The 51,034-nt window shown below is 57.5% G+C and carries 52 protein-coding genes, 1 rRNA gene and 2 pseudogenes (2 of these 55 cut by a window edge); 22 read left to right on the forward strand and 33 right to left on the reverse strand.

Annotated features, from left to right (window positions below; genetic code table 11):
- The 4 genes from ACYZUM_RS27320 to coxB form a co-directional block, all read right to left on the reverse strand.
- Nucleotides 1-460, reverse strand: partial view of a cytochrome c oxidase subunit 3 gene (locus ACYZUM_RS27320; protein WP_108181271.1) — the 5' portion only. The gene continues 428 nt to the left of window position 1, outside the view; 460 of the gene's 888 nt are visible here — the first part of the coding sequence; its start codon is at nt 458-460; its stop codon lies off the left edge, out of view.
- Between the two features lie 25 nt (nt 461-485).
- Complete coding sequence (locus tag ACYZUM_RS27325) at nt 486-1,037, reverse strand: cytochrome c oxidase assembly protein (protein ID WP_108181272.1); 552 nt, start codon at nt 1,035-1,037, stop codon at nt 486-488.
- A 155-nt stretch (nt 1,038-1,192) separates the two neighbouring features.
- A complete protein-coding gene (gene ctaD / locus ACYZUM_RS27330; RefSeq protein WP_041074772.1) occupies nt 1,193-2,779 on the reverse strand; it encodes a cytochrome c oxidase subunit I in 1,587 nt (528 codons plus the stop codon).
- A gap of 82 nt (nt 2,780-2,861) precedes the next feature.
- Nucleotides 2,862-3,989, reverse strand: coding sequence for a cytochrome c oxidase subunit II (coxB, locus tag ACYZUM_RS27335; protein ID WP_041074770.1), 1,128 nt, complete (start codon nt 3,987-3,989; stop codon nt 2,862-2,864).
- Nucleotides 3,990-4,359: 370 nt separating this feature from the next.
- Here coxB and ACYZUM_RS27340 point away from each other — a divergent pair, with 370 nt between their 5' ends.
- A complete protein-coding gene (locus tag ACYZUM_RS27340; RefSeq protein WP_027610219.1) occupies nt 4,360-4,992 on the forward strand; it encodes a hypothetical protein in 633 nt (210 codons plus the stop codon).
- A 124-nt stretch (nt 4,993-5,116) separates the two neighbouring features.
- Here ACYZUM_RS27340 and ACYZUM_RS27345 read toward each other — a convergent pair whose 3' ends face one another.
- The 3 genes and pseudogenes from ACYZUM_RS27345 to ACYZUM_RS27355 form a co-directional block, all read right to left on the reverse strand.
- Nucleotides 5,117-6,643, reverse strand: a complete 1,527-nt coding sequence (locus ACYZUM_RS27345; protein ID WP_108181273.1) for a SulP family inorganic anion transporter — start codon at nt 6,641-6,643, stop codon at nt 5,117-5,119.
- 90 nt (nt 6,644-6,733) lie between these two features.
- Nucleotides 6,734-7,465 carry a carbonic anhydrase gene (locus ACYZUM_RS27350; protein WP_047297474.1) on the reverse strand — a complete coding sequence of 244 codons (732 nt, stop codon included), beginning with the start codon at nt 7,463-7,465 and terminating at the stop codon, nt 6,734-6,736.
- Between the two features lie 238 nt (nt 7,466-7,703).
- Nucleotides 7,704-8,540, reverse strand: a pseudogene (locus ACYZUM_RS27355) (PA0069 family radical SAM protein); the annotation flags it as partial.
- A gap of 39 nt (nt 8,541-8,579) precedes the next feature.
- Here ACYZUM_RS27355 and ACYZUM_RS27360 point away from each other — a divergent pair.
- The 6 genes from ACYZUM_RS27360 to ACYZUM_RS27385 all read left to right on the forward strand — a co-directional run bounded on the left by ACYZUM_RS27360 (nt 8,580) and on the right by ACYZUM_RS27385 (nt 15,791).
- The gene (locus ACYZUM_RS27360) at nt 8,580-10,361 is read left to right on the forward strand and encodes a recombinase family protein (protein WP_473061205.1); all 1,782 of its coding nucleotides are present in this window, start codon (nt 8,580-8,582) and stop codon (nt 10,359-10,361) included.
- Nucleotides 10,362-12,059: 1,698 nt separating this feature from the next.
- Nucleotides 12,060-13,313 carry a primase-helicase family protein gene (locus ACYZUM_RS27365; RefSeq protein WP_473061206.1) on the forward strand — a complete coding sequence of 418 codons (1,254 nt, stop codon included), beginning with the start codon at nt 12,060-12,062 and terminating at the stop codon, nt 13,311-13,313.
- 323 nt (nt 13,314-13,636) lie between these two features.
- On the forward strand, nt 13,637-14,098 hold the full coding sequence (locus ACYZUM_RS27370) for a hypothetical protein (RefSeq protein WP_473061207.1): 462 nt from the start codon (nt 13,637-13,639) through the stop codon (nt 14,096-14,098).
- Nucleotides 14,099-14,121: 23 nt separating this feature from the next.
- Nucleotides 14,122-14,358, forward strand: coding sequence for a hypothetical protein (locus ACYZUM_RS27375; RefSeq protein ID WP_101159641.1), 237 nt, complete (start codon nt 14,122-14,124; stop codon nt 14,356-14,358).
- A 519-nt stretch (nt 14,359-14,877) separates the two neighbouring features.
- Complete coding sequence (locus ACYZUM_RS27380; protein WP_473061208.1) at nt 14,878-15,198, forward strand: hypothetical protein; 321 nt, start codon at nt 14,878-14,880, stop codon at nt 15,196-15,198.
- Nucleotides 15,199-15,203: 5 nt separating this feature from the next.
- Nucleotides 15,204-15,791 carry a hypothetical protein gene (locus ACYZUM_RS27385; protein WP_473061209.1) on the forward strand — a complete coding sequence of 196 codons (588 nt, stop codon included), beginning with the start codon at nt 15,204-15,206 and terminating at the stop codon, nt 15,789-15,791.
- A gap of 84 nt (nt 15,792-15,875) precedes the next feature.
- Here ACYZUM_RS27385 and ACYZUM_RS27390 read toward each other — a convergent pair whose 3' ends face one another.
- Nucleotides 15,876-16,451 (reverse strand): hypothetical protein, encoded by a 576-nt coding sequence (locus ACYZUM_RS27390; RefSeq protein ID WP_473061210.1) that lies wholly within the window; start codon nt 16,449-16,451, stop codon nt 15,876-15,878.
- Nucleotides 16,452-16,611: 160 nt separating this feature from the next.
- Here ACYZUM_RS27390 and ACYZUM_RS27395 point away from each other — a divergent pair, with 160 nt between their 5' ends.
- Nucleotides 16,612-17,319 (forward strand): recombinase family protein, encoded by a 708-nt coding sequence (locus ACYZUM_RS27395; RefSeq protein WP_473061211.1) that lies wholly within the window; start codon nt 16,612-16,614, stop codon nt 17,317-17,319.
- Nucleotides 17,320-17,479: 160 nt separating this feature from the next.
- Here ACYZUM_RS27395 and ACYZUM_RS27400 read toward each other — a convergent pair whose 3' ends face one another.
- The 3 genes and pseudogenes from ACYZUM_RS27400 to ACYZUM_RS27410 form a co-directional block, all read right to left on the reverse strand.
- Nucleotides 17,480-17,869, reverse strand: a complete 390-nt coding sequence (locus ACYZUM_RS27400) for a hypothetical protein (protein ID WP_473061212.1) — start codon at nt 17,867-17,869, stop codon at nt 17,480-17,482.
- Nucleotides 17,870-18,112: 243 nt separating this feature from the next.
- The gene (locus tag ACYZUM_RS27405; protein ID WP_473061213.1) at nt 18,113-18,397 is read right to left on the reverse strand and encodes a DUF2513 domain-containing protein; all 285 of its coding nucleotides are present in this window, start codon (nt 18,395-18,397) and stop codon (nt 18,113-18,115) included.
- Nucleotides 18,398-18,580: 183 nt separating this feature from the next.
- Nucleotides 18,581-18,829: pseudogene (locus tag ACYZUM_RS27410) on the reverse strand (PA0069 family radical SAM protein); the annotation flags it as partial.
- A 221-nt stretch (nt 18,830-19,050) separates the two neighbouring features.
- Between ACYZUM_RS27410 and ACYZUM_RS27415 the strand changes: the two are divergent.
- Nucleotides 19,051-19,353, forward strand: a complete 303-nt coding sequence (locus ACYZUM_RS27415; protein ID WP_108181275.1) for a hypothetical protein — start codon at nt 19,051-19,053, stop codon at nt 19,351-19,353.
- Between the two features lie 73 nt (nt 19,354-19,426).
- Here ACYZUM_RS27415 and ACYZUM_RS27420 read toward each other — a convergent pair whose 3' ends face one another.
- Genes ACYZUM_RS27420 through ACYZUM_RS27430 form a run of 3 tightly spaced genes read right to left on the reverse strand, consistent with a single transcriptional unit; the run spans nt 19,427 to nt 23,274 of the window.
- Nucleotides 19,427-20,728 carry a c-type cytochrome gene (locus ACYZUM_RS27420; protein ID WP_108181276.1) on the reverse strand — a complete coding sequence of 434 codons (1,302 nt, stop codon included), beginning with the start codon at nt 20,726-20,728 and terminating at the stop codon, nt 19,427-19,429.
- Nucleotides 20,729-20,740: 12 nt separating this feature from the next.
- Complete coding sequence (locus ACYZUM_RS27425) at nt 20,741-22,525, reverse strand: GMC family oxidoreductase (protein ID WP_047597066.1); 1,785 nt, start codon at nt 22,523-22,525, stop codon at nt 20,741-20,743.
- 2 nt (nt 22,526-22,527) lie between these two features.
- Nucleotides 22,528-23,274, reverse strand: a complete 747-nt coding sequence (locus tag ACYZUM_RS27430; protein ID WP_108181277.1) for a gluconate 2-dehydrogenase subunit 3 family protein — start codon at nt 23,272-23,274, stop codon at nt 22,528-22,530.
- 306 nt (nt 23,275-23,580) lie between these two features.
- Between ACYZUM_RS27430 and ACYZUM_RS27435 the strand changes: the two genes are divergently transcribed.
- Nucleotides 23,581-24,225, forward strand: a complete 645-nt coding sequence (locus tag ACYZUM_RS27435; protein ID WP_041074778.1) for a dual specificity protein phosphatase family protein — start codon at nt 23,581-23,583, stop codon at nt 24,223-24,225.
- A gap of 45 nt (nt 24,226-24,270) precedes the next feature.
- On the opposite strand, the gene ACYZUM_RS27440 is transcribed toward ACYZUM_RS27435, so the two are convergent.
- Both ACYZUM_RS27440 and prlC read right to left on the reverse strand, forming a co-directional pair.
- Nucleotides 24,271-24,555: a YheV family putative zinc ribbon protein gene (locus ACYZUM_RS27440; protein ID WP_007962808.1), complete on the reverse strand. Its 285-nt coding sequence runs from the start codon at nt 24,553-24,555 to the stop codon at nt 24,271-24,273.
- A complete protein-coding gene (prlC, locus tag ACYZUM_RS27445; RefSeq protein ID WP_198759734.1) occupies nt 24,552-26,630 on the reverse strand; it encodes an oligopeptidase A in 2,079 nt (692 codons plus the stop codon). The genes ACYZUM_RS27440 and prlC overlap by 4 nt, the downstream gene beginning before the upstream one ends.
- Nucleotides 26,631-26,692: 62 nt before the next feature.
- On the opposite strand from prlC, the gene ACYZUM_RS27450 reads away from it, so the two are divergent.
- Together ACYZUM_RS27450 and ACYZUM_RS27455 are read left to right on the forward strand one after the other, a co-directional pair.
- Nucleotides 26,693-27,238, forward strand: coding sequence for a gamma carbonic anhydrase family protein (locus tag ACYZUM_RS27450; RefSeq protein WP_108181278.1), 546 nt, complete (start codon nt 26,693-26,695; stop codon nt 27,236-27,238).
- Nucleotides 27,239-27,266: 28 nt separating this feature from the next.
- Nucleotides 27,267-27,917: an HAD family hydrolase gene (locus ACYZUM_RS27455; protein WP_108181279.1), complete on the forward strand. Its 651-nt coding sequence runs from the start codon at nt 27,267-27,269 to the stop codon at nt 27,915-27,917.
- A 115-nt stretch (nt 27,918-28,032) separates the two neighbouring features.
- Here the strand turns inward: ACYZUM_RS27455 and ACYZUM_RS27460 are convergent, their stop codons facing one another.
- Nucleotides 28,033-29,109 carry an aminopeptidase gene (locus ACYZUM_RS27460; protein WP_108181280.1) on the reverse strand — a complete coding sequence of 359 codons (1,077 nt, stop codon included), beginning with the start codon at nt 29,107-29,109 and terminating at the stop codon, nt 28,033-28,035.
- Between the two features lie 58 nt (nt 29,110-29,167).
- Here ACYZUM_RS27460 and ACYZUM_RS27465 point away from each other — a divergent pair, with 58 nt between their 5' ends.
- Nucleotides 29,168-29,590 (forward strand): PA0061/PA0062 family lipoprotein, encoded by a 423-nt coding sequence (locus ACYZUM_RS27465; RefSeq protein WP_108181281.1) that lies wholly within the window; start codon nt 29,168-29,170, stop codon nt 29,588-29,590.
- A 40-nt stretch (nt 29,591-29,630) separates the two neighbouring features.
- The gene (locus ACYZUM_RS27470; protein WP_041074745.1) at nt 29,631-30,050 is read left to right on the forward strand and encodes a PA0061/PA0062 family lipoprotein; all 420 of its coding nucleotides are present in this window, start codon (nt 29,631-29,633) and stop codon (nt 30,048-30,050) included.
- Nucleotides 30,051-30,056: 6 nt separating this feature from the next.
- Here ACYZUM_RS27470 and ACYZUM_RS27475 read toward each other — a convergent pair whose 3' ends face one another.
- Together ACYZUM_RS27475 and ACYZUM_RS27480 are read right to left on the reverse strand one after the other, a co-directional pair.
- Nucleotides 30,057-30,296 (reverse strand): DUF1161 domain-containing protein, encoded by a 240-nt coding sequence (locus ACYZUM_RS27475; RefSeq protein ID WP_007962817.1) that lies wholly within the window; start codon nt 30,294-30,296, stop codon nt 30,057-30,059.
- Between the two features lie 214 nt (nt 30,297-30,510).
- On the reverse strand, nt 30,511-30,942 hold the full coding sequence (locus ACYZUM_RS27480; protein WP_007962818.1) for an OsmC family protein: 432 nt from the start codon (nt 30,940-30,942) through the stop codon (nt 30,511-30,513).
- A gap of 240 nt (nt 30,943-31,182) precedes the next feature.
- Here ACYZUM_RS27480 and ACYZUM_RS27485 point away from each other — a divergent pair, with 240 nt between their 5' ends.
- Entirely contained in the window at nt 31,183-32,184 is a 1,002-nt protein-coding gene (locus tag ACYZUM_RS27485; RefSeq protein WP_086794121.1) for an LLM class flavin-dependent oxidoreductase, read from the forward strand.
- A gap of 166 nt (nt 32,185-32,350) precedes the next feature.
- Here the strand turns inward: ACYZUM_RS27485 and ACYZUM_RS27490 are convergent, their stop codons facing one another.
- Both ACYZUM_RS27490 and ACYZUM_RS27495 read right to left on the reverse strand, forming a co-directional pair.
- Nucleotides 32,351-32,575 carry a DUF1161 domain-containing protein gene (locus tag ACYZUM_RS27490; protein ID WP_047297488.1) on the reverse strand — a complete coding sequence of 75 codons (225 nt, stop codon included), beginning with the start codon at nt 32,573-32,575 and terminating at the stop codon, nt 32,351-32,353.
- Nucleotides 32,576-32,699: 124 nt separating this feature from the next.
- Nucleotides 32,700-32,915 (reverse strand): dodecin, encoded by a 216-nt coding sequence (locus ACYZUM_RS27495; protein WP_027610201.1) that lies wholly within the window; start codon nt 32,913-32,915, stop codon nt 32,700-32,702.
- Nucleotides 32,916-33,072: 157 nt separating this feature from the next.
- Here ACYZUM_RS27495 and ACYZUM_RS27500 point away from each other — a divergent pair, with 157 nt between their 5' ends.
- Nucleotides 33,073-33,399 (forward strand): ElaB/YgaM/YqjD family protein, encoded by a 327-nt coding sequence (locus tag ACYZUM_RS27500; RefSeq protein WP_003220391.1) that lies wholly within the window; start codon nt 33,073-33,075, stop codon nt 33,397-33,399.
- Here the strand turns inward: ACYZUM_RS27500 and ACYZUM_RS27505 are convergent.
- Nucleotides 33,372-34,289, reverse strand: coding sequence for a LysR family transcriptional regulator (locus ACYZUM_RS27505; RefSeq protein ID WP_108181282.1), 918 nt, complete (start codon nt 34,287-34,289; stop codon nt 33,372-33,374). The two genes, ACYZUM_RS27500 and ACYZUM_RS27505, sit on opposite strands and share 28 nt — an antisense overlap.
- A gap of 113 nt (nt 34,290-34,402) precedes the next feature.
- Here ACYZUM_RS27505 and trpB point away from each other — a divergent pair, with 113 nt between their 5' ends.
- The 3 genes from trpB (at nt 34,403) to ACYZUM_RS27520 (ending at nt 37,011) form a co-directional block, all read left to right on the forward strand.
- Nucleotides 34,403-35,635: a tryptophan synthase subunit beta gene (gene trpB / locus ACYZUM_RS27510; RefSeq protein ID WP_041074734.1), complete on the forward strand. Its 1,233-nt coding sequence runs from the start codon at nt 34,403-34,405 to the stop codon at nt 35,633-35,635.
- Nucleotides 35,635-36,447, forward strand: a complete 813-nt coding sequence (gene trpA / locus ACYZUM_RS27515; protein WP_108181283.1) for a tryptophan synthase subunit alpha — start codon at nt 35,635-35,637, stop codon at nt 36,445-36,447. Before trpB ends, trpA begins: the two co-directional genes overlap by 1 nt.
- Nucleotides 36,448-36,570: 123 nt before the next feature.
- The gene (locus ACYZUM_RS27520; protein WP_027610197.1) at nt 36,571-37,011 is read left to right on the forward strand and encodes an anti-virulence regulator CigR family protein; all 441 of its coding nucleotides are present in this window, start codon (nt 36,571-36,573) and stop codon (nt 37,009-37,011) included.
- Nucleotides 37,012-37,096: 85 nt separating this feature from the next.
- On the opposite strand, the gene ACYZUM_RS27525 is transcribed toward ACYZUM_RS27520, so the two are convergent.
- From ACYZUM_RS27525 to ACYZUM_RS27575, 11 genes are all read right to left on the reverse strand, one after another.
- Nucleotides 37,097-39,058 (reverse strand): DUF7844 domain-containing protein, encoded by a 1,962-nt coding sequence (locus tag ACYZUM_RS27525; RefSeq protein ID WP_108181284.1) that lies wholly within the window; start codon nt 39,056-39,058, stop codon nt 37,097-37,099.
- On the reverse strand, nt 39,055-39,375 hold the full coding sequence (locus ACYZUM_RS27530; RefSeq protein ID WP_041074727.1) for a DUF2388 domain-containing protein: 321 nt from the start codon (nt 39,373-39,375) through the stop codon (nt 39,055-39,057). The genes ACYZUM_RS27525 and ACYZUM_RS27530 overlap by 4 nt, the downstream gene beginning before the upstream one ends.
- A 43-nt stretch (nt 39,376-39,418) precedes the next feature.
- Nucleotides 39,419-39,727, reverse strand: a complete 309-nt coding sequence (locus ACYZUM_RS27535) for a DUF2388 domain-containing protein (RefSeq protein ID WP_108181285.1) — start codon at nt 39,725-39,727, stop codon at nt 39,419-39,421.
- Between the two features lie 107 nt (nt 39,728-39,834).
- Nucleotides 39,835-40,152 carry a DUF2388 domain-containing protein gene (locus ACYZUM_RS27540; protein WP_007962831.1) on the reverse strand — a complete coding sequence of 106 codons (318 nt, stop codon included), beginning with the start codon at nt 40,150-40,152 and terminating at the stop codon, nt 39,835-39,837.
- Nucleotides 40,153-40,285: 133 nt separating this feature from the next.
- Nucleotides 40,286-40,702 carry a DUF1127 domain-containing protein gene (locus tag ACYZUM_RS27545; RefSeq protein ID WP_411157869.1) on the reverse strand — a complete coding sequence of 139 codons (417 nt, stop codon included), beginning with the start codon at nt 40,700-40,702 and terminating at the stop codon, nt 40,286-40,288.
- 47 nt (nt 40,703-40,749) lie between these two features.
- On the reverse strand, nt 40,750-40,965 hold the full coding sequence (locus ACYZUM_RS27550; protein WP_041074721.1) for a DUF1127 domain-containing protein: 216 nt from the start codon (nt 40,963-40,965) through the stop codon (nt 40,750-40,752).
- A gap of 320 nt (nt 40,966-41,285) precedes the next feature.
- Complete coding sequence (locus tag ACYZUM_RS27555; protein ID WP_108181287.1) at nt 41,286-42,779, reverse strand: acetyl-CoA hydrolase/transferase family protein; 1,494 nt, start codon at nt 42,777-42,779, stop codon at nt 41,286-41,288.
- A gap of 214 nt (nt 42,780-42,993) precedes the next feature.
- Nucleotides 42,994-44,427: an NAD(P)(+) transhydrogenase (Re/Si-specific) subunit beta gene (locus ACYZUM_RS27560; RefSeq protein ID WP_108181288.1), complete on the reverse strand. Its 1,434-nt coding sequence runs from the start codon at nt 44,425-44,427 to the stop codon at nt 42,994-42,996.
- Nucleotides 44,427-44,747, reverse strand: coding sequence for an NAD(P) transhydrogenase subunit alpha part 2 (locus ACYZUM_RS27565; protein ID WP_003220416.1), 321 nt, complete (start codon nt 44,745-44,747; stop codon nt 44,427-44,429). Before ACYZUM_RS27565 ends, ACYZUM_RS27560 begins: the two co-directional genes overlap by 1 nt.
- 15 nt (nt 44,748-44,762) lie before the next feature.
- Nucleotides 44,763-45,884 carry a Re/Si-specific NAD(P)(+) transhydrogenase subunit alpha gene (locus ACYZUM_RS27570; RefSeq protein ID WP_025112356.1) on the reverse strand — a complete coding sequence of 374 codons (1,122 nt, stop codon included), beginning with the start codon at nt 45,882-45,884 and terminating at the stop codon, nt 44,763-44,765.
- Nucleotides 45,885-46,318: 434 nt separating this feature from the next.
- Nucleotides 46,319-47,218 carry a LysR family transcriptional regulator gene (locus ACYZUM_RS27575; RefSeq protein ID WP_041074774.1) on the reverse strand — a complete coding sequence of 300 codons (900 nt, stop codon included), beginning with the start codon at nt 47,216-47,218 and terminating at the stop codon, nt 46,319-46,321.
- Between the two features lie 157 nt (nt 47,219-47,375).
- Here ACYZUM_RS27575 and ACYZUM_RS27580 point away from each other — a divergent pair, with 157 nt between their 5' ends.
- The 3 genes from ACYZUM_RS27580 to ACYZUM_RS27590 all read left to right on the forward strand — a co-directional run.
- Complete coding sequence (locus ACYZUM_RS27580) at nt 47,376-48,557, forward strand: acyl-CoA dehydrogenase (protein ID WP_003220420.1); 1,182 nt, start codon at nt 47,376-47,378, stop codon at nt 48,555-48,557.
- Between the two features lie 13 nt (nt 48,558-48,570).
- Nucleotides 48,571-49,791, forward strand: coding sequence for a CaiB/BaiF CoA transferase family protein (locus ACYZUM_RS27585; protein ID WP_108181289.1), 1,221 nt, complete (start codon nt 48,571-48,573; stop codon nt 49,789-49,791).
- A 644-nt stretch (nt 49,792-50,435) separates the two neighbouring features.
- Nucleotides 50,436-51,034, forward strand: a 16S ribosomal RNA gene (locus tag ACYZUM_RS27590); it runs 938 nt beyond the window's last position.

Here is a 51,034-nt window from a genome sequence, read left to right on the forward strand (position 1 = left end):
CTTTGGGCGGCGGGAACAGTTTCGGGTCAGGCGTGTGCAGTAGCGGCCAGGTGAACTGGAAGTTCGGCCAGAGCATGTGGGCGATGCCTTTCGGCCCTTCGCCCCCCAGCGCCGGGCCGGAAATATGCCGCACGTAGAACAGCGCACCGAAGAAGGCGATGAAGAACATCGCCTCGGAAAAGATGAACCAACTCATGCCCCAGCGGAACGAGCGATCGAGCTGCGGGCTGTACAGCCCGGCGCGACTTTCCTTGATCACCGCGCCGAACCAGCCGAACAGCATGTACGCCAGCAACAGTCCGCCGACGAAAAAGATCAGTGGCCCGTGGGATTCAGGGCGCGCGGCCTTCAGATCGTTGAACCAGGTCGCCAGACCGTACACGGTGACGAACATCCCCACCGTGGCGACGATCGGCCATTTGCTCTGGGCCGGGACGTAATAGTGCTCATGAGTTGCCATTTATTGTTCTCCTTATCGGGCACGCTTAACCGCCAGTGTTTGCAGCCACCGGAGGATGTCGGGCGGTGATATCGAACAGCGTGTAGGACAGCGTCAGGTGCTTCACGTCCTTGGGCATGTCGCGGTCAACGATGAAACGCACCGGCATTTCGATCTGCTGACCGGGCTGCAGCACCTGCTGGGTAAAGCAAAAGCATTCGGTCTTGTGGAAATACGCCGCCGCATTGCTCGGCGCGATGCTCGGCACGGCTTGCGCACTCATCGGTTTGTCGGTGGGATTGCGCGCGACGAAAATCATCTCGTTGACCGCACCGGGGTTGGCGGTCAACTCATCGTGTTTGGGGTAGAACTCCCACGGCATGTCGATGTTGTTGGTCGACAGAAACTGCACGCGCACCTGGCGTGACTGATCCACCACCTGCTCGCCCTCGTACTGCCCGGCGGTCTTGCCGTTGATGCCGAAGGCCTTGCACATCACGTCGTAGATCGGCACCAGGGCAAAGCCGAAGACAAACATCGCCACCACCACGCCGAGCAGGCGGGTGACCAGTTTTTTCATCGAGATCGAGTCAGCCATGAGTCATGCCTCCCTCGAAGGTGCGGGTGAGCCTTTGTGGCGAGGGAGCTTGCTCCCGCTGGGTTGCGCAGCAGCCCCAAAGATTTTTTGGGCGCTGCGCACCCAAGCGGGAGCAAGCTCCCTCGCCACAGGGGTCGCGTTAACAGAGGAGCGTTTCATTTCACTTCCGGCGGCGTGGTAAAGGTGTGATACGGCGCCGGCGACGGCACGCTCCACTCCAGGCCTTCGGCGCCGTCCCACGGTTTGGCCGGGGCTGGCGCGCCGCCACGAATGGTCTTGATCACGATGAACAGGAAGAAGATCTGCGTGGCACCGAACATGAACGCGCCGATCGACGAGACCATGTTGAAGTCGGCGAACTGCAGGTTGTAGTCCGGAATCCGTCGCGGCATTCCCGCCAGTCCCACGAAGTGCATCGGGAAGAAGGTCAGGTTCATGCCGACGAATGACAGCCAGAAATGCAGCTTGCCGAGGGTTTCGTCGTACATGTGCCCGGTCCACTTCGGCAGCCAGTAATAGGCCGAGGCGAAGATGCCGAAAATCGCCCCCGGCACCAGCACGTAGTGGAAGTGCGCGACCACGAAGTAGGTGTCCTGGTACTGGAAGTCCGCCGGGGCGATAGCGAGCATCAGCCCGGAGAAACCGCCGATCGAGAACAGGATCACGAACGCCACGGCGAACAGCATCGGTGTCTCGAAGGTCAGCGAGCCTTGCCACATGGTGCTGGCCCAGTTGAACACCTTCACCCCTGTCGGGACGGCGATGAGCATGGTCGCGTACATGAAGAACAGTTCGCCCACCAGCGGGATGCCGACCACGAACATGTGGTGCGCCCAGACGATGAACGACAGGAACGCGATGCTCGCCGTGGCGTAGACCATCGAGGTGTAGCCGAACAGCGGCTTGCGCGAGAAGGTCGGGATGATCTGGCTGACGGCACCGAAGGCCGGCAGGATCATGATGTACACCTCGGGATGCCCGAAGAACCAGAACACGTGCTGGAACAGCACCGGGTCACCGCCACCGGCGGCACTGAAGAAACTGGTGCCGAAGTGGATGTCCATCAGCATCATCGTCACGCACCCGGCCAGCACCGGCATCACCGCGATCAGCAGGAACGCGGTGATCAGCCAGGTCCAGACGAACAACGGCATTTTCATCAGGGTCATGCCGGGGGCGCGCAGGTTGAGGATGGTGGCGATCACGTTGATCGCGCCCATGATCGAACTGATCCCCATCAAGTGGATGGCGAAGATGAAGTAGGTGACGCTTTCCGGCGCGTAGGTGGTGGACAGCGGCGCATAGAACGTCCAGCCGAAGTTCGGCCCGCCACCGGCGGTAAACAGGGTCGAGACCAGCAGCAGGAACGCCGCCGGCAGCAGCCAGAAGCTGAAGTTGTTCATCCGTGGCAGGGCCATGTCCGGCGCGCCGATCATCAACGGGATCATCCAGTTGGCGAGGCCGACGAACGCTGGCATCACCGCGCCGAAGACCATCACCAGACCGTGCATGGTGGTCATCTGGTTGAAGAACGCCGGTTCGACGATCTGCAGCCCGGGCTGGAACAGCTCGGCGCGGATCACCATGGCGAACGTGCCGCCGAGCAGGAACATGCAGAAGGCAAACCACAGATACAGCGTGCCGATGTCCTTGTGGTTGGTGGTCAGCACCCAGCGCATCAGGCCTTTGGCGGGGCCGTGGGCGTGGTCGGCGTGACCGTGGTCATCGATGACAGCGCTCATGGCCGGTCTCCTTTACGTGAGTGGACTGGGCGGGCCGGGGCGCGCTGCCCCGACCGATTGACGAAGTACGCAATGGACCGACTCATTTGCTTTCCGCCTGTTTGAGCTCAAGCACTTCTTTTGGTGTGACCATGTCGCCTTTGTTGTTGCCCCAGGCGTTACGTTCGTAGGTCACGACCGCTGCGATATCGACTTCCGACAACTGCTTGCCGAATGCGGCCATGGCGGTGCCCGGCTTGCCGAAGTACACGCGGTGCAGGTGATCGGCTTTGGGCCCGGTGGCAATCGGCGAGCCCTTGAGCGCCGGGAACATCGGCGGCAGGCCCTGGCCTTCGGCCTGGTGACAGGCGACGCAGGTGGTGTGATAGATCTTGTCGCCACGTTCCTTGAGTTCGTCCAGCGTCCATTCCTTGCTGGTCAGCTCCTTGAGCTGCGCGGCTTCGGCTTTGCGCTCGGCGAGCCACTTGTCGTAGTCGGCCTTCTCCTTGACGTCGACCACGATCGGCATGAAGCCGTGGTCCTTGCCGCACAACTCGGCGCACTGGCCACGGTAGAGGCCGGGCTTGTCGATGCGCGTCCAGGCCTCGTTGACGAACCCCGGAATCGCATCGCGCTTGACCGCGAACGCCGGCACCCACCACGAGTGGATGACGTCGGCGGAAGTCACGAGGAAGCGCACCTTGGCGCCGACCGGCAACACCAGCGGCTTGTCGACTTCGAGCAGGTAGTGCTCGCCCTTGGCTTCCTTGTTGTGAATCTGTTCGGCGGGGGTGGCCAGGTTGCTGAAGAATTCGACGTCCTGACCCAGGTATTTGTAGTGCCACTTCCATTGATAACCGGTGATCTGTATATCGATATCCGGCTCACTGGTGTCGTACATGCGGATCAGGGTGGCGGTCGCCGGAACGGCCATCGCCACCAGGATCAGCAGCGGCACGACAGTCCAGAGAATTTCAACGGTGGTGCTTTCGTGGAATTTTGCGGCGACCTGCCCGGTCGAGCGGCGATGCACGATCATCGACCAGAACATGGCACCGAAGACGATGATCCCGATCACCACACAGATCCAGAAAATGGTCATGTGCAGGTCGAATACTGCGTGACTGATTTCAGTCGCTCCAGGCGCCATATTCACAGTCCAGGCCGCCTGGGCCGGGCTGAAAATCGACCACAACAGGAGGCCCATCCAGACGTGTGGATGTCGCATCATTGCGGGTTCCCCTTATCGTTCTTGTTATCCCGTAGGCGCAACGCCTTCGGCAAGGGAGCGGCTGCATCAGACTACGAACTTGAATCGCCGGGCCTTGCTGCGTGGGCAGTCGGGCGTCATCAGCTAACTCCATTCAATGGCGAGTATAGACAGCCGCCGGAAATTGCAATGTCGTGGCGTTAATGTTCTGAAACAGCCGGGACTTGCGCTAAAGGGCACGAATGGAGAAGGATGCAGACGAGTGGTGGCGAACCGATATAACGCTGCTGCATCAAGGATGAAATAATTATGACAAATGCGTCTTAGCATTTTTCGTAAGCCAGCTAAGTTATGTCTTCCCTATTTCATTGCCTTGTTCCCTGGAGTTTTCATGAACACCGCCGCATTGCGCGAGCAGATCCAAAAAGCCCGACAGACCGAAAACGAAACCGGACGGCTCAAGCGTCAGCTGGAAGCCAAGTTGCCTCATCTGCATTCGGCCATTCAGTTGCCGGACGCTAACCGCGAAGACGCGTTGACGAGTTTTGTCACCGCCTATATCGATGAAGTACCAGACATGCTGGACGCAGCCAATGAAGTTGCCAGGGAAGCGGGAATCGAGTCGCAGATCAAACCGGTGCTGAAAATCGCCGAGCAGTACTTCCTCCAGCCGCCGGTCGGTCTGGACAGCCTGCTGGACGAAGCCTATCTGGCGCACCGCTTTGTCGAAGAGGTCAACGACCTGTACATCAAACACCTCGGCCAGCCACTGATCCCCTTGGACATGACGGTCGCCAACCTGATTGCTCACCAGCTGCTCGGTGAGGAATTTGCCAATCAACTGGATGAAGTCGTGCATCACACCATCGACGAGATGCTCGACGACGAGAGTTTTGCGCTGGAATCGGTAGAAGCCTACCGCGACAAACTGAGCAGCCCGGACACCGGTGCCGCATGGAAGCGCTGGCCGTGCATGGGCCGCCGCCTGGGCGTTGGCCTGGAGCTCGACCAGCCCGCTGCCTGAGTTACACACAATCCCATGTAGGAGCTGCCGCAGGCTGCGATCTTTTGATGTTGTTTTTAACAATCAAGAGCAAAAGATCGCAGCCTGCGGCAGCTCCTACAGGGGTTGAGTTCACCCCGCAGATTTAACCGGCCGCACCGATCCCGGTATTGGTCCGAACCCGCCCCTCCAATCGTCGCTTCAACCCACGCGACTCGATCAACAGCTTCGACCCCTTTGCCGCATTCGCCCGGCCCCACTCCTCCAGCAATTCCAGACACGAATGGTCGATGTAGCTCAGATGATTGAGCGGCACATGCACCGTTGTGCCCGCTGGAATGCTGCCCAGTACCTGGGTCAGTGCCGGTACCTTGAGAAAGGTCGCCGCGCCCACCAGACGCAATTCCATCTCACCGTCCTGCGGCAGGTCGATCAGGCTGATCTTCAGGCGCGACGCCTTGAACGCCAGTTTCAACATCGTCAGACCGAAACCGATCAACACACCGGTCAGCAGGTCGGTGAAGATGATCGCCAGCGCCGTGGCGGCGTAGGTGAACATCGGCATCCGCCCGTAACGGCCCAGACCGCGAAAGGCCTTGAGGTCCACCAGTTTGAAACCGGTGTACACCAGCACGCCTGCCAGACTCGCCACCGGAATGCTTTGCAGCACGCTCGACAACAACAGCACGAACGCCAGCAGCCACAAACCATGGAAGATCGTCGAATAGCGGGTGGTTGCGCCAGCCTGGACGTTGGCCGAACTGCGCACGATCACCCCGGTCATCGGCAGCGCACCGACCAGTCCGCAAAGCATGTTGCCGACGCCCTGCGCTGAGAGTTCACGGTCGAAGTCCGAGCGCACACCGCTGTGCATGCGATCCACCGCCGCCGCCGACAACAGGGTTTCGGCGCTGGCGATGAATGCCACGGCAAAAGCCGCAATCAGCAGGGTTGGATCAGCAAGGCTGAGCAAATCCGCCGGTTTCAGCCAGTCGATGGCATCGGCCAGATTCTCCGGCACCTCGACCCGTTTCACCTGCAACGCCAGCAGCAGGCTGGCACCCGTGGCCAGGCCAACGCCGAGCAGCGCACCGGGAATGAAGCGCAGCGAATGCGGACGCAATTTCTCCCACAGCCACATCACCGCAATGGTCGCCAGCCCGAGCAGTCCGGCCTGCCAGCCGAACGACGGCAAGGCTTGCGCCACCGCGCCGGGGAAGGCCGTGAGGTTATCCAGCCCCGAGGGCTGCGGCTTGGCATCCAGCATCACATGCACCTGCGACAGAACGATCAGCACACCGATCCCCGCAAGCATGCCGTACACCACCGCGGGCGCCGTCACCCGAAACCAGCACCCAAGCTTCAAACGCCCGGCCACCAGTTGCAGGAAACCGGCGAGCAGCAGAATCGGCCCGAGCATCTCGATCCCGTGCTGGCGCACCAGCTCGAACACCAACACCGCCAGACCGGCCGCCGGCCCGCTGACCTGCAACGGCGAGCCTGCCAGCCAACCCACCACCAGACCACCAATGATCCCGGTGATCAGGCCTTTGGCCGGTGGCAACCCGGAAGCAATCGCAATACCCATGCACAGCGGCAGGGCGACCAGAAATACAACCACCGAAGCCAGCAACTCCCGTGGCAGAACCGCTTTCAATTGAGCAGCACGCATGGTGACTCTCCCGAAGTTTTCTTCAGGCGTGGCTTCGCCGCACCGCTGAAACAGCGGCCGGCGTCAAACCACACAGATTTTTAGGAAGATTTAGAAGCGCGCTTTGGGCGTCGCCACCGGAATCGGATGGCTGCCGTCGAGCGGCAGGAAGCGTCCCTGATCCGCGTCGTAAGCTTTGATTTCGCTGGTTTCGATGTTGTAGACCCAGCCATGGATGAACAGATGACCGTTCGCCATGCGTGAGGCTACCGAAGGATGGGTACGCAAGTGCTGCAGTTGGGCGATGACGTTTTCCTCGGTGAGGATCGGCATGCTTTCTTTTTCGTCGGTGCAGTTGCAGTTGTCATGCACCATGGTCTTCGCCACTTCCGCATGACGCAGCCAGGCTTTGACTGTCGGCATTTTTTCCAGGCTGTCCGGATTGAGCACTGCGCGCATGGCGCCGCAGTCGGAGTGGCCGCAGATGATGATGTGTTGCACGCCCAGCGCCAGTACCGCGTATTCAATGGCGGTGGAAACGCCGCCGTTCATCTGGCCATAAGGCGGTACGACGTTGCCGACGTTACGGGTCACGAACAGATCGCCTGGCGAGCTCTGGGTGATCAGCTCGGGCACGATGCGCGAGTCGGCGCAGGTGATGAACATCGCCCGTGGCGATTGCGCCGTGGCGAGTTTCTTGAAGAGTTCTTCCTGTTGCGGGAAGACCTCATGATGAAAATGCAAAAAGCCGTCAACGATCGTTCGCAGCGCTGCATCGGCGGATTGCGCCCCAGGGACGGCTTGCGCCGACGCAGCCAACGGCTGTTTATCCTTGTCACTCATGATTCATCCTCTTTGGCGGATTCGGGGAGTCATTCCCGTGTATTCCGGTATGAAGCCAGTGGCTGTTTAAAACATCCGGGCCATCCCGACCCGTCAGTCACTCGATGAACAAGGTAGCCGCCGAAACTTAACTCAAACTGAATCAAGCGCTCTAGAACGTGTGTTCCAGGTCACAAAAAACGTGACTGAGGGTTACGACGGAAGGATTCCAGCCCCTCAACCATAGGGCCAATTGTCGCTAAATCAACGACATCTGGCGACCCGGTGGACAGAAGGCGGTGCAGTCGAGGTCATAGCCCTCGCGATGATTGAGATCGAGACGCTTGATCGTTTTGGCAAAGCGTTGCGCGAGCAAGTCGGCGAACGGCCCTTCGCCGCGCATCCGTGCACCGAAACGGCTGTCGTAGAGCTCGCCGCCACGGCTCTGGCGGATCAGGCTCAGGACATGGGCCGCGCGCTGCGGATAGTGCGCGTGCAGCCACTCCTCGAACAGCGGTGCCACCTCCAGCGGCAGGCGCAGCATCATGTAGGCGGCACTTTGCGCACCCGCCGCATGCGCCTCGGCCAGCAGGCTTTCGATTTCGCTGTCGTTGATCATCGGAATCATCGGCGAACACAGCACCCCCACCGGAATGCCTGCTTCGCGCATCACCCGGATCGCCCGCAACCGGGCCTTGGGTGCCGCGGCACGCGGTTCGAGGATGCGTTTGAGTTCATCGTCCAGCGTCGTCAGGCTGATCATCACCGCCACCAGCCGTTGTTGCGCCAGCTCCGTGAGCAGATCGAGGTCACGCAAGATCAGCGAGCCTTTGGTGACGATGGTCACCGGGTGCCGGTAGCGCAGCAGCACCTCGAGGGTCTGGCGGGTGATCCGGTGTTCACGTTCGATGGGTTGGTACGGGTCGGTATTGGAGCCGAGGTTGATCGGCGCGCACTGATAACCTTTTTTCCCAAGCTGTTCTTCCAGCACCTGGGCGGCGTTGGTCTTGGCGATCAGTCGGGTTTCGAAATCCAGCCCCGGCGACATGTCCCAATAGGCATGGCTCGGTCGCGCATAGCAATAGATGCAGCTGTGATAGATTAAACGTACCGATAGGTTACTGAGCTTGCCACCGTGCCTCTATGCTTTCCATACGTTCGCTTTTCCAGCCAGAAACAGGCGGATGGTAATTCCGTCGTTCGCCAATCTGAGCGCATTGAATCCTTTGTCAGTAGGCACAACCTCACGGTTGATACCAGGCTTGAGGATCACGGTATCAGTAGCTTCCGTGGGGCTAACGCTAAAAAAGGTCAGCTATCGGGATTTCTTCAGCGGGTGCGTGATGGGGAGATTCCCAATGGCAGCTACCTGCTAATTGAGAACTGGGACCGGCTATCACGTCAGGTGCTCGACGCCTCCATAGAGATATTTTCTGACCTGATCAGATCCGGTATCAAGATTGCTGTATTGGACGAAGATACAGTTTATGACGATCTCACCAGCAACAGTTTCATCCGGGCGATTGTCCAGTTTGAAAGAGCTCACTCGGAAAGTTTACGCAAATCGGATATGTCGAAGGCGTCGTGGCGGGCTAAACACAAAGCGATGGGGGAAGGAAAAATCGCCACAGAGAAATGTCCCCAATGGCTGGTAGTGAAGGATGGGGCGTGGTGCAAGCTTGATGATATTTGCCTACACATTGAAACAATGTTCTCTCTCGCTCAGACCTACGGTGTGGCAGAAACGGGAAGACGCCTCAACGCTCAGTTTGGCACCAGTTACAAAACGCACCAGATTCAATACCTGTTGCGCAATCGCCGCCTGATAGGCGAGCACTCCCCGGTGGAACTCAGCAAGGAGCACGGCAAAAATGTCCCCACCGGGCAATTGGTGGAACATTACTACCCTCAGGTAATCCCTCCAGCTACGTTTGAAGAAGTACAGACGATACTAAAGAGTCGAAAGCCGTTTTCAGGCAGGCAGGATGCAACCAACCTCAATATTTTCCGCAACCTTCTGGTGTGTGCTGAATGTGGCGGCAGCACACGGTTCATGCTCAGGAGTGGTAAAGAGTTCTACTACTGCACGGCATCAATGACTGGAAGCTGTGTTGACGATCAGATCAGGTCGATCCGGGGGGAATTCCTTCGCCGTGTATTGTTTAAATTTGAGCATTGGACTGCAATCCGCGACTACATCGCCGCTGGCTCAGATGTGTTGAAGGTGCTGAAGAAAGAAGAAACCGTCGCCGTTGCAAAGCTGACCAGATTGGAAACCAAGGCAGACGGCTTGAGGAATAAATACGCTGCTGAAGATGACGAGGACAAAGCTGAAACCTACGTCAGCCTGCTTACTGACACCCGCAATGCAATTACCACCGCTAAAACTGATATTGATCGTATCAAGCAAGAGCTTGCCAGCCTGGACGGGGCATTTGCTCTGACAGATAGCAATGCCGACTCCTTTGAATCAATGCTGACATCTGATAGTGAACAAGCCCGCACAGACCGACAGCGGCTGAACAGATACCTGCGGGGAATATTCCTAAAGCTTGAGCTTCACTTCCCCACACGCAAGCTTGAGACACAGCCAATCCCCGCTTTGGTGAACAGAATCAGCCCGGTTGTGGCCTACATCGAGCAGCCGAAAGATAATCGTACAGGCGACGACTACGGCCATCACACATGGATCAGCAAGGATCAGCAGACGCTGATAATTAAGAGGATCAAAGCACGCCTGCGCAGGGCGGGCATACCCTCGCCAACCTTTGAGCTAGTGAAACCAATCTACGACGACGTTGCTCTTTCCCTCCTTCCTAAGAGGAAGCCTCAGTGCAAGAATCGTCCAAAGCTGGCTGACCTTCCAGAAGAATTAAAAGATGTAGTTTGGAAGGCTCCAGACCTATTCCTAAAGTAAGGGGTGCATCTGTACGGCAGAATCGAGAGAGAAGGGCCTATCTCTGCGGTGTTTTTGGGTATCCCAGCGACGATCGCTATAAAGATTTAACCGTGGCCTACCTATCGACCTACCGCCTCTCAAAGAGCATTAAAACCCCAATAAAGATATTGTGAAGAAAGTTAAGCAAGCCTCTTGTTATGTAGAGTAAGCACTGTATAATATATGTCCCCTGTAAGAAAGTGGGCCTTCTGGTTGTTTGGTTTGAATCTTGTCCTCCAGAATGGGTTTTAGTCGCCACTACAAAGCAAGGTGGTGCATGCATGAAGTTGCCGACGCGAGTCGGTTCCGGTGAGGCTGCGGGGTGATTGAGCTGGTTATGTCAGTCAGGGAGCCGGACTACCGCCTAACCTTCCGTTAGGTACAGCCTACAAGCTGTGATCATTCTCGTCTCAAGTGCAGAGCAGGCATCGCCTGTAGCACTGGGTTAGAAGATTGTGTAGACCTTGGAGATTAAGGCTCTGCTCTTTTTGAGTATTTCCTGATCCCTAGGGGAAGTTCTACCAATTTTCTGAACTCAGTGCAGAGTATCTATAGTAATAAATTCATAATATAAAGAATCTAGAGCGTCTAACATACGGATGACATACCGATATATTCATTGATATTTACGACTAGCAATAAGTTGTTACACATATATAGCTAAATAGTCTTAATTATTTCCCGCAGGGGTTGTAATTTCACTATGAAGTATGAGATTATGGTTCCTATAAATAAGAGAAGTGAGATTAGCTGATCCTGAGTACAGATCGCCCCACCATCTAGCTTTAAGAAAATACTTCTCTTCAGCTCTACCCTCTCGCATACCCCTCGTTAAAAGAACATTCGATCCGATGATGCTTAAATAAGAGTTTGCTCTCATCGGGTCAGTGTAGGCGGTTATTGTTTTCCTTCTTTACAGTAGCTGCCAATAAAAAACTTTTGAAGTTTCAAACCACAATTCGCGCTAGAGATTTAGTTTGAATTGTGGTTTGTTTTGTTTCAAATTCCTTAATCTTGAATATTCCAAACAATACCGGAGGGCTTTCTAACGCCCATGAAATTGATAAAACAATGTAAGTGGTGTGGCAACTCCATGATCACCACAAGAAGCTCAAAAGTCCTTTGTTCTCAGAAATGCCATAACTTCTTTCATTATTGGCGACAGAAGACATTCCCCGGCCAAGGCCCAAAGGTAGCTTTTGAAGTAATTACTAATCTGCTAATGGAAGGAACACATCCGAACGCTAATCACCCAATTAATCAATCGAGCAATGCCGTCGAGCAATCACAACCAGAGGAAATTTTATGAAGCAGTGCCAAGTATGCCAGCGTGATTTTGAAGCAAGCCACAACGGCAATTTTTTGTGCAGCAATACGTGCGCAGTGCGACTATTCGCGGCAAGACAGAAAGTCCGTCTAAGTATCAAGGAGGCATTGAAAACCCTTAAAACCCCAGAGGAAGTAAAACAATTTAACTATTCCCTCGACCAACTGCTACAAGGAGCGGCCTGAGTATGCGACCTCATCTCAACGACAGATCTGCAAGCGAACTTTTAGAAATTATGCGGTATTACGATCACGGATCGCCCAATCACACACTTAACATTTTGATTTCGTCTCTTCACGACTCTTTATTCAAAACCAAACGTCCTAGCCCATCAGATGAGGTAAACAACAATGATTACAGCAGCACCGAAAAACAATAAATCATCCGCAGCGATTGAAGCTGTTAAAGCTCGATTTGTCCGAGTTCCGTCAAACACCTCATCAGCTAGATTTCGAGATGTCGTAACTGGTACAGCCCAATCAGATGCGGGTATTCTCCAAGACTTCTACCGCCGCAATGGTGGAAAAGATAAATACGACGCAGCATATCTATTGGGATGCTTAGATTGGGCTTACGGCGAAAAATTCGTCCCTAATGGTCTAGCTATCCTTGATAACGGCTTTATCAATCTATGGCGTGCTCCAGAGCTTCAGCCTACAGGTGCGCGAGTAACCAAGGAACAAGTAGAGCCGTTCGTTGATTTTCTTCGCCGATGGTTCCCAGATGACAGTGAAAGAGATTATTTCGGTTGGTGGATTGCGATGTCTGTACGTCACCAAGAGCAGAAAATCATCGCTACGCCACTGTTGCGCTCTGAGCATGGTGTGGGGAAAGGATTCTTTGCAGAGACACTGCTACCGGGCCTCCTAGGCCCTACAGCGGCAGCCCTATGCCACTTGAAAGATGTTGTCGGGGATTTCAACGAGACTGTTGAAGGCAAGACCCTTCTTGTCGTGGATGAGGTGTATCGCTCAAAGAAGAGCACGACTGATAGTCTGAAATCCATCCAGGCTAACGCTACGCTAACTTTACGCCGAAAGCATCTGCCTGTAGTTGTCATTGATAACTACATTAATTTTTGCATTACCAGTAACGACCATATCCCGCTTGTTATTGAGAGTGGAGATCGTCGATTTTGGATTCCAGCATTTATCCGTCACAGAGAGAGCAAATCGGAAACGGATCGTTTTCTTAATGATAATTTCAAACCTTGGCTAATGAATGGTGGCTTTCAACTGGTGCGAGACTACCTTGAACAAATTGACTTGAGTAAGTATCGAGCCACCGGTGAGGCACCAATGACAGATAGCAAACAAGATCTACTTGGATTCACCACAACGGATAAGTTAGAGGATGTGCTGGGTAATGTCATCGCTTCTAACAGCGTGCTGACGGTACAAATGCTGAAGGATAGCTTTTCTGATAGCTTTGAATACGGTCTGACAGATGTAGCTGTCGCAAACGCCCTCCTCGGTATAGGGTGCATTTCAAAGCGATCTAATTCCCAGCGTTACTATATTACTCCCAAAGGCATTCAAGAAGGACTAACTACCAAAACACCGCCCAAGGAATTAGATAAATTGCTCCCTAAAGTTAATTTCTGATATGAAAACGTGACACCGTGACACTGATGTTTTAAGCCGTCACTATAGCTGTCACGCAGCTAAGACCCATATTACAAGGGCTTCAGCGATTCGTGACGGGGGTGACAGTTGATTAGCATCTTTTTTTAATATGTTTAGGTTAAGTCAAAGAGCGAAGCGATTTGACGTAGGCTAAGCGATAGCGCAGCCGTAAGATGTTCTTCCCGCCTTTGTAAAGGCACTCCCACAACTAATAGATTCTGCTCCCTACCAAGAGCAAATAACGGGCTTCTTTGCCCACCACAAAGCCAATCTGGCACTTAAAATACAAAAGGAAATATCATATGACTAGCAAAAATCACGTAGACATTAATTCGTTTAAATTCCATCAAGAAGAACTAGACCGTCGAGTGGAGGCAGCTAAGTTTTTGTTTCGTCGTTCATACGCAAGTGTAGACATTCTAAATAAGCCGGTATCCCTGCTACTGCCAGAACTTGAAACTCTAATCCTTCAAGGTCGGCGATTGTCCAAAAGCTTCCCGCCGAACACCCTTTCTTCGCTGACTGTGTATTTGGAAAAGGAAAACATTGAGGAGCTTCTGGCAACTGTCGCACAGGATACCGAGACCAAGTACAGGGAGGAGCTTGAGATGAATAAAGAGCAAAACAAGCTTTTGCTAGCGGAGCAGCTTTTCAGTCAAAAGAAAGAAAAGGAAGCAAAAGCCCTTCAAGCCAAAGAGGATAAAGATAAGGCAGCAGCTTTGGCTGAAGCTGAAGCGTATTTCGAAAACCTCAACACCAATTAATCTAATAAGTACGGAGTTACAATATGATGAAAAACGTTCTATTTCCAAAGACCCGCGAAGAGAAACTTCTAAGCACTCAGTATTTCAGCAAGACTGCGAAGACCAAAAAGTCTGATGAGCCAGTAGCCGCTGTAAAGCCTAAGCTGTCAGATGAGGAAATCCAAATCTATGTGGATATGCTTCTTGAAGCGAGCAAGCCAACGGAGTACGTGGATCACACGAAGGAGATTCTTTTGAAAAAGTATCCTAAACAGGATTAAGCAGGAAATTAAGTAACTGAGACAGGGAGACTGACACCCTCCCTTCATCTCTCAATACGCCATGTTTATTGACGTCAATATTATAACAATCAAGCACGGACGGTTTCCGCTCCACAATCACGAGATAATACAATTAATACAAAAATAAATTACATAATTAGTGCAGGAGTGATAGCAATTGCAGCCATAACGCTCATGTTCACGTTGCACACATACAGCCAGGCACAGTCAGCAATGGAGCAGGTAGCGAACCTAACGCACGACCTCGCACAGCAACGGCTGATTCAACTTTCACAGGCCGCGTACGAGGAACAGAGACTCAACGCTCTGTGGGAACGTTTGGACACCACATCAAACCGCCTTGACGGTCGTATGAGCATCTTGGAGGCACGCCAGCGCATGCAGTGAGCTTCATGCTTAGGTCTCTGTCGCTACCGCTTTCTCTACCCACCATCGTGGCCTATGGCTATACTCCAGCGCTGAGCAACTCCAACGCATTAGCGATTGCAGGGTGAAGGATTGAAAATCAAGTGGAAGGTATGTGCCAGCCTAGCGGCCTGTTTCGTTTCAGCCCAAGCTCTAGCCGATTGGCCTGTTTTGGCTAAGGGTGCGGTTGTCTGTGACACGCTTACGTCTGCCATGGAACAGGCCCACTATTTTATGCAGGGCATTGATGAACTAGCCGACAGTAAACATTGCGGTCGTCTCAAGGCTGACACGGAATACGCCGCTATTGGTGCTCAGTTTATCAGGAGTGCAAGCGGCTCAGCAGTCAAATCCATTTCCCTAATTCGTATCAGAAAAAACAAGCTCCAAGCCTATTACGTTCCTAAGGATTAATAACTATGAAAAGGATTATCGCATTAACAACGCTGGCCATTTTACTTTCAGGTTGCTCAATTAAAACCAGAGAGCAAAGCGCGATTGAGGAACACAAGAGGTTTTCTCAAGAGAGTCGAGCATTGCTAGAGGCCGGAATAGATCAGTCTGGGGCACGAGAGTATTACAGTTCGAATTACGGAAAAACTCACGACCTGCAAGGATTCATAAGACTGAAAAAAGCTCAGCAGGCGAAGGAATCAGAAGCTAAACGCGCTCAGTTCGATCAGGACTTCCCACTGCTTTTAAAGCGTACAAAAGCTTGCGTCATGCGCAACGACTTCCTGAGCGAGAAAGAACTCCCGATTGTTGCCAAGCAATGTTTTCCTGCCGACCATAATTATGGAAGGACACCATACGCATGGCGAGATGAAGTTATCAATAAAGCAGCGGCTGAGTTATCCCCCCATTTCGATCAAGTACGGGTACAGATGAAAGCGGAAGCTCGACAGCGTGCAGCGGAAGACAGGCAACAAGCTGCACAGGACAAACGTGACCGCGAGGCGGAAGCAAAACGCGCTTACGACAATTCTTTGAGATCATTGGTGGAATAGCTTTCGAACAGTCCGCATTCCCCGATGCTAATCTAACCTCAGGAATTTTACTTCCCATAGGAGGTCCTTACCTCAGGTCCAGGATCAATTTACAATACTGGCTTTATCGCCAGAGAATGGTAGAAAGCATCCACCGGCTGAACGCATAACAAAACGTACAGTGATCGTGCGGCCCTTTGTCAGATCGTAACCTGCCGACTCGTTCTCGAACTTAAGCGAAATATCTTGCGTACCGATGCCGTCAATGTCCAGGGAGGCACGCCCTGATTCAAGAAGAACAATTTTCCCTTTCCACGTCATCCATTTGTTTCGATACAGTTCGTTAAACAAATCGTCTTTCTTCTCGTCACTGTATTGGCTTTTGCACCCAACCTGACCGTCCGCTTCTCGATAGCTCGCAGTGCTTTCAGAATAGATGCCTTGCTCTTCAGGGGTACGCTCACGCTGACGTGTCGGTTGGCTTGAGAGGTAACCAAGCACGCTCAATCCAATAAATCCCCAAAATACGATAATTGCGAGTTTCCTTAGCGGCCCGACCTGCTTTTTCTGATAACGGGCAGTGGATGCCTGATGTCTAGCAGAAGGTGCTCCACAATTAGGGCATGACGCAGCTGTGTCACTGATTTCCTTCGTGCATTCATAGAAGCTTATCAACGCCATGGTGAATCGCTCGTCCGTATTATGTGAAAGCAGATTGCCATCAGCGATAGGTTTTGATCAAGCGTCAGATCTAGTCACAACCTGCCATATCATTCCATTGACGTTCGTCAGCGTTATGATATGATGGGCCCATCAACAGGAATTGACGGGAATCACCACCATGAAAGTAGTCAGCTATCTTCGAGTCAGTACAGTCAAGCAAGGCGAGTCGGGCTTGGGTCTGGAAGCTCAGCGTGACTACATCGCCCTTGCAGCTAAGGCGAAAGGCTGGGAGATCATCGCGGAATTCGTAGATACCGCCTCAGGGACCATCGCCCCAACAGATCGCCCTGAATGCATCAAGGCAATGAATGCTGCTAAAGAGACAGGTGCAATCCTCGTAGTGGCAAAACTTGACCGTATCTCTCGTGATGTTGAACACATTGCGGGCCTGATGAAACGGGCTTCCTTCAAGGTTGCGACGATGCCCGACGCCGACGCTTTCCAACTCCACATTTACGCCGCACTCGCGCAGCAGGAACGAGAGTTCATCAGCCAACGCACCAAAGACGCTCTGGGCTCGCTGAAGCAACGTGCTGAAAATGGGGATACGTCGGCTCAGGCTAAGATTGAACGGCGTGATGCTGGTCGTAAGGAGGCCCATAAGGTTGGACCTAAGGCAGCAACAGCAGCCAAGGTAGAGAAGGCAGACGTTTACGCCCAGACTGTTAAGAACCACATCAAGGCGGCAAGCTTCGACGGAATCAAAACTCTCGCTGGGGTAGCAGCCTATCTCAACAATCAGTCGATCAAGACTAGCCGTGGTGCTGAGTTCACCCCCATGACAGTGAGCCGATTGGTTCAACGCCTCGGTATCACCTTTCCCTAAGTCAAAACGAGCTATTGCCGGGGCTTTTCCACCCTTCTGAGACGTTTTAGCCCCTCCTCCATCGCTGAGTCAGGGGTAGCGCAGTGAGCCACCCCAAGGCTCTCATATTTCCACATCGTATGGATGAGATACGCTCTCATTTGTAGGTGTGCTTGAAAGCTCAGCCCTCGCGCTGAGGAAATTGGAGAATTGATGCCTGATGCTCTGTTTTCTTGATCTTGCAAAAAGAATAGCCCCGCAGCTCCAGCGTGGGCGGGCTAATGCGACCAAATTTGAATACAGCATCTCCGATCTCGTATACATCGCCGGGCATGTCATCGAATCCGTCTGGTACGTAGCAAAGCTCATCCTCAAGGCTGGTTACTACTATCCCTTCGGCGTTGGCAACTTCCCGTAAAGCTCGCTCCAGTCCAAACCGTTGTAAAACGACTTCAACGTCTGTCGTCGCGAATGGAGGTGGTATTCCAAGGTCTATCTGCCCCTCTCCCTTTCGCCCGTCGAAGCTGTACGAGTAATAAAAAGTCTGACGCTCCAGGGTTTCTCCATCCATGACGCTAGCTTCCTTAGCAGTGACAGGGAAATGCATAGTATTCAGGTATAGCAGGTGCCCATGTGGCGATGCTGTGATGTCTGAGCCCACTGTGCATATTTTCCAAAGCCCCTACCTCACCTAACCTAGGATTGCCACGTGGCGACTAAAAGGGATGGGTACGGCAGTGGAGTCCCTTCACTGTACTGAAAACAGAAAAGCCCGACTCAATGGTCAGGCTTTTGGTGTTGGTTTGTTCAGCTCCTATTCCTTAGGTTTTTCGCTCAAACTGTCCAAATAATCATGCCCATCCCACGTAAGCCGATCCAACGTCCAGAACGAGGCATCTTGATTTTGTGACTTGTCGACAACGATAAGGCCACGGTCATCCAAAATTTTTATGGTGTGGAAGAACGAACCTTCTCGCCCCACCTCGAAGGTTTTAGCCTTTACGATTTCATCCAGTGTCATTCTGTCAGGGTTTGGCTTATGCCCCATCATGTTCGCCAAATCCAAGACATGCTTAATCATTTTCCTATCGCGATTCATGCCAAATCCCTCTGCTTGTTAATAGTGAGCGCCAGATGCGCCACAGCGAGCATAGGCAAGATGGATAGGCCTGCCGCATATTTTCCACGCAGGGAGCGCCAGCCCACACAGACAGTTAACTGCATTTCGCAGGGGGCCAGTGAATCCCCGCTGCGCCAGCATCATCAGTAGATTTGTATCGGTGCGAATTGTTGAGTATGGCCAACCGTGCTCGCAGCCACGATAGGGGTTGATTGAGCGATCAAAGGGCAGGTCCGGCGAGGTGTTGCGAGTGATGATGGTTTTCGCGGTCTCGATCATCACTTCGGTGTTCTGCGTTTCGGGCACTTCCTGATACCAGCCGTCGTCCTCGGCCACCGAACGGTTCGGCGCGAAGCGGTTGTGCGGATTGGTCGCAGTGCCGCGACCACGAGGAGGCAAGGGCGTGTGCATCGCAAGTGTCCTGATTGCTGTATGTGCATACAGTATCGCTGGCGCGGGGAAACAGCCAGTGCCGTTCGGCGCAAGAACACAGGTCCTGTGGTTCATGGATTGATATATATATATATTTATCGCAAACCGAAGACACATCTTTCAACTGGCAGTACAACTTGCAATGTCGTTAGTATCCGCCTTGTTGTTATCTGTTATTCAATATTTAAAAGGAATTAAACGTGTCTTACTTTAACCATCGCGGCATCTTTTTGCAGAAACTTGGTCCGACTCCAGTTGATCCGGATGAAGTACTGGTGTCCATGCAGTTTGCGCTGAAGCAATCCGGCTGGGACGCAGAAAACGCCGTGCCGACCGACTCTCTGCTGGATTCGCGGATCATCATTGCGTCGTCCTATGACGGTGGCGAAACGTTCGATGTAAGCAATGAAAAAGATGTCGATGGGGATGGTGATATTGATGCAGATGATAAAGCCAAGTTGCTGGCACTGGCCAAGGCTTATGTAAGTATCATGAATCCATAATCTGGTCAGACGTCAGCTTAGTTGTGAGCTGAACAAAAAGCCCTGCCCGTATTAAATACGGGCAGGGCTTTTTTTAGTTGCTGCGGGTTACCTGACCAAGATCATCAGCCGAGGTGGTGGTCATGTCGCTGGTGCGTAGATGACTGACCTCGTCTGCGCTCACCGGTGCGCCTTTGTTGCCCCAACTGCCACGGATAAAACTCACCACGTCCGCCACTTCCTGATCCGACAAGCGCCAGGCGAAGCCCGGCATGGTGAAGGTCGATGGCGCGGTGTGGGTGGCCGGCAGGGTGCCGCCCTTGAGCACAATATGGATCAGCGAGGTCGGGTCTTCCGATTGCAGCACCGGATTGCCCGCCAGCGCCGGGAACACCCGGGTGTAGCCGTGGCCGTCGGTACGGTGGCAGGCCGCGCAGTTGTCGATGTACACCGCTGCGCCGCGTTGACTGTCGTCGCCGTTCCACAGGGCTTTGGCGGCTTTCTCGTCGTACTGGTGCGGCTGATCGTTCGGATCAACTGCTGGCAGTGACTTGAGGTAGCGGGCAATCGCAGTGAGGTCGGCGTCGGTCATGTATTGCATGCTGTGAGTCACCACATCGCTCATGCCGCCGAACACTGCGCTGCGGTCGCTGCGTCCGGTCTTGAGGAACTGCACCAGTTGCGCTTCGCTCCAGCTGCCCAGGCCATCCTTGTGATCACCGCGCAGACTTTTGGCGATCCAGCCTTCCAGCGGTGCGCTGCCGGCGAGGAAGCTCTTGCCATCTGCCGCGCTCAGGGATTTTTCCTGCATGGTCAGCGCCCGTGGCGTATGGCAGGCGCCGCAATGGCCGAGACCTTCGACCAGATAGGCGCCGCGATCGATCACCGGATCATCCGAGGTGGCCTTGTAGTCCTCGACCTTCGGCGCAAACAGCCAGCGCCAGCCCATCAGCGGCCAGCGCATGCTCAGCGGCCATGGAATGTCGCTGGCCTCGTTCTCCTGCGCCACCGGTTCGACGCCGTGCATGAAGTAGGCGTACAGCGCCTGCATGTCGGTTTCGCTGACACGGGCGTAGGACGGATACGGCATCGCCGGGTACAACGTACTACCGTTTTTGGCGACGCCGTGGCGCACCGCTTGGTCGAAGTCCTCGAAGCTGTAATCACCGATGCCGGTTTTGTCCGGGGTGATGTTGGTCGAGTAGATCGTGCCGATCGGCGTTTCCATCGGCAGGCCGCCGGCGAACGGTTTGCCGCCCTTGGCGGTGTGGCAGGCCACGCAGTCGCCGGCGCGGGCGAGGTATTCGCCTTGTTTGATCAACGCCTGATCGACGTCGGCGGCGTGCACGGCAGCACTGCCGAGCAGGGCCAGGGTGGCGATAACGAGATTGTTCATGGTCATCGCTCCTTAAGCCTGAACCAGCGGGCCGGGGTTTTTCAGGTACTGCTCGCGGATCGCCTTGGCCGACCAGTAGGTCAACGCCGCCACCAATCCGGTCGGGTTGTAACCCAGTCCTTGCGGGAATGCCGAAGCCCCCGGCACGAACACGTTGTGCACGTCCCAGCTCTGCAGGTAACGGTTCAGGGCACTCTTTTTCGGATCGGTGCCCATGATCGCGCCACCGTTGAGGTGGGTGGTCTGGTAGGCCGCAGTGTTGAAGTGATCACCGACCTGCTTGCCGATCACCGCAATGGCTTTCGGGCCCATGGCTTGGGCGACCTTGCCCATTTTCTCGACCATGAAGCGGTTCATCTTGATGTCGTTTTCCTGCCAGTCGAAGGTCATGCGCAGCAGCGGCAAACCGTAGGCATCGCGGTACACCGGATCCAGATCAAGGTAGTTGCCACGGTAGGACTGGTGCGCGCCGTGGGCGTCCATCGACACTTGGTGGGTGTAGTAATCGGCGGTCGCGCGTTTCCACTGGCTACCCCAGGCTGGCGTGCCGGGCGGGTTCGAGGTACCGGCAATCGGACGGCTGCCGGCCTGGTTGACCCACATCGGCGAGCCGCCGACGAAGCCGTGCGGGCCGTGGTCGAAGTTGTCGGCGTTGAAGTCATCCAGCGCCACACCGTTGCCGCCCGCCCCGATGAAGTTGTTGGTGTGGGTGTCCTTGTCGAAGAACGCCTTGATGGTCGCCATGTTCTGGTAGGCGAAGTTACGCCCGACCACGCCTTCGCCGCTGATCGGGTCGTACGGTTTGCCGATGCCCGAGAGCAGCATCAGGCGCACGTTGTGCAGCTGGAAGGCGCCGAGGATCACCAGATCCGCCGGTTGCTCGATCTCGCGGCCCTGGCCATCGATGTAAGTCACGCCGGTGGCCTTGGACTTGGTGCTGTCGAGATTGACCCGCAGCACATGCGAGTTGGGCCGCAATTCGAAATTCGGCAGCGGCTTGAGCGCTGGCAGAATGTTCACGTTCGGCGACGCCTTGGAATACATGTAGCACACGTAACCGCTGCAGAATCCGCAGAAATTGCACGGGCCCATCTGTGCGCCGTAGGGATTGGTGTACGGGCCTGAAGTATTTGCCGACGGCAGGTTGTAGGGTTTGTAACCGACCTCTGTCGCCGCTTTGCCGAACAGTTGTGCGGAAACGGTGTTTTTCTGCGCTTCCAGCGGGAACGGATTGGAGCGATCCGGTGCGTAAGGGTTGCCGCCCTTGCCCTGACCGACCAGTTGGCCCTTCACGGTCCAGGCCTGGCCGGAGGTGCCGAAGACCTTTTCGGCGAAATCGAAGAACGGCTCCAGCTCTTCATAGCTGACGCCGAAGTCCTGGATGGTCATGTCCTTGGGGATAAAACTTTTGCCGTAACGCTCTTCGTAGTGGCTGCGCATGCGTAGCTCGATCGGATCGACGCGAAAGTGCACGCCCGACCAGTGCAAACCGGCGCCGCCGACGCCATTGCCCGGCAGAAACGCACCCAACTGGCGATTCGGCAGGGCGATGTCGTTGACGCTGTGGCGGATGGTGACGGTTTCTTTCGAGATGTCCTGAAAGAGTTTTTTGCGCACGCTGTAGGTGAGTTCGTCGATGACCTGCGGATAGTTGCCGTCAGGGTAGGTGTCCTGCATCGGCCCGCGCTCCAGCGCCAGCACGTTGAGCCCGGCTTCGGTCAGCTCCTTGGCCATGATCGCGCCAGTCCAGCCGAAACCGACGATCACCGCGTCGACCTTCTTCATTACGGTTGCCATGCTCAAGCCCTCTCGCCGCGAATTGAAACTGCCGGGAAGGGGTACTGCTCGTTGCGTTCCACCCAATCCATGAAATCGGCGCGGGCGCCGGGGAAGCCGATCATGGTCCAGCCGACCATGCCTTTATTGCCGCCGTGGATCGGGTCGCAGAAGAACCCTTCCTTGGTGTTTTGCAGCAGCAGGTTGAAGAAAATCTTCGCCGGAACCGCATCGAACTGCGGTTTGCCCGCTTCGAGTTGCTTGAGCAAATCCTCTCGGGTAGCGCTGTCTTGCTCGGCAAATGTTTTACCGTTGAGGGATTTTGCCCACTGATCCGTGGCAGCGATGCCCAGACGATAGATCTCTTTGGGCACCAGTTTGCTCTGCCAGCCCATCTCCGGCGCAGCGTCGGCGTTGAACGGACCCTGCATGTACCACAGGGCACCGGCGGCGTACGGGGTGTTCATCTGGCGGTCGATGTATTCCGGCACGCCGGCTTCCAGAGCCCCCGGGCCTTGCTCGTCATTGGGGATGAGGTGCGCCACGGCGGCGTTGATGAAGGCCCATTCCTCGGCGGTGAAATAGCTCGGCTGATAAGCGCTGGCGTCAGCCTGGGCCGGTGTGGCTGCGGGCGCCGTCGGGGTGGCTTCAGGGGCAGCTTGCAACACGCTGCTGCCCAAGCCGGTGCCGGCGAGGGTAACCACGGGAATCAGGGTCAGGGATTTGCGCAAAAACTCACGCCGCGGGTTGTCTCGATCTGCATCAGACATGGGGTGCACCTCATCAGGCATTGATGGTTGTCCGTTTCTGCGAACGGCTTGAGCATTTTTTCGTCGCGGCGCGCGGCCCGTTTGACCGGGAAAAAGGGGACGCCTGCAACATCGTGTGACAAATGGTAGCAGGCTAATCATCGGGATGAACCGATTCAGTGGGAAAAAGCCTCGGTTTTTTACCCGGCGCTGAATGAAATCGCCCGGATTCACAATTCTTTGACAAGAGCCTCACAGGGCTTTGACCGTCAGACGTGGAAGCTGCGAGGCCTTTCATTGATGAATTCCGATTACGGTCAGCCCAGCATGTCTCGAGTGCGTCTTTTTCCTGTTTTGTGTTTGTCGCTTGTCGCTCTGCTGCACTTGATGCCGGCCCAGGCTGATGCCGCTGTCACATCGCGCCCGCCGGAGTGGGCGCAACCGGTGGAAGTGCAGTACAACCTGTTCCAGATGTCGCCAACTCTGTACCGCAGTGCCTTGCCGGATGGCGGCGCGGTGCCGTTGCTGAAAAATCTCAAAGTGGCGACGGTGATCAACTTCCTGCCGGAAGCCGACAGCAGCTGGCTGTCCGAGCCGGGCATCAATCAAGTGCAACTGCCTTATCGCACCAACCACGTCGATGACGCCGATGTGCTCAAGACGCTGCGCGCGATTCAGGCTGCCGAAGCCAACGGCCCGGTGCTGATGCACTGCAAACACGGTTCCGACCGCACCGGCCTGATGGCGGCGATGTACCGAATCGTGGTGCAGGGCTGGAGCAAGGAAGACGCGCTGAATGAAATGACTCAGGGCGGTTTTGGTGAAAGCGGCCATTTCAAGGATGGCGTGCGCTACGTGATGCAGGCCGATGTCGACAAACTGCGCACCGCGCTGGCCAACGGCGACTGCAGCACCAGTGCCTTTGCCACTTGCTCGATGAAGAGCTGGTTCCAGTCAGTCAACCTCAAGTAAGCCGCACCCTCCACGGCATTGCACCGTGGAGGGTTATTTGCCGGCTCAGTCTTCGGACTTTTTCTTCAGCTTCGGATTCGGAAAGAACTGCACGGCCTGGACCGTCTTGTCCGGCGCCGGCTTGAGCGCGCTGGTATTGACCCGCGTGCCCAGTTCCTTGGGAACCGACAGCCCTTGCTCGTTCAGCGTATCCGAGTAACCGCAGGCCACGCACTCGCGGTGCGGCACGCTGTCCTCGTTCCACATCATCAGTTTGTCCGGCTCGCTGCACGCCGGGCAGACAGCCCCGGCGATAAAGCGCTTCTTGGTAATCACAGGTGCCTCACTCATGCTGCTGCGTCCTCACTCAGGCCGCTATGGCGCAAGAGTGCGTCAATCGATGGCTCACGGCCACGGAAGTCGACGAACAGCACCATGGGGGCCTGCGAACCGCCACGCGCCAGAATCGCTTCGCGGAAGGCGCGACCGGTGTCGGCGTTGAGCACGCCATCCTCTTCGAATTTGGAGAAGGCATCCGCCGACAGCACTTCCGCCCACTTGTAGCTGTAATAGCCCGCCGCGTAACCGCCGGCGAAGATGTGCGCGAAGCTGTTGGGGAAGCGGTTGTACGCCGGTGGACGCATCACCGACACCTCGTCGCGCACGCCTTCCAGCACTTGCGCCACGCTGCGGTCGTCACCGTGAGTGGCGTGCAGTTCGAAGTCGAACAGCGAGAATTCCAGCTGACGGACCATCATCAGCCCGGACTGGAAGTTCTTCGCCGCGAGCATTTTCTCCAGCAGGTCTTGCGGCAGCGGCTCGCCGGTTTCGTAATGACCGGAAATCAGCGCGAGGCCTTCCGGCTCCCAGCACCAGTTTTCCATGAACTGGCTTGGCAGCTCGACCGCATCCCACGCCACGCCGTTGATCCCGGAAACACCGGCGTGATCAACGCGGGTCAGCAGGTGATGCAGGCCGTGGCCGAATTCGTGGAACAGGGTGGTCACTTCATCGTGGGTCAGCAGCGCAGGCTTGCCGCTGTCGGCCGGGGTGAAGTTGCACACCAGGTTGGCCACCGGGCTTTGCAGCACGCCGTCAACGGTGCGGCGACGGTCGCGGGCGCCGTCCATCCACGCGCCGCCACGCTTGTTGGCGCGGGCGTAGAGGTCGAAGAAGAAGCGCCCGACGTGCTGGCCGTTTTCCTTGATTTCGAACAGGCGCACGTCCGGGTGCCAGGTGTCGAAGCCTTTCAATTCGGCGATTTCGATGCCGTACAGACGCTGGACGATAGCGAACAGACCGCCGAGGACTTTATCGATCGGGAAGTAGGCGCGCAGGGTTTCCTGAGCGACGCTGTAGCGCTGCTCGCGGAGTTTTTCCCCGTAGAAACCGCTGTCCCAGCTCTGCAGATCGGCGCAGCCCTGTTCGGCGGCGAAGGCGCGCAGCTGCTGCAGATCCTGCGCGGCAAACGGTTTGCTGCGCTTGGCCAGGTCGCGCAGGAAGTTCAGCACCTGATCGCTGGACTCGGCCATCTTCGTGGCCAGGCTCAGCTCGGAGAAGCTGGCGAAGCCCAAGAGTTTTGCCAGTTCCTGACGCAGGTCGAGGATCTCTTCCATCACCGGGCCGTTGTCGTTCTGCCCGGCGTTCGGGCCTTGATCCGACGCACGGGTGCAGTAGGCGGCGTAGACTTCTTCCCGCAGCGCACGGTCCTGGGCGTAGGTCATCACCGCGTAGTAGCTCGGGAATTCCAGGGTGATCAGCCAGCCGTCAAGGCCTTTGGCCTGGGCGGCAGCGGCCATTTGCGCCTTGGCCGAGTCGGTCAGGCCGGCGAGGGCGGCTTCGTCGGTGATGTGCTTGGTCCAGGCTTGCGTGGCGTCGAGCAACTGGTTGGAGAAGCGGCTGCCCAGCTCGGACAGTTTGCTCTGCACTTCGGCGTAACGCTTCTGTTCGGCTTCCGGCAGGTCGATACCCGACAAACGGAAATCGCGCAGGGCGTGTTCCAGAATGGTTTTTTGCGCCACGTCGAAATTGGCGGCTTCCGGGCTGTTGGCCAGCGCTTCATAAGCCTGGAACAGCTCGCGGTTCTGACCCATCTCGGTGGAGTAGGCGCTCAGGGCCGGCAGGCAGGACTCGTAGGCCTCGCGCAGTTCAGCGCTGTTGCACACGGCGTTGAGGTGGCTGACCGGGCTCCACGCAGCGCCGAGGCGATCGTTGAGTTCGTCCATTGCCAATACCAGGCCGGCCCAGGTCGGGTTTTCGACTTGAGTCTTGAGGATTTCGGCGATGGCGGCGCGGTTGTCGGCCAGGATGGTTTCAATGGCTGGCAGCACGTGTTCGGCACGGATCGTGGAGAACGGCGGCAGGTCGTAGGACTGCAGAAGAGGGTTGTTCACGCTCACGGTTGGCACCTTGGCTGGGAGAAACATGCGCCCATCTTAATTACAATCGGCACTCACCGCAGCTATCGGCGACAGAGAGAGAAATTATCGTGTCCGTTCGCAAGTACCAGAATCACACCCCGCAGCTCGGTAAAGGCGCGTTTGTCGACGCCTCCGCGGTGGTGATCGGCGACGTCGAAATCGGCGAAGACAGCTCCGTGTGGCCGCTGACCGTGATCCGTGGCGACATGCACCGCATCCGCATCGGTGCGCGCACCAGCGTGCAGGACGGTTGCGTGTTGCACATCACCCACGCCGGTCCATTCAACCCGGACGGTTTTCCGCTGCTGATCGGCGATGACGTGACCATCGCCCACAAGGTCATGCTGCATGGCTGCAGCGTTGGCAGCCGCGTATTGATCGGCATGGGCAGCATTGTCATGGACGGCGCGCAGGTCGAGGATGATGTGATCATCGGCGCCGGCAGCCTGGTACCACCGGGCAAGCGCCTGGAAAGCGGCTTCCTGTACGTGGGCAGCCCGGTGAAACAGGTCCGTCCGTTGACTGACAAGGAACGCGCCTTCTTCACCTACAGCGCGGCGAACTACGTGAAGCTCAAGGACCTGCATCTGGCCGAAGGCTACGACCAGCTCTGAATCGACCTACACCTGCTCAGGATTTCTCATGCATTACCAGACCGTACTGTTCGACCTCGATGGCACCCTGACCGACCCGCGAGAGGGCATCACCCGATCCATCCAGTTCGCTTTGAGCAAACTCGGCATCGACGAGCCGGACCTGAGCAAACTCGAACACTTCATCGGCCCGCCGCTGTTGCAGGCGTTCATGCAGTTCTATGGCTTCGACGAGGCCAAGGCCTGGGAGGCGGTGAATTTCTATCGCGAACGCTTCAAAGTCACCGGCCTGTACGAAAACCGTGTGTTCGATGGCGTCACACCGTTGCTCGAGACCCTGAGCGGGCAAGGGCGACAGCTGTACATCGCGACCTCCAAACCTTGGGAGTTCGCCCGGGAAATCGCCCGGCACTTCGACTTCGCCAAACACTTCAAGGTGATCTACGGCAGTGAGCTGGATGGCACGCGGACCAACAAGGTCGAGCTGATTGCGCATCTGATCGCTGAAGAAGGGCTGGATCCGCGCAACACGCTGATGATCGGCGATCGCAAGCACGACCTGATCGGCGCGCACAGCAACGGCGTGGACGCGGCGGCGGTGGGGTATGGGTTTGGCAGTTTTGAAGAGTTGAGCGCTGAGGCGCCGGCTTATCACTTTGAAACGCTGGCCGAGTTGCATCAGGCGTTTTTGCGGCGCTGATGAGTCAGTCTTCGCCAGCAAGCCCGCTCCCACAGGTGAGCAGTGTGCGCAGGTTCACCCGAATCCATGTGGGAGCTGGCTTGCCAGCGATGAGGCCGGATCAGCCGACATCAGTTCAAGATCCGGCCAAAGCTTTCAAGGCCGCTTTACGCTCCGCGACAGGTAACCCGCCTAGCTTCTCGACCTCAACATAAAACCGCTCCCAATCCCCGCCAACCTGCCTGAACAACGCCGCAAACGCGGGCACCCACTGGTCATACAGCCCAAACGGCAACAACCGCGCATTGTTCAGCGGCAGATTCACCCACGCGTCATAACGCTTGTCCCCAGCCCACTGGCTGTCGCGCATGACCCGGTAATCGCGCCGAAACTGCTCGAACGCCGCCGCTTTACGCTCGCGCATCTGCTCGGCCGGCAGCGGCTGGGCGTAGAGTGCTTCAAGCCGCGACCGCGTTTCGAGTACCCGTTCGATAAATTGATCACGCTGTTTGAGCCGCGAGTCGGTATCCGCCGGTAGACCACGAAACGCCCGCCACTGTCGGGTTCCTTCCTGCTCGACAAATGTGGCGAAGGACTCGTTGAACTCGGTGTCGTCCTTTACATAAAAGCGCTGATGCGCCAGTTCATGAAAGATCAGCGTAGCCAGACGCTCATCGCCCCAGCCCATCATCGAATTGAGGATCGGGTCATTGAACCAGCCGAGGGTCGAATAGGCCTCGACGCCGCCAATCGACACATCCATGCCTTGCAGACGCTGGATCGCCGCTTCGCCGCGCGCGGCGCTCTGGCTGTAGTAGCCGCGATAGGCCACGCAACCGGCGATCGGGAAGCAATGGTTCTGCGGCTTCAGGGAAAACTCCGGGGTGGCGAACACGTTCCACACCACATAGGGCCGGCCAATGTCGGCGTATAGCCGATAGCTCTGGTTGTCCGGCAGGTGCAGGTGTTCGCTGGCAAAGTTCCGGGCCTTCTGTGACTGGCGCAGGTGCGTGCGCAGCTTGGCGTCGCGGCTCGGGTCGGCGATCACCTTGGCCACTGGCTCGCGCGCGCGCAGCAACTGCAATTGGCCGCTCGCCAACTGGCTGTAATAGCTGACGCTGGAACAACCGTTGAGCAACAAAAACATCACACCCGGAAACAAAATCCGAAAAACGCGATCAAGTAACCCATGGCTTGGAAGCGGCCTGCTCAAAATAAAAATCCTTTGGAAAGTCTGCCCGCAAGACTATCCCGCCATTTGGAGCTTCGCTATGCGCATGTTGTTGCTGACAGGAGGCCTGCTGACGCTGGCCGGATGTGCCGGATTCGGAATGCCCGACCCTGACCCCTCGCAAGCCTGGATCGATCTCGATGCCCGGCAACAGGACACGGCGCTGCAAGCGCTGAAGGTCGATGACAAGGCGACCGTCGACAAACGTTATTTTGAGGTCGAGCCCGGCAGCCACCAATTACAGGTGCGCTACCAATTCCCGGTCGAAGCCACCAACATCGGCCCCGATGCCGAACCGCTATGGCGCGACTGCCAGTTGAATTTGAAATTCAAGGACTTCAACGCCGGTCAGCGCTATCAGCTGCAAGCTGGCAGCATCGGTTTCCGGCCATGGGCGAAGCTCTATGACGAGCAGCACAATGTGGTCGGCCAAGGTACGCCGGCAGGCTGTCAGCGCACGTGATCAGCGCTATGCTGGAAGTCTGAATCCTTGGACATCCATCATGCGCAAGTTGATGTTGTTGCTCGCAGTCGGCGCTATCGCCGGCTGCCAGACGCCACTGCCGCCGGTCGATCCGCAAATGGCCTGGGTCGACTTCTCAACCCCGACCCCCGGCGGAAAACTGCTCATGGCCGAGCGCCTGGACAATCAACGGCTGACTGATGGGCGTTTCTTTCAGGTCACGCCTGGTAGCCACGAGCTGCGGGTGCGGTTTGACTTCGAGGTGTTTGGTGGCGGCGGTGCGCTGATGACCGGCCCGATCGAGCGGCTGTGCTACCTGTACATCCGCTACGACCATTTCGAAGCCGGCCAGCGTTATCTGCTGGAAGGTCGCTCGCTAGGGTTCACCCCGAGCGCCCGCCTGTACAACGCCAAGCATGAGATCGTAGCTGAGGATCACGACATGGACTGCCTCAGCTGAGACGGATCAGTTGTCGTTCTTCTGATAAATAATTGCCTTGCTGCCGTTTTCACAGGTGCCCACGACCATGGCCACGTCGTGCTTGTCGGCCTCTTCCTTGCTGACGATTTCCAGCGTGTAGGACGGCACGGCGTTCGCCTGGATCTTTACTTCGATTTCTTTTCTGAGTTCTTCACAGTCTTTCGGTGCGGCAAGAACCGTTGTGGCCAATGCACTGCAGAGGATCGCCAAGCCAATACGTTTCATATCCTGAAGCTCCATGGGGCAGCGCGCACGGGCGTGCGCTGAAGCTGCTGTCACTTATTCGACCATATTCTTGCAGCGCAGGTTCTGATGTCGCTCACATCTTCAGCAATTGCGGTGCTATTCAGTCCACCTTCGCGAGCAGGCTCGCTCCCACTTTGAAATGCATTCCAAAGTGGGAGCGAGCCTGCTCGCGAATGGGTCAGTCAGCGCCGACTTAGCTGACCAGCGAAGCCTCAAGGGTAATCTTCGCATTCAATACCTTGGATACCGGGCACCCTTCCTTGGCCTTGTTGCTCAGTTCTTCAAACTGCGCCTGAGTAGCGCCCGGGATTTTCGCCTTGAGGATCAACTTGATCGCGGTGATGGCAAAGCCACCCTCGACCTGATCCAGCGTGACCTCTGCCTGAGTATCGATGCTCTCGGCCTTCAGACCCGCATCACCGAGAATCATCGAAAACGCCATGGAAAAACAGCCGGCATGCGCGGCGCCGATCAGTTCTTCCGGGTTGGTGCCCTTACCGCCCTCGAAGCGGGCCTTGAAGCCGTAAGGCGCTTCTCTGAGGACGCCGGTCTCGGTAGAGATCGAGCCGATGCCGGTTTTCAGATCGCCTGCCCAATGCGCGGATGCTTTCTTCACGATAGCCATGTCTGCCTCCTCAAGATCTGGCGCGAAACGCCGCGCCGTCGTGGTTTTTGCTTGCAAGGCTTCTGAGGATAGACGCCGGGACAAAGTTCAGCTCAGGTGAATCGTTGACTTTTTTAGTAGGATTTTTCCCTCAGCTATTGAAACTCGGGTATATGCCCTCATTGCACAGAACACGCTTATGAATTCGGCAGGTTTTCGTTCGCAAGAAAAAACCTGCACCCCACTCGGAGACGCAGGTTTATGAAGCAACTGTCCGACGTAAAGTTTTCCACCCTCGATCTGGTGCCGGTGCGCGAGAACGGTAGCCCGGCGCAATCGCTGCGCAACTCGCTGGATCTGGCGCAGCACGTCGAGAAATTCGGCTACACCCGCTTCTGGGTGGCCGAGCACCACAACATGGACGGCATCGCCAGCTCCGCCACCTCGGTGCTGCTGGGTTATCTGGCCGGGGGGACTTCGACGATTCGCGTCGGCTCCGGCGGGGTAATGCTGCCCAACCACGCACCGCTGGTGATCGCCGAGCAGTTCGGCACTCTTGAAAGCCTGTACCCGGGACGCATCGATCTGGGGCTGGGCCGCGCGCCCGGGTCCGACCAGATGACGGCCCGCGCTCTGCGCCGCGAACGCTCCGGCAGTGCCGACGATTTCCCGGAAGACGTCGCCGAGCTGGCGCGCTTCCTCGGCCCGCGCACTCCGGATCAACGGGTGATCGCCATGCCCGGCACCGGCACCCATGTGCCGATCTGGCTGCTCGGCTCCAGCCTGTTCAGCGCGCAACTGGCCGGTGAGCGCGGCTTGCCTTACGCCTTCGCCTCGCACTTCGCTCCACGTTTCATGCATGAGGCGATTCGCGTCTATCGCAACCACTTCAAGCCCTCGGCGGTGCTCGATAAACCGTACGTGATGCTCGGGGTACCGCTGGTGGCGGCGGATACCGATGAGCAGGCCGATTACTTGGCGACCTCGGTGTATCAGCGAATTCTGGCGCTGATGCGTGGGCAGAGTCTGGTGCAGCGTCCGCCGGTGAAAACCATGGACGGCCTGTGGCTGCCTCATGAGCGCGAGGCGGTGGGGGATTTCCTCGGCCTGGCGATGGTCGGCAGCCCGCAGAAGATCCGCGCGAAACTGGAAGTGCTGGTCGAGCAGACTCAGGCCGACGAGCTGATTTTCACTTGCGACCTGTATGAACACGCCGATCGCCTGCATTCCTACGAACTGCTGGCGCAGGTCATGAAAGGATAAACGCGGCGCCCTGTAGGAGCTGTCGAGTGAAACGAGGCTGCGATCTTTTGATCTGATTTTTCAAAGCCACGATCAAAAGATCGCAGCGTGCCGCAGCTCCTGCATGTAAATCATCGCCCACAAAAAAGCCGACGCCTTCGCGTCGGCTTTTGCATTTCAGGCGCAATCAACCGCGTTTGTAGACGATTTCCTTGGCGCCGCCTTCACAGGTGCCGACGACTTTGCCGTCAGCGGCCGCACCCTTGTCGACAACCTCCAGTGAATACCCGGAAACGTGCTTGGCATCCAGCTTCGCCGCAATTTCGCTTTTCAACTCTTCACAAGGCTTGCCAGCAGCCAACGCGCCACCCGCAAGGCTCAACAAACCTACTGCCAATATGAACTTCTTCATCGGTCGCACTCCCTGGTCGGATTAAAAGAGGCGGGCACCGGCTCTGCCGATGCGCTCACCTTGTAGCGCTTTGCCATTCCTATGGCACTCGGCCAGCGCGCAAGTTCAGAAGCGTAGCCCAAACTCAGCTGCTGGCAATGCGGAAGCCGACTTTGAGGGTTACCTGGAAATGCGCAGCCTTGCCGTCCTTGATGTGGCCACGCGTCTCGACCACTTCAAACCACTCCAGATGCTTGATGCTCTTGTTGGCTTCGGCCAGCGCGTTGTTGATGGCGTCTTCGATGCTGCTGGTGGACGAGCCGACCAGCTCGACTTTCTTGTAGGTGTGATGGTCACTCATGGCGATCTCCTTGACGTGTGGATTTGAGACTAGCAGTGAATCTGCACTGTTGATTTCGGCGGCTCGATGCAAGCGAAGTTCAGATTTTCTGCACTTTCTCAAACCGCTGAAGTCCCAACCAACACACGCCACTCATCACCAATGCAGGAGAGCCACCATGGCCAACACCTCTTTACGTAAAGCCTCGTTGCAAAGCATGGAAGCCGAGATCGAGAGTCTGCTCAAATCGTTGGAAAGCCTGAAGGACGACGCGTCCGACGAGTCGCGCAAGACCCTCAAGGCGCTCAAGAGCAACGCTGAAAGCGCGCTGAAACATTCGCGCAGCCTGCTCAGCGATGCCTATGAAGAAGTCAAAGTCAAAACCCGCGAGACCGGCATCGCCACCCGCGATTACGCTCAGGAACATCCTTGGACCACTGCCGGTGTGGCCGTCGGTGCAATCGGTCTGCTGGCCGCTTACCTGCTGTTCAAGCGCGGCGAGTGATCCGTCTGGCGCAGCTCGTTCTTGAGCCATTGCGCCAGTTGCCGGGCGCGCCCGTCTGCGGCGCGCTTGGGTAGCCACAACGCCAGTTGCGCCGGGGTTTCGCAGAAGCCCCACGGTGCAACCAGGCGACCGGCCTTCAGGTCTTCGGCCACCAGCGGCTCGGGCGCGATTGCCACGCCAAGTCCGGCCACTGCGGCTTCCAGCAGATAATACAAATGCTCAAAACCTTGCCCCAACTTCAACGCCTTGGCGTCGAGGTGATTTTGCTGTGCCCAGCTCGGCCAGGCTTGCGGACGCGACGTGGTGTGCAGCAGCGGCTCGCTGAGCAAGGCTGACGCCGGCGCTGCCTGCAGGCGTTGATGACCGCTGAACAGCGGGCTCAGCACCGGGCCGATACGTTCTGCGGCCAGTTCGTAGACCTGCATGTCTACCGGCCATGGTGGCTCGGCGAAGAGCAGCAAGGCATCGAGACCTGGGCGCCGTGGATCGAGATCACCTTCGCCAGCTGACAGGTGCAGACGCAAGTCCGGCAAGTCCGCGTTGAGTCGTCCCAGGCGTGGAATAAACCAGCGCGCCAACAGACTGCCGGAGCAGCCGAGCACGAACGGCGCGTCAGCGGTGTTTTGCGTCAGCTCGGCACACACACTGCGCAACCGATCAAAGGCCTCAGCACTGGCGTCTCGCAGACGGACCCCGGCATCTGTGAGTTTCAAGCCGCGACCATCCTTGACGAACAGGCTCACGCCCAGATGCTCTTCGAGCACTTTGAGCTGACGGCTGACTGCACCATGAGTGACGTGCAGTTGCTCGGCAGCCTGACTGACGCTGTTCAGTCGGGCGGTGGCTTCGAATGCGCGCAAGGCGTTCAGCGGGGGAAGGTCATGGCTCATGATATCTGTGAGTTTTCCTGACAGGTTGTGGCGATCTTATCGGTTTTCAGCCTGGAAGGTCAGGGGTAGAGTGGCGTCATTGTCTTCTGACCCGAATTCACCTGGAGCACATCATGACCCAGACTTCGAACACCTCCAACCTGCGCAGCGGCCCTGACGATAACGGCCTGTTCGGCGCGTTCGGCGGCCGCTACGTGGCGGAAACCCTGATGCCGTTGATCCTCGATCTGGCCCGTGAATACGAAGCGGCCAAGGAAGATCCAGCGTTTAAAGAAGAGCTGGCCTACTTCCAGCGTGACTATGTCGGGCGTCCGAGCCCGCTGTACTTCGCCGAGCGTCTGACCGAGTTCTGCGGCGGCGCGAAGATTTACCTCAAGCGCGAAGAGCTGAACCACACCGGCGCGCACAAGATCAACAACTGCATCGGCCAGATCCTGCTGGCGCGGCGCATGGGCAAGAAACGCATCATCGCCGAGACCGGTGCCGGCATGCACGGCGTGGCGACTGCTACCGTGGCCGCACGTTTCGGTCTGGATTGCGTGATCTACATGGGCACCACCGACATCGAACGCCAGCAGGCCAACGTGTTCCGCATGAAGCTGCTGGGCGCCGAAGTGATCCCGGTGGTGGCCGGCACCGGCACTCTGAAAGACGCGATGAACGAAGCGCTGCGTGACTGGGTGACCAATGTCGACAGTACCTTCTACCTGATCGGCACCGTGGCCGGCCCGCACCCGTACCCAGCCATGGTGCGCGACTTCCAGGCGGTGATCGGCAAGGAAACCCGCGAGCAGCTGCAAGCCCAGGAAGGTCGTCTGCCGGACAGCCTGGTGGCGTGCATTGGTGGCGGTTCCAACGCCATGGGCCTGTTCCACCCGTTCCTCGATGATCAAAGCGTCGAAATCATCGGCGTCGAAGCGGCCGGTTACGGCATCGAAACCGGCAAGCATGCGGCCAGTCTGAACGGCGGCGTGCCGGGTGTGCTGCACGGCAACCGTACCTTCCTGTTGCAGGACGACGATGGCCAGATCATCGACGCCCACTCGATTTCCGCCGGTCTCGATTATCCGGGCATTGGCCCTGAGCACGCCTGGTTGCATGACATCGGCCGCGTTCAGTACACCTCGGTCACCGACGACGAAGCCCTCGCTGCGTTCCACCAGTGCTGCCGCCTCGAAGGCATCATCCCGGCACTGGAAAGCGCTCATGCGTTGGCTGAAGTGTTCAAACGCGCGCCGAAACTGCCGAAGGATCACCTGATGGTGGTCAACCTCTCCGGCCGTGGCGACAAAGACATGCAGACCGTCATGCACCATATGGAACAGTCGAAGCAGGAGAAACACTGATGAGCCGCCTGCAAACCCGTTTTGCCGACCTCAAGCAACAGAATCGCGCCGCGCTGGTGACCTTCGTCACCGCCGGTGATCCGGACTACGACACCTCGCTGGCGATCCTCAAAGGCCTGCCGGGCGCTGGCGCCGACGTGATCGAGCTGGGCATGCCGTTCACCGATCCGATGGCCGACGGTCCGGCCATTCAACTGGCGAATATCCGTGCCTTGGACGCCAAGCAGAATCTGGCGAAAACCCTGCAAATGGTTCGCGAGTTCCGTGAAGGCAACAGCGACACGCCGCTGGTGCTGATGGGCTATTTCAACCCGATCCACATGTACGGCGTTGAACGTTTCATCGCTGATGCCAAGGAAGCGGGTGTCGACGGTTTGATCGTGGTCGACATGCCGCCAGAGCACAACAATGAACTGTGCGACCCGGCACAGGCTGCGGGTCTGGACTTCATCCGCCTGACCACCCCGACCACTGATGATGCGCGTCTGCCGAAAGTGCTCAATGGCAGCTCGGGCTTCGTTTACTACGTGTCGGTGGCCGGCGTGACCGGTGCCGGTGCAGCAACTCTGGAGCATGTCGAAGAGGCGGTCACCCGTTTGCGTCGCCACACTGACCTGCCGATCAGCATCGGTTTCGGTATCCGTACTCCGGAGCAGGCGGCGTCCATCGCTCGTTTGGCGGACGGGGTGGTGGTGGGTTCGGCACTGATCGATCACATCGCCAATGCGACCACGCCGGCCCAGGCTGTCGATGGCGTGCTGGGTCTGTGCAAGGCGCTGTCCGAGGGCGTGCGTCAGGCCCGCGTCAGCTGAAGGTAAAGTTCCTGATACAGAGGAATTAGCGCCTCACATCACGGCCTAATTGAGCAAGACCGAGGGATTCAGAACCACGTTCTGAATCCCTTTTTTGCTGTTGGTGCCGTGAGGAAAGACCCGATGAAAATGCCGAAACGTCTGATTGCCGGACTGGGCGTGCTGATGCTCAGCGCGACGCCGCTGCTGGCCAGCGCCGATCCACGCGATGATCATGACCACGGCGGCCCGCAGCAGGGCCACTACGATAACCGTGGTGACGATCACCGTGGCCCGCAGAACGACCACCGTGGCGGCCCGCCACACGACTTCGGCCCGGTGCGGCAGACCATTCGCGACAACCACGGCTACTTCGTACGTGGCGCACCGCCGCCACCGGGCATTCATCTGGAACGCGGCCGGCCGTTGCCGCACGGTTACTACGGCGAGCGGCTGGACGGGCGGGCGCTGAGCCGTCTGCCGGTGTATCCGGGTTATGAGTGGCGCCGGGCCGGTGGGGACATTGTGCTGATCGCGGTGGGTACCGGGATCGTTTACGAAATTCTGGACGGTGTTTTGTACTGATTTACAGGCAGTAAAAAGATCGCAGCCTGCGGCAGCTCCTACATTTATCTCTGTAGGAGCTGCCGCAGGCTGCGATCTTTTGCTTTTAAGGCAACTCCAGCCCGCCGGAGGCCTTGTGCAGTTTGCGCAGGTGCTCGCCGATCTGCTTCACGTTGGCTTCGCTGGCGGCAATCTCGGCCGCTCGCTTGGGCTCCAGCAACTTGCGCACTTCCTTGTCCAGATCGCCACTCAGCGCCAGCAGTTGTTTCTGGCGTTGGCTGCTTTCGTCTTGCAGGCGCTTGAACTCGCTCGGTTGCGGCAAACCGTAACCGCGGCTGTCGAGCAGTTCCGCCGGACGACTGAGGAAGCCGCTGTTGGCGAGAATTTCCTGCAGGGTCGCGTTGGCCTTGTCCATGCCACCGTTATCCAGCTCCCGGGCACCGAGGTAGCGTTGCTTGACCTCATCCTGGGCCAGCAGCAACTGGCGGCGATAACTCGCCTGTTCCAGCAGCAACAACGCTGCACTGGTGCGCAGGTCTGCGCGCTCGAACCACTGCCGGCGTTCTTCGGCAGACAGCGATAGCCAGTCCTCGACGGTGGTCTGTTTGATCGGCAGCTGCTTTTTCAACACATCGAACATCGCCTGATAGCGATCGCGGAACGAGTCGAAGCGATAACCCAGGCGCAAGGCTTCCTTGGGGTCGTCCAGTACGCTGGTGTCGGCCAGGCCACGACCTTTCAATACTTCCAGCAAGCCATTGGGCATGATGCTGTCCAGACCGACCAATTGCTTGTTGTTGCTGCCGCTGCGCAACAACTTGAGACTTTCCACGGCGCAGTTGTTGGACAGGAAGAAGTAGTTGCCGTCGTAACTCCAGTGCATCTCGGCGGCGTGTTCGACCACCTCTTCAATTTCCTTGCGCGACAGGTTCAGCGGTACCGAAGCGAGGCTGCGCAGTTCGGTCTTGGTGTATTCGTCGATGACCTGTGCGAGTGGCAGCACGAACAGCCGTGACGGGTACTTGCCGACCAGTCCATCCCAGCTCGACAGCTGCACGTCACCGACAAAGGCGCGGTACGACAACACCAGATGCTGGTCGAGGTCGAGCCGGCAATCCGGGCCCCGTGGTCGCCCCGGCGCACAGATCACCAGGCGCAGCATGCTGTGGCCCCAGCGGCTGACCCAGTTCTGGTTGGCTTCGGCGAGCAGGTAGTCGACGGCATACACCCGCTCCGGATCGACCTGTCCCAGTGGCTGTTTGGCGAAGTCGTTACCGGCATTGAGGAAGGCGAAGGTGTTGCTGCAGGTGTCCCTGGCCGGTGGTGCCCAGCCGAAGCGCTCTTTGTAGTAGCGATAGAGCGCAGGACGTCGGCAGGCGTAGCTCGGGTCGAGGAGGAAATACTCCATGTTGACCGCGACAAACTCTTTCGGACTGGAAATCTCGTACAGATCCGGGCTGCGGGCCACCTGGCGGTTGTGCTGTTCACGCTCGCCGCGCCGCCCGACGTACTGTTGCCAGCCGGCGAGGTCGAGCAGGCGCGGGTCATCGCTGAGGGTGAAGCGGCGTTCAGTCTGGCCGCGACACTCGTCGGGAATGCCGATCAGGCCGGCGCTGTTGCTGCGGCGAGTGCAGCGCTGGATCAGCGTGCGCTCGGCGGCGGGCCACAGGCGCGCGCGGTCATAAATGTGGGTGAGCTCGTGCAACACGGTTGCCAGCAGCTCCTGGCGCACGGTGCCGTGAGGGCGATTGGTCTTTTCTTTGGCCGCGCTGCCGTCGGTGAGGCCGGCGAGCAGTTTGCGGTTCAGGTCGAGTTCGGCAACCAGGGTCGCCTGGCCGTAGGCGTTGCCGGGCATGTCGTCGGACCAGCCGACGTCGATGCGCCGGTCCAGCTGTTCGACGAAGCTGGGCGGCAGCTTCTGCATCGCTTCATCGAGCAGCGCCTGACTGGCCTGTTGCTGGGCGGGGCTCAGACCGTCGGTCTTGAGCCGCAATTGCAGGCTGGCGTGGGCGCTGTTGCCAAGCAGCAACAACGCCCCGGCCAGTAGCCAGGCGCCGAGTGACTTCACAGGGCAAGAATGGCTTCGGCGAGCACCTGATCGCTGGCGTCGCGGGCTTCCGGCACGCGGGTGCGCAAGGTGTTGAGGGCGGCTTCCAGGTGAGCACCACGGATATCGCCGTTGGTGGCAACAAAGCTGGCGGCATCGTCATGGGCTTCGCGGATGATTTTCGAATCGCGAATCGACGTGGTGGTATCGGAGGTGAAATCGATGGTGCGCTGGGAGGCACGAACGATGATGTTACTGGTGGCTACCAGGGTGTGCGCCTGGGCCACGTCGGCCAATACAAACAGGCCAAGGGCGGCAGCAATCAGCGGGCTACGCATGGAACGACTCCGGAAGGGCAATGATAACGAAGGACTGAGATAACTATTGGACGAGAATTGCCTGTGCCAGTTCAAGGTCGCTGACATGAAGTTTCGGTCGGGATTTGCGCAAGTAATGCAGGGCGGATTCGAGCTGCGCGCCGCGCAATTCACCGTCACTGGCAACAAACGCCGCCGCGTCATCATGAGCGGCGATGATCAGTTTACGGTCGAATGGCGCGGAAGACACCATTCCGGTGGCCCAGACCGTCACCACTGTATTTTGCGTGGAGATATCAAAGGCATCGACCGACGTCGCCCAGCAGGCGCTGAACAAGGCACAGGGAATAAGCAGGTTGGTCAGAAAACGCATGGGACTCGATAACGGCTAGCGAATCTCAAGGCTAGCGTAATGCCCGGGCCAGAGCCAGTGGCGAAACATCGGGACACGACTGGCGTGTCCCGTCCGGCAACGTCCGATCAGATCGCCAGAATGGCTTGCGCCAGTTGGAAGTCGGTCGCGTTCAGTTGTGGTGCCTGGTGGCGGATCAGGTCCAGGGCGCTTTCCAGTTTGACGCCGCGGATCTGGCCTTCGCTGGCGACGAAGCTGGCAGCGTCATCACGCGCGGCGATCACGACCTTGTTGTCACGCAGCGAAGAGCTGACGTCGGACGTGGCGTCCGAGGAGGACTTCAGCGCGCCAACCACGGCGTCGGTGGTGACGATGAAGCTGGAGGCGCTGGCGTTGGCAGCCACGGCCAGCAAGGCGGCAGCGCTGAGCAGGCGAAGACGGGACATGGTGTATCTCCTGATAGTAAACCGTATTGAGAGGTGGCTTGTGTCTGAGACTCAGACGCGGGTTACGGAAGATTCGCCACGTTCTGGCATGGATATTAGGCCTGCGCGCAAGGTTCGGACAGTGGGCAGAATGCTAGCGCCAGAAGGGTTTCTCCAGCTCGTTGAGCCGATCGGCGTGGCTCATACCCAGATCCGCGAGGTCGCGCTGCCCCAGCTGGGCCAACAGACGCCGCGTCCTGGCGCGCTCCAATCCCTGCCATAGGCTACGAACCAGGCGCCGCAGCAGGTGCGAGTGAATGAGGGGTTGAATCGACGCTGTCGAAACATCCTGTAAGTCTTTCATGGCATTTTCCTTAAGCCGAGGAGGGTTAAGGACAGGCTGCGCCCGATGCAGTTTTGCCGGCAGATACACCGATGAAGAATTGTACTGGTTCAGATTTTGATTATTTAGAACTGTACCTGTTGTTTGAACAACCTGCTGTACGGGCCTTTCGAACCCTGAAACGACAAGACCCGTCGCGGTTTCCCGCGACGGGTCTTGTGTGTTCAATTCGGGTTGCTGGCGGTGGGTCTAACGACCAGAGCCAGCGACGCTACTTAGCGCCAGAACGGCTTGCTCAGCTCTTCGTAGCGTTGTGCTTCGCTGATACCGGCGTCAGCCAGCAGACGCGAATCCAGACGAGCCAGTTGGTGGCGGCTGGAAATGCGGCGCTGCCACAACATCAGGTTGGCGATAACGCGCAGAGGCAGGGAAGCCTGGGATTTTGCAGCTTTGTCTTCGAAGAACAGTTCGGAACTGAGTGTACGTTCCATGGTTGACATCCTTCCGCTTGTGGCGGGATCAGGTAGTGGTTTAACTGGTGCCCATGATCCTCTCGTTTGCCTAGTCTCTCTAGATACAGTTCAACTGTATTGTGAGTGACCAGTTAACTGTTTATAGGTGGTGTATGGGTCAAAATTGAGCAAACTGTACCTGTACGCACTTTTGTGGTGCGTTTTTGCTCAAATGGAGGGAGGGAGTAGGCAAAAGCCGTAGGAAACAACCAGTACAGCAGTACAGTTTTTGTCGAGTGGGAGGGATTAAAAAACCGCTGACACAAACTGTGTTTGCATCAGCGGTTTGACTGTACGAATTACACCGCGAGCATGCGACCGGTTTCTTCCAGATTCATGTGCCAGCTCAACGCTTCGCGGAGGATGTGCGGGGTATGACCGCCGATGGCGCAGGCGGCGGTGAAGTAGTCATTCAGCGCCTCGCGGTAATCGGGGTGCACGCAGTTATCGATAATCACCCGGGCACGTTCGCGCGGGGCCAGGCCGCGCAGGTCGGCCAGACCGATTTCGGTCACCAGGATGTCGACGTCATGCTCGGTGTGGTCGACGTGGCTGACCATCGGCACCACGCTGGAAATCGCCCCGCCCTTGGCGATCGATTTGGTCACGAACACCGCGAGGTGCGCGTTGCGCGCGAAATCACCCGAGCCACCGATGCCGTTCATCATCCGTGTGCCGCAGACGTGGGTAGAGTTGACGTTACCGTAGATGTCGAACTCCAGCGCGGTGTTGATGCCGATGATGCCCAGACGACGCACCACTTCCGGGTGATTGGAGATCTCTTGCGGGCGCAGCACCAGTTTGTCCTTGTACTTCTCCAGATTGCCGAACACGTCGCTGTTGCGCCGCTCCGACAACGTGATCGAGCTGCCCGAAGCGAAGCTCAGCTTGCCGGCGTCGATCAGGTCGAAGGTCGAGTCCTGCAGTACTTCGGAATACATGGTCAGTTCTTCGAACGGCGAATCGATCAGGCCGCACATCACTGCGTTGGCGATGTTGCCGATCCCGGCCTGCAACGGGCCGAGCCTGTTGGTCATGCGACCGGCGTCGACTTCCTGCTTGAAGAAGGTGATCAGATGCTCGGCGATGGCGTTGGTGTCGACATCCGGGGTCGACACCGTGGACGGCGAATCTGCCTGCTGGGTGATGACGATGGCGACAATCTTTTCCGGCGGGATCGGGATTGCGGTGTTGCCGATGCGATCGTCGACTTTCACCAGTGGGATCGGCGTGCGCGTCGGGCGATAGGTCGGGATATAGATGTCATGCAGGCCTTCGAGGTTGGCGTTGTGCGCCAGGTTGATCTCGACGATTACCTGTTTGGCAAAAATCGCGAAGCTTGCCGAGTTGCCCACCGAAGTGGTCGGCACGATGTGGCCCTGCTCGGTGATGGCCACGGCTTCGATCACGGCGATGTCCGGCAGCTTCAGTTGCTGATTGCGCAGTTGCTCGACGGTTTCCGACAGGTGCTGGTCGATGAACATCACTTCGCCGGCGTTGATTGCCTTGCGCAAGGTGCTGTCGACCTGAAATGGCATGCGCCGCGACAGCACGCCGGCCTCGGTCAGCTGTTTGTCGAGGTCGTTGCCCAGGCTGGCGCCGGTCATCAGGCTGATCTTCAGCGGCGTGACCTTGGCTCGCTCGGCCAATGCGTGAGGGACAGCTTTGGCTTCGCCCGCGCGGGTGAAGCCGCTCATGCCGACGGTCATGCCGTCTTCAATCAGCGCGGCGGCGTCGGCGGCGCTCATCACTTTATCCAACAACGAAGGCAGGCGAATACGGTCACGGTACATGGATTATTTTCTCGGGAAGCGAGTATCAGGATGCGCAGTCTAGTGAATTTCGCGGGCGCCTGTCCCGCTACCAAGGTCGCAAACGAGGCGTCTATTTAGCGGGTTTGAAGTAAAACACCGTTACCGGATCTGCAACAACGCGGCAAATTGTCCGACGCTTTGCGCAAACGAAAACGCCCCGATAAGTCGGGGCGTCCGGTGCTACTGCGGAGGATTATTCGACCGCTTTGACCATGTCTTCGATGACTTTTTTCGCGTCGCCGAAGACCATCATGGTTTTGTCCAGGTAGAACAGTTCGTTGTCCAGACCGGCATAGCCGCTGGCCATCGAGCGCTTGTTGACGATGATGGTCTTGGCCTTGAACGCTTCGAGAATCGGCATGCCGGCAATCGGCGATTTCGGATCGTTCTTGGCGGCCGGGTTGACCACGTCGTTGGCGCCGAGCACCAGCACCACGTCGGCTTGGCCGAACTCGGAGTTGATGTCTTCCATCTCGAACACCTGGTCGTAAGGCACTTCGGCCTCGGCGAGCAGGACGTTCATGTGCCCAGGCATGCGACCGGCCACCGGGTGGATCGCGTATTTCACGGTTACGCCACGGTGTGTCAGCTTCTCGGTCAGCTCTTTCAACGCATGCTGCGCGCGGGCCACCGCCAGGCCGTAGCCCGGGACGATGATCACGGTGTCGGCGTTGGTCAGCAGGAAGGTCGCGTCATCCGCCGAACCGGATTTCACCGGACGGGCTTCTTTCGCACCGGCGGGTCCTGCGTCGGCCGTATTGCCGAAACCACCGAGCAGTACATTAAAGAAGGAACGGTTCATCGCCTTGCACATGATGTACGAGAGGATTGCGCCGCTCGAACCCACCAGCGAGCCGGCGATGATCAGCATCGAGTTGTTCAGCGAGAAGCCGATACCCGCTGCAGCCCAGCCCGAATAGCTGTTGAGCATCGACACCACCACCGGCATGTCGGCACCGCCGATCGGGATGATGATCAGCACGCCCATCACGAACGCCAGCGCCAGCATCAGCGCGAACGCGGCGAGGTTACCGGTGAGCATGAAGGTTATGCCGAGCACCAGCGTTGCCAGGCCCAGAACCGCGTTCAGCTTGTGCTGACCGCTGAACTGTACCGGTGCACCCTGAAACAGGCGGAACTTGTACTTGCCCGACAGCTTGCCGAAGGCGATCACCGAACCGGAGAAGGTGATCGCACCGATCGCCGCACCGAGGAACAGTTCCAGACGATTACCCGCCGGGATCGAATCACCCAGATGTTTGACGATGCCCAGCGATTGCGGCTCAACCACCGCAGCAATGGCGATGAACACCGCCGCCAGACCGATCATGCTGTGCATGAAGGCGACCAGTTCCGGCATCTTGGTCATTTCGACGCGTTTGGCCATGATCGAGCCGGCAGTGCCGCCGATCAGCAGGCCAACGATCACATAGCCGATACCGGCAGTCGCCAGCTCGGCACCCAGCTTATAGATGAGGCCGATGGTGGTGAGAATGGCCAGCGCCATGCCGAGCATGCCGAACAGATTGCCGCGCCGCGAGGTGGTCGGGTGCGAGAGGCCTTTGAGGGCCTGGATGAAGCAGATCGACGCGATCAGGTAGAGCGTCGTGACGAGATTCATGCTCATTACTTCGGCGCCTCTTCTTTTGCTTTCGGGGCTTTCTTCTTGAACATCTCAAGCATGCGGCGGGTAACCAGGAAGCCACCGAACACATTGACCGCAGCCAGTGCCACGGCGAGGGTGCCCATGGTCTTGCCCAGTGGCGTGACGGTCAGCGCAGCAGCGAGCATGGCGCCGACGATCACAATCGCCGAAATGGCGTTGGTCACCGCCATCAGTGGCGTGTGCAGCGCAGGTGTAACGTTCCAGACCACGTGGTAACCGACATAAATCGCCAGCACGAAGATGATCAGGTTGTAGATACCGGGGGAGATAAGCTCTTCCATCGTCTGAATCCCTGCTTAGGCGTTTTTGCGGATGACTTGGCCGTCGCGGCACATCAGGCACGCGGCGACGATGTCGTCTTCGAGGTTGACGTCGAACTGGCCTTCTTTGGTGAACACCAGCTTGAGGAAGTCCAGCAGGTTGCGGGCGTACAGCGCCGAAGCATCTGCGGCGACTTCACCGGCGAGGTTGGTCGGGCCGACGATGGTCACGCCGTTCTCGACCACCACTTGATCGGCGACGGTCAGCGGGCAGTTGCCGCCCTGGGCTGCCGCGAGGTCGATGACCACCGAGCCCGGCTTCATCTGCGCCACGGTGTCTGCGCTCAACAGTGTCGGCGCCTTGCGGCCCGGGATCAGTGCGGTGGTGATGACGATGTCGGCCTGCTTGGCGCGCTCGTGCACAGCCTGGGCCTGACGCTGCATCCAGCTTGCCGGCATTGGTCGCGCGTAACCGCCGACACCGACCGCGCATTCGCGCTCTTCGTCAGTTTCGTAAGGGACGTCAACGAACTTGGCGCCGAGGGATTCGATCTGTTCCTTCACCGCCGGACGCACATCAGACGCTTCAATCACCGCGCCCAGACGTTTCGCCGTGGCAATCGCCTGCAGCCCGGCCACGCCGGCACCCAGAATCAGCACGCGCGCCGCTTTCACGGTACCCGCAGCGGTCATCAGCATCGGCATGAAGCGCGGATAGTAGTGCGCGGCCAGCAGCACTGCCTTGTAGCCGGCAATGTTCGCCTGCGACGACAGCACATCGAGGCTCTGTGCGCGAGAGGTGCGCGGCGCCGCTTCCAGGGCGAACGCGGTAATCCCGCACTCGGCCATTTTGGCGATGGTTTCGTTATTGAAGGGGTTGAGCATGCCAACCAGCACCGTGCCACGCTTGATCAGCGCCAGTTCGGCGTCGCTGGGGGCGACCACTTTGAGAATCAGCTCGGCACCGAACGCATCGTTGGCACTGCCAATGGTTGCGCCCGCCGCTTCATAGGCACTGTCGACAACGCTGGCTTTGACGCCAGCGCCGGTTTGCACAGTGACCTTATGTCCTTGGCTGATCAGCTTTTTAATGGTTTCCGGGGTTGCAGCAACCCGTGTTTCACCGGTCTGGGTTTCGAGAGGAACACCAATGTGCACGTCAAATCTCCTGCGTGATCTTATTGAGTAAACCCAGGCACTGCGGATGGTGCGACTGGGGCGGCCGATCAGCACGATCCCGCCAAATCAGGGCGGGGCGCGGCATTTTGCAGGCGAACTTTATGCCCTTCAAGGGATTATGACGGGTGACGGAAAATTAACTACAAGTCATCCCGTGACCGAATGTCGCAGATGGCCAGTTGAATCCCTTGCAGGCCGTGCCTTGCAAGGATTCTGGCTGAATCTGAAAAAAATTCTCATCGGCGGCGTGAATAGGACGTAATGAGTCGCCAATAGAGGCTCAAAGCCACGTCCACAGGCGCTTGTGGGACGTCTGTACGACTTTCGGATACAGTCTGCGATTTTGCGACAAATACTTATATCTGTAGGGCTTTGAATTTCCTGACTACCGGGTTAGTAATTGTTGTAAGCCTTTATCCTTCTAGGCTGTAGCTGTTTGCCTGATTGACCAGCCAATCGCGAAATGCCTTGAGTGACGCCGATTCGACCTTGCGCTCCGGAATCATCAGGTAATACGCCTTGATGCTGGAGAGTGCATCCGGGTTGGCGATCACCAAGCGTTTCTCGGCCAGTTCGCGTTGAATCAGGAACGGCGGAATCAGTGCGATCCCCATGTCGTGCATGGCCGCCTGGGCCAGCATGGAGAATAGCTCGTAGCGTGGGCCTGTCATGTCGCGGGGGATGTTCAACTGCTGTGAGTTAAACCATTGGCGCCAGGCATAAGGGCGAGTGGTTTGTTGCAGCAACGGCAGCTCGGCGATCTCGTCAGCCGTCAGATGCGTTCTATTGCCGAGTAGGGCTGGGCTGCACACTGGCATCGGATTTTCGCCCATCAGTCTGTGGGACTCGGTACCCGACCAATCGGCGTCTCCGAAGTAGATCGCTGCGTCGAAATCGGTGTCGGCAAACAGGAACGGACGGGTGCGGTTGGTCAGGTTAACCGTCACTTCCGGGTGCTTGAGCTGGAAATCCTTGAGCCGCGGCAGCAGCCATTGCGTGCCGAAGGTCGGCACCACCGCCAGTTCGATCACGTTGGTGCCCTGTTGGCCCATGACCGAGAGCGTGTCGCGCTCGACGGCATCGAGTTGCGTGGCCACCCGACGGCTGTAGGACAGCCCCGCTTCCGTCAGCTTCACACCGCGTCGCGAGCGTCGGAACAGTTCCACACTGAGGAACTCCTCAAGGCTGGCAATCTGTCGGCAAATGGCGCCTTGGGTGAGGGAAAGTTCTTCGGCGGCCTTGGTAAAGCTTTCGTGGCGAGCGGCGGCCTCGAAGCTGATCAGGGCTGTGGTGCTGGGAATCTTCCTGCGCATGTACGTCAACCTCACTAATGCGCCGCTTAAAAGGCATTCAGCGACGTTTCGGAGTGAGAAATTAGCACAACAGGATGCGAAATCCTCGTTTGCCGCGCTGGCGAACCGGGCCTAGGATCAATGCCACGTTAATTCACCGATTTACGAGGACACACTCATGGGCGGTAAAGCTAGCTTCAACTGGATCGATCCCCTGCTGCTGGATCAACAGCTCACCGAAGAAGAGCGCATGATTCGCGACACTGCCGCCCAGTTTGCTCAGCAAAGCCTGGCGCCACGTGTCCTCGAAGCGTTCCGCCATGAGAAAACCGACCCGGCGATCTTTCGCGAAATGGGCGAAGTCGGCCTGCTCGGCGCGACGATCCCTGAGCAATACGGTGGCAGCGGTTTGAACTACGTCAGCTACGGTCTGATTGCACGTGAAGTGGAGCGCGTCGACTCCGGCTACCGTTCGATGATGAGCGTACAGTCCTCGCTGGTGATGGTGCCAATCAACGAATTCGGCACTGAAGCGCAGAAACAGAAATACCTGCCGAAACTGGCGTCCGGCGAATGGATCGGCTGCTTCGGTCTGACCGAACCCAACCACGGTTCCGATCCGGGTGCGATGATCACCCGTGCGCGCAAAGTCGACGGCGGTTACAGCCTGACCGGCGCCAAGATGTGGATCACCAACAGCCCGATCGCCGACGTATTTGTAGTCTGGGCCAAAGACGATGCCGGCGACATCCGTGGCTTTGTCCTGGAGAAAGGCTGGAAGGGCCTGAGCGCACCGGCGATTCACGGCAAGGTTGGCCTGCGCGCATCGATCACCGGCGAAATTGTCATGGACAACGTTTTCGTACCGGAAGAGAACATCTTCCCGGACGTGCGTGGTCTGAAAGGTCCGTTCACTTGCCTCAACTCGGCGCGCTACGGCATCTCTTGGGGCGCGTTGGGCGCTGCCGAATTCTGCTGGCACACCGCTCGCCAATACACCCTTGATCGTCAGCAGTTCGGTCGCCCATTGGCCGCGACTCAGCTGATCCAGAAGAAGCTGGCCGACATGCAGACCGAGATCACCTTGGCACTGCAAGGTTGCCTGCGTCTGGGGCGCATGAAGGATGAAGGTACTGCGGCGGTCGAAATCACCTCGATCATGAAGCGCAACTCCTGCGGCAAGTCGCTGGATATTGCCCGGATGGCCCGTGACATGTTGGGGGGCAACGGTATTTCCGACGAGTTCGGTGTGGCCCGTCACCTGGTCAACCTGGAAGTGGTGAATACCTATGAAGGTACTCACGACGTTCACGCGTTGATCCTGGGGCGCGCGCAAACCGGTCTGCAGGCGTTCTATTAACAGGAGAGCGACCATGGGCGCGCTGTCGCATCTGCGAGTACTGGATTTATCGCGCGTGCTGGCCGGGCCGTGGGCCGGGCAGATACTTGCCGACCTTGGCGCCGAGGTAATCAAGGTCGAGCGTCCGGGCAATGGCGATGACACGCGCGCCTGGGGGCCGCCCTTCCTCAAGGACGCATACGGGGAAAACACCAGCGAGGCGGCTTACTACTTGTCGGCCAACCGCAACAAGCAATCGGTGACGATCGACTTCACTCGGCCTGAAGGTCAGAGCCTCGTGCGGGAGCTGGCGGCGAAGTCGGACATTCTCATCGAGAACTTCAAGGTCGGGGGGCTGGCCGCCTATGGGCTGGACTACGAGTCGCTGAAGGCGATCAATCCGGATCTGATCTATTGCTCGATCACCGGCTTCGGTCAAACCGGGCCGTATGCCAAGCGCGCCGGTTATGACTTCATGATCCAGGGGTTGGGCGGGCTGATGAGCCTGACCGGTCGCCCTGAAGGTGATGAAGGCGCCGGGCCGGTGAAGGTGGGTGTGGCGCTGACGGACATCCTTACTGGTTTGTATTCGACCGTGGCGATTCTGGCAGCGCTGGCTCATCGTGATCACGATGGCGGCGGGCAACACATCGATATGGCTTTGCTGGATGTGCAGGTCGCCTGTCTGGCCAATCAGGCGATGAATTACCTGACTACGGGCAATGCGCCCAAGCGTCTGGGCAATGCGCATCCGAACATCGTGCCTTATCAGGACTTCCCCACGGCTGATGGTGATTTCATTCTTACCGTTGGCAATGACGGCCAGTTCCGCAAGTTCGCCGAGGTGGCTGGGCAGCCGCAGTGGGCGGACGATCCGCGTTTCGCAACTAACAAGCTGCGGGTGGCTAACCGCGCGGTGTTGATTCCGCTGATTCGTCAGGCAACGGTATTCAAGACCACCGCCGAATGGGTGGCGCAGTTGGAGCAGGCGGGCGTGCCGTGTGGGCCGATCAATGATCTGTCCCAGGTGTTTGACGATCCGCAGGTGAAAGCACGTGGGTTGGCGATAGAGCTGCCGCATGCCCTGGCAGGAATGGTCCCGCAGGTGGCGAGTCCGATCCGGCTGTCGCAAACGCCTGTCGAATACCGTCGCGCGCCTCCTTTATTGGGCGAGCATACGTTGGAGGTTTTGAAGCGGGTGTTGGGTATGGGCGCTGGCGCCGTGGAGGCACTCAAGGCTGATGGGGTGCTTTGAAATACTCCTCTATATAGAAGGAGTGGTTTTTCCGGCTTATGTATAGACGCAGCTGTGTGTTTTTTAACCGGTCCGTAAGTTGTTGAAAGAAAACTGAAATTAACGGTTGACGGCAGATTCTGGAGGTCTATAATTCGCCCCACTTCCGGCGCGGTCGAAACGGAAAACTCCTTGAGATTCAATGAGTTACGCGGTTTTCGACAGCGGGTCGCTTCAGTTCATCGAAGCCTGGAAGGGGTTGAAAGAGCGGTGATGTTTGGCTCTTTTGACGGTTCGATCTTCTCGGTCGAAAGCGGAGAAAAAGAGGTGTTGACAGCAGCGTGTAACGCTGTAGAATTCGCCTCCCGCTAACGAGAGATCGGAAGCGCAAGTGGTTGAAGTTGTTGAAGAATTCTTCGAAAACTTCTGAAAATAATCACTTGACAGCAAATGAGGCTGCTGTAGAATGCGCGCCTCGGTTGAGACGAAAGATCTTAACCAACCGCTCTTTAACAACTGAATCAAGCAATTCGTGTGGGTGCTTGTGGAGTCAGACTGATAGTCAACAAGATTATCAGCATCACAAGTTACTCCGCGAGAAATCAAAGATGTAACCAACGATTGCTGAGCCAAGTTTAGGGTTTCTTAAAAACCCAAAGATGTTTGAACTGAAGAGTTTGATCATGGCTCAGATTGAACGCTGGCGGCAGGCCTAACACATGCAAGTCGAGCGGATGAAAGGAGCTTGCTCCTGGATTCAGCGGCGGACGGGTGAGTAATGCCTAGGAATCTGCCTGGTAGTGGGGGACAACGTTTCGAAAGGAACGCTAATACCGCATACGTCCTACGGGAGAAAGCAGGGGACCTTCGGGCCTTGCGCTATCAGATGAGCCTAGGTCGGATTAGCTAGTTGGTGAGGTAATGGCTCACCAAGGCGACGATCCGTAACTGGTCTGAGAGGATGATCAGTCACACTGGAACTGAGACACGGTCCAGACTCCTACGGGAGGCAGCAGTGGGGAATATTGGACAATGGGCGAAAGCCTGATCCAGCCATGCCGCGTGTGTGAAGAAGGTCTTCGGATTGTAAAGCACTTTAAGTTGGGAGGAAGGGTTGTAGATTAATACTCTGCAATTTTGACGTTACCGACAGAATAAGCACCGGCTAACTCTGTGCCAGCAGCCGCGGTAATACAGAGGGTGCAAGCGTTAATCGGAATTACTGGGCGTAAAGCGCGCGTAGGTGGTTTGTTAAGTTGGATGT

The organism is Pseudomonas sp. m6p (genome assembly GCF_055760375.1).

Coding starts and splice junctions, on each gene's coding strand:
- ACYZUM_RS27325 (WP_108181272.1), bottom strand. CDS start 1,037: ATGGCTGACTCGATCTCGATGAAAAAACTGGTCACCCGCCTGCTCGGC.
- ctaD (WP_041074772.1), bottom strand. CDS start 2,779: ATGAGCGCTGTCATCGATGACCACGGTCACGCCGACCACGCCCACGGC.
- coxB (WP_041074770.1), bottom strand. CDS start 3,989: ATGATGCGACATCCACACGTCTGGATGGGCCTCCTGTTGTGGTCGATT.
- ACYZUM_RS27340 (WP_027610219.1), top strand. CDS start 4,360: ATGAACACCGCCGCATTGCGCGAGCAGATCCAAAAAGCCCGACAGACC.
- ACYZUM_RS27345 (WP_108181273.1), bottom strand. CDS start 6,643: ATGCGTGCTGCTCAATTGAAAGCGGTTCTGCCACGGGAGTTGCTGGCT.
- ACYZUM_RS27350 (WP_047297474.1), bottom strand. CDS start 7,465: ATGAGTGACAAGGATAAACAGCCGTTGGCTGCGTCGGCGCAAGCCGTC.
- ACYZUM_RS27365 (WP_473061206.1), top strand. CDS start 12,060: ATGATTACAGCAGCACCGAAAAACAATAAATCATCCGCAGCGATTGAA.
- ACYZUM_RS27370 (WP_473061207.1), top strand. CDS start 13,637: ATGACTAGCAAAAATCACGTAGACATTAATTCGTTTAAATTCCATCAA.
- ACYZUM_RS27375 (WP_101159641.1), top strand. CDS start 14,122: ATGATGAAAAACGTTCTATTTCCAAAGACCCGCGAAGAGAAACTTCTA.
- ACYZUM_RS27385 (WP_473061209.1), top strand. CDS start 15,204: ATGAAAAGGATTATCGCATTAACAACGCTGGCCATTTTACTTTCAGGT.
- ACYZUM_RS27390 (WP_473061210.1), bottom strand. CDS start 16,451: ATGGCGTTGATAAGCTTCTATGAATGCACGAAGGAAATCAGTGACACA.
- ACYZUM_RS27395 (WP_473061211.1), top strand. CDS start 16,612: ATGAAAGTAGTCAGCTATCTTCGAGTCAGTACAGTCAAGCAAGGCGAG.
- ACYZUM_RS27400 (WP_473061212.1), bottom strand. CDS start 17,869: ATGGATGGAGAAACCCTGGAGCGTCAGACTTTTTATTACTCGTACAGC.
- ACYZUM_RS27405 (WP_473061213.1), bottom strand. CDS start 18,397: ATGAATCGCGATAGGAAAATGATTAAGCATGTCTTGGATTTGGCGAAC.
- ACYZUM_RS27420 (WP_108181276.1), bottom strand. CDS start 20,728: ATGAACAATCTCGTTATCGCCACCCTGGCCCTGCTCGGCAGTGCTGCC.
- ACYZUM_RS27425 (WP_047597066.1), bottom strand. CDS start 22,525: ATGGCAACCGTAATGAAGAAGGTCGACGCGGTGATCGTCGGTTTCGGC.
- ACYZUM_RS27430 (WP_108181277.1), bottom strand. CDS start 23,274: ATGTCTGATGCAGATCGAGACAACCCGCGGCGTGAGTTTTTGCGCAAA.
- ACYZUM_RS27435 (WP_041074778.1), top strand. CDS start 23,581: ATGTCTCGAGTGCGTCTTTTTCCTGTTTTGTGTTTGTCGCTTGTCGCT.
- ACYZUM_RS27440 (WP_007962808.1), bottom strand. CDS start 24,555: ATGAGTGAGGCACCTGTGATTACCAAGAAGCGCTTTATCGCCGGGGCT.
- prlC (WP_198759734.1), bottom strand. CDS start 26,630: ATGTTTCTCCCAGCCAAGGTGCCAACCGTGAGCGTGAACAACCCTCTT.
- ACYZUM_RS27455 (WP_108181279.1), top strand. CDS start 27,267: ATGCATTACCAGACCGTACTGTTCGACCTCGATGGCACCCTGACCGAC.
- ACYZUM_RS27465 (WP_108181281.1), top strand. CDS start 29,168: ATGCGCATGTTGTTGCTGACAGGAGGCCTGCTGACGCTGGCCGGATGT.
- ACYZUM_RS27470 (WP_041074745.1), top strand. CDS start 29,631: ATGCGCAAGTTGATGTTGTTGCTCGCAGTCGGCGCTATCGCCGGCTGC.
- ACYZUM_RS27475 (WP_007962817.1), bottom strand. CDS start 30,296: ATGAAACGTATTGGCTTGGCGATCCTCTGCAGTGCATTGGCCACAACG.
- ACYZUM_RS27480 (WP_007962818.1), bottom strand. CDS start 30,942: ATGGCTATCGTGAAGAAAGCATCCGCGCATTGGGCAGGCGATCTGAAA.
- ACYZUM_RS27485 (WP_086794121.1), top strand. CDS start 31,183: ATGAAGCAACTGTCCGACGTAAAGTTTTCCACCCTCGATCTGGTGCCG.
- ACYZUM_RS27490 (WP_047297488.1), bottom strand. CDS start 32,575: ATGAAGAAGTTCATATTGGCAGTAGGTTTGTTGAGCCTTGCGGGTGGC.
- ACYZUM_RS27495 (WP_027610201.1), bottom strand. CDS start 32,915: ATGAGTGACCATCACACCTACAAGAAAGTCGAGCTGGTCGGCTCGTCC.
- ACYZUM_RS27500 (WP_003220391.1), top strand. CDS start 33,073: ATGGCCAACACCTCTTTACGTAAAGCCTCGTTGCAAAGCATGGAAGCC.
- ACYZUM_RS27505 (WP_108181282.1), bottom strand. CDS start 34,289: ATGAGCCATGACCTTCCCCCGCTGAACGCCTTGCGCGCATTCGAAGCC.
- trpB (WP_041074734.1), top strand. CDS start 34,403: ATGACCCAGACTTCGAACACCTCCAACCTGCGCAGCGGCCCTGACGAT.
- trpA (WP_108181283.1), top strand. CDS start 35,635: ATGAGCCGCCTGCAAACCCGTTTTGCCGACCTCAAGCAACAGAATCGC.
- ACYZUM_RS27520 (WP_027610197.1), top strand. CDS start 36,571: ATGAAAATGCCGAAACGTCTGATTGCCGGACTGGGCGTGCTGATGCTC.
- ACYZUM_RS27530 (WP_041074727.1), bottom strand. CDS start 39,375: ATGCGTAGCCCGCTGATTGCTGCCGCCCTTGGCCTGTTTGTATTGGCC.
- ACYZUM_RS27535 (WP_108181285.1), bottom strand. CDS start 39,727: ATGCGTTTTCTGACCAACCTGCTTATTCCCTGTGCCTTGTTCAGCGCC.
- ACYZUM_RS27540 (WP_007962831.1), bottom strand. CDS start 40,152: ATGTCCCGTCTTCGCCTGCTCAGCGCTGCCGCCTTGCTGGCCGTGGCT.
- ACYZUM_RS27550 (WP_041074721.1), bottom strand. CDS start 40,965: ATGGAACGTACACTCAGTTCCGAACTGTTCTTCGAAGACAAAGCTGCA.
- ACYZUM_RS27555 (WP_108181287.1), bottom strand. CDS start 42,779: ATGTACCGTGACCGTATTCGCCTGCCTTCGTTGTTGGATAAAGTGATG.
- ACYZUM_RS27560 (WP_108181288.1), bottom strand. CDS start 44,427: ATGAGCATGAATCTCGTCACGACGCTCTACCTGATCGCGTCGATCTGC.
- ACYZUM_RS27565 (WP_003220416.1), bottom strand. CDS start 44,747: ATGGAAGAGCTTATCTCCCCCGGTATCTACAACCTGATCATCTTCGTG.
- ACYZUM_RS27575 (WP_041074774.1), bottom strand. CDS start 47,218: ATGCGCAGGAAGATTCCCAGCACCACAGCCCTGATCAGCTTCGAGGCC.
- ACYZUM_RS27580 (WP_003220420.1), top strand. CDS start 47,376: ATGGGCGGTAAAGCTAGCTTCAACTGGATCGATCCCCTGCTGCTGGAT.
- ACYZUM_RS27585 (WP_108181289.1), top strand. CDS start 48,571: ATGGGCGCGCTGTCGCATCTGCGAGTACTGGATTTATCGCGCGTGCTG.